The following is a 57671-nucleotide window of genomic DNA, read 5'->3' on the forward strand; positions in this document are numbered from 1 at the left end:
GAAATTCGAACTCGCGTCCGACACAGCAGATGCAATCCTCGTTCGCTCCGGCGAGTTTTATCTTTCGCCAATCATTGGCCCAGAGGTCGATCTGGACAAGCGAGCTGTGGAGCGAAGATGTGTCGCCTACGAGAACCTTGACCGCCTCGGCGACCTGAATGGCAGAGATGCTGGCGATGATCGGCATGATCACACCGGCCGTGTCGCACGTTGGCGCACTGCCCGCATCCGGCATTTCCTCAAAAATGCAGCGGAGGCATGGCGTTTCGCCCGGGCGGATGGTCATCGTCGTCCCGTAGCTCGAAACGGCGGCGCCATATATCCAAGGCAGTTCGTGCTTTACACAGGCATCGTTGACGAGATACCGGACCTGGAAATTATCCGTGCCATCGAGGATGATATCGCAGCCGGCGATCAAGGATTCGATGTTCGAGTTGTTGACGTCGGCAACGATCGCCTCGACCTCGATCTCAGAGTTGATCTCGGCGATCCGTCGTTTTGCCGCAATCGCTTTTGGTAAACGCTCGGCCGCGTCGGATTCGCTAAAGAGCGTCTGGCGTTGGAGATTGGTGAATTCAACGAAGTCACGGTCGACTATCCGGAGGTTGCCGACGCCGGCCCGCGAAAGCATCTCCGCATGCGAAGCGCCGAGAGCTCCGCAACCGACGATAAGCACACGCGAGGCGAGCAGCCGCTCCTGGCCCTCGCTGCCGATCTCGCGAAACAATATCTGGCGGCTGTAGCGTTCGTCCATGCAAAAATTCAAAAGGCCAAGCGTCCCGAAAACGGGGGAATGGGCTATATTAACAAATCGATGAGAAAAACTTTGCTGGCCTTATCGCTGATGATCTTCGTTTCCGGTGCCGCGGCACAAGATGAGGACTATCCATGGAAGATACCAACGGCTGAGGATTACCCGGCACTCGTTCAAACCGCCGCGACGTGCAATGGGTTCACACCAAGAAATTGGACGGTCATGGCGAGTGCCGAAGGCGACCTGAACAAGGACGGGAGGCCCGACTGCGTGCTTGTTCTCAAGGGAACAGACCGCCGATTCATTTACAAGAATGATGGCCTCGGTTCCGAAGAATTTGATACCAATCCCCGCGTCCTCGCGGTCGCATTTGCAGATGCGAAAGGCGGATTCCGACTGCACGTGCAAAACAACTCGTTCATCGTCATGAGCGATTCGCCGACGATGACGGAGCCCTTTCAGGACGTATCAATCAAGCGTGGTGTTCTGACATTTATCTTCGAAGAGTTCTACAGTGCTGGTTCGTGGTCGATGAGCAATCGGACATACAAGTTTCGTTATCAGAACGGCGAGATGACGCTGATCGGAGTTGATAAGACCTCGGTGCAGCGGAATACTGGCGATATCGAAACGCGTAGCTACAATCTTTCGACCCAGCGAATGACGATCGAGGTTGGGAACATAAGCGACGATGGCCAAGGGAAGATCACGAGAAAGGCCATTCGCGTCCGCCCGCTGCCGACCCTACGCAACGTTAAGCCGATGTTCACCTGGACGATAGAAAAAGACGTTGTGCTATAGCTTCGAGGTCAAATGTCGAACAGGAAGCTGATCACCCGGCCGACGCCCGACGGTTTTTCAGGTGCATTTTCAAAGTTAGTTAGGCCGGAGCGGCGTTCGATCATGGCCATTCGCCGCTGGTCATCGCGGAGTTTGCGGCGTTCGTCCTCGATCGCCATCTTCTCTTTTTCACGTTGGCGCGAGAGTCCGCCTTTGTTGATAAAGGCGATGATCTTCGGCAGTTCATCGGCATCGAACCAAACGCCGTGCTGTTTACAGATGTCGATGATGACGCCGGACGAACGGGCGAAATTGCTTCGGTTCATCAGATCTCCGCAGTCCGGGCACGGGACGTACGAGATGGTCGCGGGATGTGCGTGCGGGTGGGCGTCGCTGCCGATAAAGCCAAGAACCGAGGCTTGCTGTTCGCTGTTCGAGCAAAGCCCCTCGAACGTCTCTGTTGCCGACCAAAATCCGCCGCACTGGCCGCACTCGCGGATCCGTACGGCATCGATCTCAACCAACTGAAGAGGCCTTCGGCACCGAGGGCAATCGCCCGCGGCCTTTTCTTCGATGATGACCGCAGCGGCGGCTTTCTTGCCGCAATTTGAACAGAACTCTGCTCCGAGAAACATCAGGCCGAGGCAGGCAGGGCAGCCGACCGTCTTCAGCCGCGAGCGGCAGAATTCGCACGCCGAGCGGTCGCTCATCACGGCACCGCCGCAGTTCGGACAATTTAGTGCTATTGGATCTGGTTGATCGATCATCGTTCTAATCTTTTTATCGCCGCAGTTCGCATCACGGACGTATCAGCCTCGAGTCCGGTCCATATCTTGAACTGCGCCGCAGCCTGGCGGATCAGCATCTCGAGGCCATCGAGCGTCTCGCAGCCGGCTTCGCGTGCTTCGCTGAGCAGCCGCGTCTCACGAGGATTATACGTCAGGTCGTAAACAAGCTTGATGCCGGAGAGTTTTTCGGCGCTTACCGGTGTTTCGCTTTGATGTTCGCCGCGGGTTCCGAGCGGGGTCGTATTGACGAGAATGTCGGGACGTTCGAAGGCTTCGAGCGAAAGCAACTTAGCGTCGAACTGATCGGCAAGCGGTTTCGCTTTCGACGTGTCGCGGGCGTGCACTGTCACATCGGCACCATCCCGCCGCAATGCATAAACACATGCCCGGGCCGCTCCGCCGGCTCCGATCACGGCCACTTTCGCACCTTGAAGCGAACCAAAACGCTCTTTGAGCGGGGCGATGAAGCCCTCGGCATCGGTGTTCGTGCCGAGCCATTTGCCTGTGTCGTGAAAAATTGTGTTGACCGCACCGATGGCCTCGGCGGTTTCGTCTATTGAGTCGAGAACGTCGATGACGGCACGCTTGTGAGGATTGGTGACGGCAAAGCCGCGGAAATTTAGATCGATCTCTCTTGTGGCTTCGCGGACCATCCGGCGGAAGAATTCCTCAGTGTCCGAAACCTGGAGCGGAACGAAAACCGCATCGATGCCCGCCGCCTTGATCGCAGCATTCTGAATATACGGCGACATCGAGTAGCTTGTATCTCCGGCAATGAGGCCAAAGACTCTGCTCTCGCGGGAGAGTTCTTTCACACGATAAACATCGATCAGGTCGCCGGCCGTGATCTGCCCCGGTGCCGTCCCGCTTGCATCTTCGAGCGATGCGTAGGCGAGCGGCGAGCCGTGGGCGAGGCCGAGGACTCGAGTCCATTTACCGGCCTCACCCATCGCGATCGGGACAGGTTGTTTGTTTTCGGCATGGGCGGGTTCGAGCAGGTTCCAGAGGCGAATCGTGTCGGTTATCCGGTTCGCATGAACCGCGATCTTGACGATGTCCGCACCGGTCGCAGAGAGACGTTCGTAGATGTCCGCCAAGTCATCCGGCGTCGTCGCGAAATCGTGGAACGAGACGATGCGATTGCCCCAGAGCCAGTAGAACGAATCTTCGATCCGGTCTTCTTCGAAATCGGCTCCCCAGAATCCGAGTTCGTTGCCCGCATTCCAAAACTCGGCCCTTTCGTCGTCGTTAATATCGCGAAATCCGCCTTCTTTTTGCGGGCGGAAGGTTGCGAGGATGTTTGCCTTTGCCGCGAGAGCGACGCCCAGGCATTCATCGAGTTGATCGGGTGCAGCACAATCAAATCGGACCTCGATGACGTCAGCAAGCGGTGCCGCACGCTCTATTTTTTCGGCAAGTTCCGCCGGTGTCTTTGCGCAAAGCGAGATGCAGATCTTTCCTTGATTCACCGGAGCATTGCTCATTTAACTTCATCGCGGGGATGATCGGTCGAGGGAAGGTTAACGACGAAGCTGAGCGTTGCGATCAGGCAGGCGATAACAACGAACGCCCCGGTGGCGACGATGGCAGTTTGTCCGCTTTGCTTTACGGCGATCGCGGTGACGGCCCAGGCGATCGCGAGCGGGTAGATGTAGTTTTGCAGAGCGACGCGGAAAACGATGCCGAAAGCGCCGGCAACGACTATCAACCCGACGGCGAAGAGCGTCCCGGTTTCTACGTTGCGGCTGGCGAGAAGTATCGCCAGATTGACGAGCGTCGCTGCCGTTACCCAGCCGAAGTAGAGCCCGAACGGAGCCTTTACCAGCCAGAAATCTTTTGTCGATTCGACCGTCCGTAGCCGCGAGTTAATAAGAAAAAGGGTAAAGGCAAGCCCGGCGATCAACCCGAGGCAGACCGCGATGAAATCGTGGTGCCAAAAATAGATCCAAGAACAGTTCAGCAAACACGTAACGACGTAAAGCCATCGAATGGAACGTGCCTGCGGGCTTGCGTTCGAGCTTAGCTGGTAAACGCTGTAGGCGATCAGCCCGAGATAGATCAGGCTCCAGATCGAGAAAGCGTAGCCGGCGGGAGTAACGGCCGTCGGATACTTCGCGGAGATCTCTGCCGGAGTGACGCCGCCGACCATTCCGGCTGCGGCGAGCCAATTGAAACCGATGGTGAGTAGCGTTGCGGCCGCAACGGCATAGCCTGCCAGATTGCCCCCGGAGTCAGTTTTTTCGGTCATATTGGTTCACTTTCCGAGACAGTTTCGGACGCGGAGAGATTGCAAAATCCACCTTTTCGTATAAAAATCTCCGATAACGTAAAGTATTGTAAAGTGTGAATCTACCAGATAGCAATATAAACCAACCATTTGTTTGGTAAGGACGTCGAAAGAAGGTCTATGGCACCGGGATTGCCTATTAAGACTGCGGCGAGAGCGATTCTTCCCCGTTCGAAGCCGGAATTACCAAGCAGAGGAAGACAGACCAATGAAGGTATTTAAAAACATTTTAATGGGTTTTGCGATCGTGGCGGTGATGTCGTTCACCGTTTCGGCGCAAAAAAAGGATGATAAAAAGGATCCGCCGCCGAAACCGAAACCGCCTGTCGTCCGCCCGGAGGACAAGCGTCCGCCGAAGGACGACAGGCCGAAAAAGCCCTCATTCAGCATGGGCTTTGTCGCGGCAAGGATAGACGGCGAGATTTAATTCAGACCAGATCAATAAAAGAAAAAGGCAGCTCTTAAACGGGCTGCCTTTTTGCTTTTGTGTAAATGGTGCCGACTAGAAGATTTGAACTTCTGACCTATCGCGTGTGAAGCGAGTGCTCTACCACTGAGCTAAGTCGGCAGGTAGTCTAGATCGCAGGGTCATCCGCTTTCGCGGGCCGGTTCTCGTCGGTCGCCTTTATCGTGCTGATCGCCGAATCGGTGTAAAAATGCCTCGTTCCGGTTGCTGTAACGCCTTCGGCGACTTGCGGATCGGCGGTGATCGAATAAAATCCGGGTCGCGCATCGCTCGGCTCCTCGATCGTCAATGTGAAAACATATCCGTTGACGACCGGCCGTTCACCTGCAAACTGTTCGTCGAGCCCAGAAACTCGGATGAGATCATCGAACGTACCGAACTTGCCCTTGTTTCGGGAGGCAAATTGGGCCTGATAGGTACGAATGCGATCGATCGTACCGGTAGCGGCCGCTTCATTGCCGGAGCGGATCATTGCACCCCAGGCCAGGGCTCCGACTCCGATGATAAGGCCGATGATCGCCATAACGATCATCAACTCGATAAGGTTAAAACCCTGCTGATTCTTGCGGTTCTTTGTTACGGACATCATATTTCGCGAAAACTCCATCAAACCCAACACGAAAAACGAACGAAAATGTTCCAAAAGTTTAGATGTTTTGGATGCAGATTTGCAAATCCGGGCTGTCCGGCCTCCGGCGGCGAACAGTGACAAACGAGCTCGGCGAAAATATCGGATGCAACAAGTGGCCGAGATTTAGTAAGATAGAAGGGCGGAACATTCGCCCTTCCAAATGGAGAATCGCCAATTAATGCGAGATACAGCAGTGATAGAGACAGTGCCAGCTGTCAGCGCTTCCGATCCGGAGTTCGATCATTTTGCCTTGATCGGCCGCGTTCGGGCGTCGGTCGAATCGGTCATTCGCGGAAAGCAGGACGTCGTCCGCCTTGCGGTCGTGACGCTCCTCGCCCGCGGGCATCTTCTGATCGAGGACGTGCCGGGGATCGGAAAGACAACGCTCGCCAACGCCTTGGCGCGTTCGCTTGAGCTGACCTCGCACCGGATCCAGTTCACATCTGACCTTTTGCCGGCGGACATCGTCGGGCTTTCGATCTTTGATCAGGCCGCGGGCGAGTTCCAGTGGCGGCCGGGGCCGATCTTTGCAAACATCGTTCTCGCAGATGAGATCAACCGGGCGACCCCTAAGTCGCAGTCCGCACTGCTCGAAGCGATGGCCGAGGAGCAGGTAACCGTGGACGGCACGACCCGTCGTCTGCCTGAGCCCTTTATGGTCATCGCGACGCAGAACCCGGTCGAGCATCACGGCACGTATCCGTTGCCCGAATCACAGCTTGACCGCTTTATGCTCCGCATTCAGATGGGATATCCGGGCAAGGACGACGAGCGTGGAATGCTGCACGACCGCGAATTCCGCGACCCGATCGCGAACATCCAACCTCAAGCCTCATACTCGGATGTGATAAAGCTGCAGGAGATCGCCCGCAGGGTTCGCGTCGATGAGGCGTTGATCGAGTATTTATTGCAGATAGTCGATGCGACCCGCCGGTCCGAATCGCTTGAACTCGGCGTAAGCCCTCGCGGCTCGCTGGCACTTTTCCGTGTCGCACAGGCGAATGCCCTGGTCGATGGCCGCGATTATTGTATCGCCGACGACGTAAAGAATCTCGTATTGCCCTGCTTTGCCCATAGGATCGTGATCAGCTCGCGGGCGTCGGGCCTGCGAAATCGCATACGGGAAGCGGAGGCGATTCTCAGCGAGATCCTAACAAAGATCGCCGTCCCAATATAGCTCGGCGGAGCTCCAAGATTTGTCCAAACTCCGAAAGATCCGTGAACTCTTCAGCGTCCGCGACCTCCGCAACGCGCTTGTCGGACTTGCGGTCGTTTTTGCAGGCATCGGGCTCGCGGTGCTTACCGTTGTTGCACACCGCTCCGGCGAGCGGACGCTTGCGATAACCGCGGCTGTTCTCTCGCTCGTATTCGTCCTACTGATACTGATCTTTGTCGTGCCGCCGCTGGCTCGAAACGCAAGCCGCGAGGCCTCGCAGATGAACCTGCCGTTCGAGTTCACGCTTGGCGGAGCGATCATGCTCGGGCTTCTTGTCATCGTCGGTTTTTCGGCGTGGAACACCGGCAACAATCTGCTTTTCCTTGTGCTCTCGATCTTAGTCGGGGCGATGATCGCCGGTTTTGCGGCCGGGGCAATGAACCTCAAGAAACTCGACGTCCGCATGCGGTTTCCCGAGACGATCTTCGCTTGCGAAGAAACGCCGATCTTGGTCGGGTTGACGAACCGAAAGCGGCTTTTTCCGGCCTTTTCGATCGTCGCCGAGGTTCGCGGAAGGGATCGCGAGAGGTCGCTCGCAGAGAAAGAACTCGGCGGGATAGTGCCGCCGTTCATAATGCGTCGCCTGGCGAAGCCGCCGGTAATCCGCCGCATTCTCGATTATTTTCCTTACGTCGCCCGCGGCGAGACGGAAGAGAGCCGTTCGTTCCACACGTTTCCGCATCGCGGCCGGCTTGTCATAAGCGATTTTGAGATAGCCACGAAGTTTCCGTTTGCCTTTTTCCGCCACCGGCGAAGGCTTTCAGCGAAAGAGACCGAACTCGTCGTATTTCCGCAACTCGCCGAGCAAGACGATCTTCCGGACGTATTCTCGGCTGTTGCCGGAAGGCGGCCGTTAATGAAACGCGGCGCGGGCTACGACCTGCTCTCGCTTCGGGCATATCAACCGACCGACGATCCGCGGCAGATCGACTGGAAAGCGACGGCACGGTCACGCGGCGTTATCGTCCGGGAAACGGCGGCCGATGAAAGCCTGCGGGTACAGGTCTTTTTCGACCTGCGGCTGCCGACCGCAGAGGAAAAGCGGCTGACGCTTCGCGAGATCGTCGAAAGCGAACGCGAAGGTAGGCCGCAGATCAACGAAAGATTTGAGGCCGCCGTTAGCCGGGCGGCTGCGGTGATCGACAGGCTGATCGAATCGGAAGCCGAGGTTCGGCTCGTGATCGGCGAAGACGTTGGGGATTTTGGCTCCGGGGCGCGGCATCTTCACGATTGCCTTAAGCGGCTCGCATATGCCGAGCCTATTTTTACTGACGACCGCGTGCCGATCAACACTGCCGAGATAAATGACGACGATGGCTTTACTGCCGGGGCAGATACGACCGTTCTACTGGTTGCCGAGGAACTTTTGCCAGTTGACCTTGAGCCTTCGGACGAAGTGCTGCCGGTCAAATTCTGAAACACCTTCTGTCACAAACACGCGTTCAATGGTGTATTGTCTTGTGACGGGCATTTAATGAATGCTTAGTAATGATCAAGGCGACGGAAATATTCGTGGACTCGATGTCCGAGCAAGCAGCGGCCGCAGCAGCGACAGAGACCATCGGTTTCGAGGAGGCATTTTCGCTTCACCATCGGACGGTCTATCGAGCTGCGCGTTCGGTCGTCCGCGATGCAGCCCTCGCCGAAGACGTTACGCAAGAGGTCTTTCTCAAGTATTATCATCATCGCGATTCGATCGCGGACGAAGAAATGCTGCGTCCGTGGCTGATCCGCGTGGCCCTCAATATCGCCAAGAATACGGTCCGCGGAAAGGTTAGGGCGAACACGAGAGACGAAAACTACGTCAAACAAACAGCGGACAACGACGTTTTTTCGGTTGAATCGGAATACGAGCAAAAGGCCGAGGTAAGCGAGATCCAGAAAGCCCTAGGCAAGATACGTGAACCGCTCAGGAGTTGCCTGATACTCAAGCAGCAGGGGCTTTCATATAGAGAGATCGCCAATGCGCTTGAGATCAAAGAAACAAGCATTGGAACCTATGTCGCACGCGCCCGGCAGGAGTTTTTGAGATTTTACGGAAAGAAGGGCGAGGAGCAGGTATGAGCAGGAATTGTTTAGACATTGGAACGCTGCAGGCGTTTCTGGACGGCGAGACGAAGGGCGAGGAGACTATTCTCATCTCGAACCATATCTCCGATTGCGATACCTGCGCCTTAATGCTCGCCGAGGCCGAGGAGGAAATGTCCTTCGTGATGGCGACGGTCGAAAGCGATGTGAACATGCTTGTCCCGACGCAGCGATTGTGGTCGCGGATCAATGACGCCATCGAAACCGAGCGGGCCCATGTTCCGTTCTGGCATCGGATGTACGTCGGTTTTACCTCGATGCTCGCCAGCCCTTCGCTTGCGACTGCGGCGGCCGTGCTTGTTCTTTTTGGGTTCTTCGCGTTCATCTTCATTCCGGGCGGTGGGCTTAACGATGCGACGAATGAGATAGTACGAGTTTCGCAACCTGCGGCTACGGTGAGTGTTGAAGCTGAACCATTGCCGACCGTCCGGAGTGCACCGCCAGTGAATACTGAGGTCGCCGAGGCCGAGCTCGAAGCGGTTCCGGTACGCACCGAACAGCCAAAGGCGAGTCCGGCTAGGGCGACTCACGCCGCTTACCGTCCGGATAACGTTGCAAGGCCGCCGGCCGGCAACTTCCGCCCGGTCAACGCACTTTATGTGCCGGGCGAAGACAGTTACCTGAACACGATCGAGACCCTCAAGGCTTCGTATGACTCGCAAAAGGACCGGGTGCTTTCGCCTTCGTCCCGCGTTTCGTTTGAACGCGACCTTGCGGTGGTCGAGAATTCGATCAAGCAAATGCGCGAGGTCGTTCGGAAAAATCCGAACAATCAAGCGGCTCGTCAGGTGCTCTACTCTTCATATCAGGACAAGATAGACCTGCTTAACTCCGTCGGGCAGAAGGAGGAACTGCTTGCCTCGCTGCAATAAGGGCGGTTTACGACAATGCGGTCTTTCATTTACATTTCAGTTTTCGCTCTAGTGCTTTTCGTCGTGGCGGCGGCTCAGGCGCAAACGCCGCCGACACCTTCCGTTCCGACAGTTCCGCCTGTTCCGCGGACCGTCCGTGTGGCCCCACCGGTTCCGATATTTCCCGGACAGAGAACAGACACCGAGCTTCGGGTCGACGCTGAGCAAAGTGTGAATTTGAAGTTTTGCATCTCTGAAGGCGAGCTTAAAGTTAATGGCTGGGATCGGAATGAAGTAAGGATCCTGGTCCGTTCGGGGCGAAAGTTTGGGATACGCGTGCTCGAGCGTGCGCCAGCGTCGGGTAATGCCACCTGGATCTGGGCAACCCCGACTGCCATCGAGGGGCAAACCGCCGCACAGCGGGGCGAGTGCCTTTCCGGCGATAGCGTTGAAATGGACGTCCCGCACGGTGCGACGCTCAATTTTCATGGCCGCTCGGCGACCACTTCGGTCGACTCTGTCCGGAAGGTAAGCCTCAAGATCGTTGAGGGCAATATCTCGCTCCGGAACATAACGGGCGGCATCTCAGCCTCAGCCTTGCAGGGCGACCTTATCGTCACAAATTCATCGGGCAGCCTTTCTCTCGATAGCACGACGGGCAACATCATTGTTTATGGGCTCGAGCCGATCGAGTCGAGCGATCTGCTTAAGGTAAAAACAAATTCGGGCTCGATAATGCTTCAGCGGGTCGGGCACAGGCAGATCGAGGCAAACTCGATCACGGGATCGCTGCAATTCGAAGGCGGCTTTCTGGCCGGCGGCATCTATAATTTCAAAACGTCGAACGGGACCTTGAGAATGCTTGTGCCTGAGAATGGCAACTGCACGGTCTCGGCGGCTTACGGTTTCGGCAGTTTCAATGCGGCGATCCCGGTCGAGACCATAACGGAAAACATCACGCCAGGCGGCAAGAATGTGGTAGCAAAGATTGGCACCGGCGAGGCCTGCAACGTTACGCTAACGACGAGCAGCGGCAGAATTCAGATAGTCCGGCTCGAGCCGTAAGGCTAAAACTCGCCCAGATTTTTTCCAGTCCGCTTTTCAAAGTGCTCCGAAAGCGAGGGCGCGTCCAATGTGCCCTCGTCGCGAGTAACGCGCTCGACCCGCCACATCGGGACAAAGTAATCGCTCATCGGCAGATATTGCTCGCCCTCGGCGATCGAGCCGACCCAATCATCAAAATAACTAAGTTCGATCGCCCGCAGGGAAATGCCCGCCGCCGATATTTCGTCGAGGATGCCAAACAGCTTTTCTCTCGGCGTGTGCAAGATCGCAATGACAGCTTCTCCGGGTGCAATTTTCATAATATCTCACTACGAGATTACTATGAGACCCTTCCTATTTTCGAATCAACAGTAGATTCGCTTAGAATCAAAGTGTAAGTGTTACACGGCGTTCAGCGCGCGGCCCGGTTGCTCTGAACCGCTGCTAATTGATGCATATAAAGCGGATACAACTCGAGAACATCAAATCGCACCTCGAGGCGGTGTTCGATTTCGAGCGCGGGACGACGGCCATTTCCGGCGAGAACGGAGCGGGCAAAACTACACTGATCGAGGCCGCGGCGTGGGTTTTGTTCGATGTTCTCGACTATAAGAAGGACGACTTCGTCAGCCGCGGAGCCAAGAAGGGCAATGCCCGCGTGACCATCGAGAGCGGGCTCGACGAACGAGAATACGTTATCTATCGCGACACCGGAACGGGATATTACGTCTATGACCCGCAGCTTGAAACGCGGATCGCAGAAAAGAAAGAGGATGTCAGCCGCTTCCTTCGCAAACATCTCGCCGTCGAGCCGGGCACGGACATCGAGATGCTCTACAAGCATGCGATCGGCGTTCCGCAGGGGACGTTCACGGCGATCTTTTTGGCGACAGCTGCTGAGCGAAAGCGGACTTTTGACGTATTGCTCAAGGTCGAGGAATACCGCCGCGGTGCGGAAGAACTACTGAAGACGCAGCGTTTTGTCGAATCCCGCATCGGTGTGATCGACAACAAGGCCTCGCGGTTCGAAGGTGAGCTTGCCCGGGCCGATTCAGTAGCCGAGGAACTTGCGGCGACGGAGATCTTGCTCAGGGAACTGAAACAGCAGGTCGACGAGCTTCGCCGAAAGGAAGATGAAGCGAAGAAGCGGGTCGCCGAACTTGAAGAAGCGAAGGACCGCTTTGACAAGGCCGCGAAGGAGAAAGAGGTCGCGGAATCGGAACGCGGGCGTGCGGAACTGATACTTAAACAGGCCGAGGCCGAATTTGAACGGGCAAGAGAATCTTCAACAAAGATCGACGCCGTAAGAGAAGCCGCCGGCCGGCATCGCGAGGCTCTGAAGCAACTCGCCGAGCTTGAACGCGAACGCGGAGTTCGGGATGGGATCAAGGCGGAGCTTGCAAAGGTCGAAACCGCGGAAGCCGCGATTAAGATCGAGGAGCGGCACACGCGGGCCGAGATCCTATCTATCGAGAATGCTCACCGCGAACTCACCGAGCTTCGCCCAAAGGCTGAAGAACAGATCAGCTTCGAGAAAGAACTTGCCGCCGCACGCGAGGAGCTTTCGGGGCTTAGGGCAGTTGCAAAGCAGGTTGAGGCGGCCGAAGAGAGGCTCCGTCGGTTGCGGGCTTCATACAAGTCGGCAGAGGAAGAGCTTGAAAAGGCACGTGCCAAGGCCGCCGGCGCCGAGAATGCCGAAACGCTCGAAGTACGCGACTCAGAGATAACCGCCGAGCTTGCAAGGCTCAATGCCGAGCTTGAACGCGACGAAAAGTTTCAGGCCGAGATCAGGAACGGCCTGTGCCCGATATTGAGCGAGAAGTGCCTGAACCTGAAGCCTGGGCAAACGCTCGATGGGTTTCTTGTCGATCAATTTGCCGAGCTTCGAACCGCGATCGACCGCTTCGGCCGTGAACGGACGGAACTTCGGGCAGGCCTTGCCAAAGCAAAGACGGCCGAGCGTTTTGCCGTCCAGGTGCCGACGCTCGAACGGCGTTTCGCAGAGGTTAAGGAAGAAGGCGTTCGGCTGGCTGCGGAACGCGACGAGCTTAGATCGAAGCTCGAGCAGCTTCCGGCCGCGGAGGCAAAGGTAACGGAGATCGAGGCGAGGCTCGACCAGCTCGGCGATCCGCGTTCCCGCATCCGTCCGCTTGAGGCGTTGCTCGCCCGTGAGACGGAAGTGCGAGAGAGCGTGACCAAGATCGAGAGCAACATGGAGCGGCTCGAGAGCGAGCGAAGGTTGTTTGTTGAGCAACTCGATGACTTTGTGAAACTCGACGCCGACCTGCAAACCGCAACGGCCGAACGCGACGCGACCGAAGAGGCTTACCGCACGTTCATCGCATTTGAGCAGGCCGCTAAGGACCTGCCGCGGCTCGAAGATGCTTTTCGTGATGCAGTTACTGCTTTCGAAAAGGCGAGCGAGCAAGCGTCCGCTGCGGTCGCGGCATTTGAAGAGGCAACGCGTGGCTATGACCCCGAGGCACACGCTGCCGCCGGTGCAGAGCTTGGAGGCATTCAACGCGATATGGCCGGCGTCGAAGTGCGGATAGAGAGTGCGGAAAAGCGGCTTGCGGCACTTAATTCCGAGTCTGGGCGGTTGGCGGAGATAAGGAAAGAGCTTTCCGCCGAACTGCAGGAAAAGGAGCGGCAGGAGAAAATACTTGAAACGACGGTCTTCATCCGCGATACTCTAAAGGAAGCCGCACCGCTCGTAGCCCGAAACTACGTTTTTCACGTCTCAGCCGAGGCCAACCGCATCTTTCGCGAGGTCGGCGGAAATGCCGAGCGGACGCTTCGCTGGGGCGAGGACTACGGCGTTTATGTGGAAGAGGGCGGCCACGAGCGGCCATTCATCAGCCTTTCGGGCGGCGAGCAGATGTCGGCGGCTCTTGCCGTAAGGCTGGCGTTGCTGAAGCAATTGTCCGATATCCGCATCGCCTTTTTTGACGAGCCGACGACCAATATGGACGCCGAGCGGCGGGAGAACCTCGCCATGCAGATCGGACAGATCACACACTTCGACCAGCTATTTGTGATCTCGCATGATGATACTTTTGAAGGGTATCTGGACCACGAGATCACCGTTGAGGGTCAATGAAATATCCGGTGTTTTGGAGCGTTTTCTTGGTTGTTTTGTCGCTATTTGTTGCGGCGAACGCCATTGATTTCTTTTCGGAACGTGACCGATACTATGCATACCTGGAGGAACAGAGGATGGTTTGGGCAGGTGCGTGGTCATGGGGTTTCCCATTCCCGACGGCGATGGAAGGTGTGGGACCTCCCGAAAATATTCATCGTATGATCATGCCGGGGGCTGGACTCAACTTGATCATCGCGCTTGCCGTTTCCGGCATGTTAGGTGTCGCGGCGGAAAGCGCTTTCTACAAGCTGAAAGACGGCCTGAATAGCTGACGATTGATAAGTGATGAAAGAAAGCCTCTCGAATAAGCTATTTGTGATCTCGCGTGATGATACGTTCGAAGGGTATTTGGATCATGAGCTGAGGGTTGGGATGTAAGTTCTATGCCAGAGCGTCGGTCACAATTGCAATATCTAGGACTCGTTGTCTCGCTTTCGCTTGTTCTAGCAGCAAACCTTGTGAGTTACATGGTCAACCGGGATTGTTTCGACGTGGAATGCACTTATATTTTCGGTTTCCCCTTTCCGGTTTATCATCACGGCACCTTCTTGCATCTCGACGATATTTTGTGGACTGGCGTCATGTTGAATGTTCTGGTAGCTATCGTCCTAGGCTTGGGAGTTTCATGGGTGATCGGACGTTTTTTGCGTAGATGAGAAATATCATCATAGTCTGCGTATTTTCGATCGTGGGCTTGGGAGTTCTAGAGCCGAGTCCAGTAGTAAAAGAATAGTTCTTTGTTGGTGATGGTTGAGAAACCAACGGCGTGACTGGATTGATGGCAAACCTTTATGACAGCAAGTTTAAGGTTGGCGTTTGGATAAGTCTCTGCATCTGGTTTGTTGTGAACATCGTGAATCTCCAGCTTTCCCGGCTGGATTGGGAGGAGAACGGACTGAAGTTTTCGTCGTCGTCGGGTCAGGAGTTTGATTGGGGCGTCCCGTTTAATTGGACGGATGCTTGGGGATTCGTCCTGAATTCGGTCGTTATCGCTGTTACAAGCATAGTTATTGGCCATCTTACCCGTACAATTTGGGAGCGATTCGTAGAGAAGGGAGAAGAGTGAAAGAAGTAACATTAGTTTGTGACGGTTCGAGCCTTGGCAACGGAAGGGAAATCCGCGTGCCGCGGCGGTGGCTGTTTTGGGGTTCAAGGGCTATTGGAAGGCTTTTGGCGAATATCTCGGCAGTGCGACGAATCAGCAGTCTGAAATAGCCGCGGCGGCGCTTGGGCTTGAAAATTTGTCGGAGCCCTGCAAGGTCCGGCTGTTCTCTGATTCGCGTTACGTTATCGAGACGATGGGCGGCACATGGAAGCGAAAGACCAATCAGGATTGGTGGCGGCGGCTTGATAAGGCGGCGGCCCGTCATGAGATAGAATGGCAGTGGATAAAGGGCCACGCCGGCCATGAGGTGCAGGAAGTGGCCGATACCGCGGCTCGCCAGATAGCAAAAATAGGAAAGGTCGAAGGTGACTACCTTGATGAACTCGTAGCCGAGCTTGGAGTAATGGAGATCTGAACTTTTTTCGCCGGCCAGTGTCTTACCGCCCGAACAATTGATGACCCCCGCAGTACGCATTTCACCGCCAATATCTCTCTGCTTCATTCTGATCGCGGCGGCAGTTTCCGCATTCGGGCAGGTCTCGGCCCGCGGCTGGGTCTGGCAAAATCCGCTTCCGCAGGGCAATCAACTCGTCGCCATCCATTTCGCAAATGACAAGCTGACTGGGTACGCCGTCGGCCCGAACCGCACGATCCTCCGCACACGCGATGGCGGCTTTTCGTGGTCGGCGTCGGTCGGTTCGGATGATGCGGTGCTCAATGGCGTCTTCGCCCGCGACGATCGCAACGCGGTGGTCGTCGGTGCCCGCGGGACGATCTTTTTTACTGAAAACTCGGGGAGCGACTGGCGCCCGTCGCGGCACGAAAGCCGCGAGCATTTCTACGATGTTTCATTCTCCGGCGAGCAGATGAAGTTTGGCTGGGCGGTCGGCAGCAACGGAGCGGTTCTTCGCTCGGCGGATGGCGGCCTTAGCTGGCAAGCGGTCGATGCCAAAACAAGCGCGCAGTTGGTTTCGGTCTCTTCGTATGGCGACGTGACGGCCGCGTTCGTCTCCGCCGAGGGAAGCGTTCATTTCACGGGAGATGGCGGCGCGGCCTGGAGCGTCGAGCGTCCGTGCGGGCCGCTTGCGGCGACCGGCGTCTCGGTGCTTGATGCCAAAGAGGCGGTTGCGATCGGCCGCTCGGGCTGTATTGCCCGCACTACGGATGCCGGAACGACTTGGCAAAGAGTGAATGCCTACTCGCGTGCCGATATGCTCTCGGTCTGCTTTTCGGATGAGAAACGCGGCTCGGTAACGGATGCAAATGGCGCTGTTTGGCTGACCGGCGACGGCGGCGTTACGTGGCTGCCCTTCGCAGTCCGCACCGATCCGCGGCTCGGCTCGATCCACATGGCCGACCGATTCACGGGCTGGGCCGTCGGTGAGAACGGATTGATCATCCGCACCGACGACGGCGGATATAGCTGGCAGCGGCTTTCCGAGGGCGGCCGCGATGACGTCAACGACCTCTTTTTTCTCGATGACAGCGTCGGCATTGCGGCCGGTTCACGCGGGCGGCTTTGGTTGACAAATAGCGGCGGCGAGCGGTGGCTGCCGGTCTTTTCGGGGACGGAATCGAGCCTTCATTCGGTCTTCTTTTTTGACGGGCTTCGCGGCTGGGCGGTCGGCGATAAAGGTGCGGTCGTCCGGACGATAAACGGCGGGGCGAGTTGGGGGCCGGGCGTTTCAGGAACGACCGCGGATCTTTTCGGCGTGGTCTTTGTCAATGAGCGGGTCGGATTTGCGGTCGGTGCGGATGGGACGATCATTAAGACAACCTCTGCCGGTGCTTACTGGGAACGCATTGAGACGGGAACGCGGGCATGGCTTGAGGATCTGGATTTTATCAATGAACGTGTCGGCGTGGCGGTCGGCGACCGCGGCACGGTTCTCGTTACGCAGGACGGCGGCGAGACCTGGACGCCTTTTCGGACCAACCTCCGCGAGAGCCTCAACTCGATCAGCTTTGCCGATGAAAAGACGGGCGTAATCGTCGGTTCGCGGGGCACGATTCTCGTTACTGAAGATGGCGGGCTTAGCTGGCGGAGCGAGGAAACGGCGATCGAGGCAAATCTTTTTGCCGTCACAGCTTTCGCCTCGCGTTCGGCGATCGCGGTCGGCGAGAATGGCTCGGTCGTAGTTACGAGCGATGGCGGCCGGACATGGCAATCACAGCTCGGGGTCACGAATAAATTGCTGCAAGCTGTCGTATTTCGCGGCGGAAAGAACCTTTGGGTCGGCGGAAGCGGCGGAGCGATCCTGAAACGGACGGAGAACTTGTCGCCCTCGGGCCTGCAGTCGCCTCGCGTGCCGCCGATCCTTCGCGATGGAACGCGGACGCGTCCCGTTTTGCGTCAGCCGCTGGTTCCCGTCACCGACGACGGCGACATCGAGCCCGCACGGCGTCCGGCCGAGCCTTAAGTTTTGCGGATGATGGCGGCGATCCACTCGCCGGAGGTGCGGATCTCTGCGTTGTTGATCTCTCGCCGCTCCAGTTCCTGTTCGAGTTCGTCCGTCTGTTCAGTCAGAACCCCTGAAAGGATAAGTGTACTGTTTGTCTTCGAAAGCAGGAGATCGAGGAGCGGCTTGATGACGTCGATGGTGAGGTTTGCGACGACCAAATCCGCAGGTTCACTTTCTTTGGTGATGCTGCCAACGTAAAAGTCGATCGCCTCACCGACCTCGTTCAACCCGGCATTATCCCGAGCGATATCGATCGAACCTACGTCGAGGTCGCACCCGACGAGCCGCGGCATCTCTTGCCCTTCAGCCGCATTCATTTTTGCGGTGGCTATGGCGAGAATTCCGGTGCCGGTGCCGACGTCGAACAGCGTCTCGCCTGGGCGATAGATCTCACCGATGGCCTCAATGCAAAGTTGAGTGGTCGCGTGCGTTCCGGTGCCGAAGGCCATGTTCGGCTCGATGTAAATTATGTGCCGTTCGGCGTCCTCAACCCTTTCCCACGGCGGCGAAACGACAAAGCGGCCGATGGTTGTCGGCTTCCAGTGCTGCTTCCAGTCGTAAAGCCAATCGGTCTGGCCGATGCGTCGCCAGCCTCGGCCGCGGATGCTGTCTGCCCTGATCCCGTGGACGTGAAGGGCAAATGAGATCGCTTCCTCGACCGTCTCGTGGTCGATCTCTTGCTCAAAATAACCCGCGATCGTCAGGTCCTCGCCCGGCTTTTTCTTGAGGCTGTTGACCTCCGACCCGAGGCAGTCTAGTTCGTTCATCGCAAATTCGATCGCCTCGGCGGCATAGCTGGCGGCCGTGACCTCGAGTGCGAACCATTCCGTCGGCTGTTGTTTTTGCTCGGTCATTCGCTGATCCCCATGCCGCTGAGTTCGCGGTCCTTGTTTCGCCAGTCTTCGACGACCTTAACGAAAAGCTGGAGGTGGACATGCCGGCCTAAAAGTCTCTCGACATCCGCCCGTGCGGCGGTTCCGATCGCTTTGAGCTTTGCTCCGCCCTTGCCGATGATGATGCCTTTTTGCGAGGGCCGCTCGACGAAGATAGCGCAGTGGATCACGGTTCTTTCCGGGTCGGTCTCGTCCCACTTTTCCGGGACTACCGCCGTCACATACGGTATCTCTTCGCCGGTCGTGGCAAGTATCTTTTCGCGGACCATTTCGGCGACGATCATCCGCATTGGCTGGTCGGTCAGTTCGTCCTCGCCGAAAAGCGGATCGCCCTCGGGCAGATGTTCTTCGATAGCGGTGAGCAGAGCGTCTATCGCCTCGCCTCTCAGGGCCGACGCGGGAATGATCGCGGCAAAGTCGTGTTCGTTTCTGTAAAGCTCGATCAGCGGCAGAAGCTTTTCCTTTTCACGCAGCTTATCGATCTTGTTCAAAAGCAGGATCGCGGGCTTTTCGGAACGCTTTACGAGGTCGAGGACAAAACGGTCGCCGTTGCCGGTCGTGACGGTCGCGTCGCGGATCAGGACGACGACATCGACCGAGAGGATCGCGTCCTCGACCGCCGCCATCATTCGCCGGTTAAGTAGGTAACCGGGTTTGTGGACGCCCGGTGTGTCGATAAAAACGATCTGGCTTTCGGGCCGCGAGACGACGCCGCGGATCTTGTAGCGGGTCGTCTGCGGTTTGTTTGAGACGGCGGCGATCTTTTCGCCGACGAGGTAATTGAGCAGGGTCGATTTTCCGGCATTCGGACGACCGATAAGGCCGACAAGTCCGCTCCGATAAGTTTTTTCGGTCATTAAATTATTGCGGCGACCGTCACTGTTGCCGGATCAGCCGCTGCTTTGCCGCAAGAGCTTCGTCATGCCCGCCTCCGGAGACCGGTCCGAGCTTTATCGCCTGGTCGTAGAGCCCCATCGCCATGCTTTTTTCGTCATAGAACTCATAAATGCGGCCGAGAGCGACATAGGTCAGCGAAACAAGGGCCGAATCGATCCTCTGCACATTCGCGATGCGGATGACGTTCTCGTACGCGACCTTTGCCTCAAGCAGTTTGGCGGCAAGCTGTTCCTGATCTTCGATGCCGGCGGCCGCAAGGCCGGCAACGCGGCCGAGGTTGTAATAGATACGGGCATCATCAGCATTGCCCTGAAGCAGAGCCTTGAGGTCGCGTTCGGCATCGCTCAGCCGGCGGGCCTGAATTGCTTCATCGATCGCACGTAGCTTTGTCGTGACCGGATTCTCGGCCGTCAGCGTATTCGCGGTCGACGTGGTCTTTCGGGTTTCGCGAAGGGCGAGTGCCCGCTTTCTTGCATCTGCTGATTGCACAAGCCGGTACGACTCGCGCTCGGCATTAAAGGCAAGGATCATCTCGGCGGTCGATGCGGCGATGTCGAAATCAGAGTTCTCAACGCCCTTGAGCTGGTCTGCAAAGTGAAAGGCGAGCACTGCTCCGTTCTCATATTCCTCGGCGAGCCGGAGAGCGGTCTCATCGGCAAATTCGGCCTTGAGTTTTTCGAATTCGGCGGCGACGGCTCTTTTTTCGGTATCTGACGTTAGCAGGTCGATCCGTCGCCGAGCTTCGGTGGCAGCGGCCTGCGTCCGCTCGTTCTCGATCTGCTTTGCGTCAACGGCAGCGACGAGCGACCGCGAGACCGCGAGATAAATGTCTGGCGAGATATTGCTCCGCTCCTTCCGGCGGGCATCGAGCAGCGACTTCACTTGGTCGCGGATCGTTGTGATCTCTTTGGCATTCCGGAGCAGGATCGGGTCCACGACAAACTGCAGAAATGCCCTTCGGACCTCAGAAAAGCTGAGATCGGAATCCGGCGGAATGATGGCGTAATACTCGTCCTTGACGTTAACGAAGTTGACCGTGCCGGAAGGCGAAAGCATTTCAGGGACGATGACGAACTTCCGCTCGCGGATCCTCGTCTCGACAGTCTGAAGCCGCGTCCGGCTTGAACGGCTTCGTTGGGACTCGGTCTTCACCTTCTCTTCGATAACAAGCAGCGGCCGCGTCTTCAAATAATAGAGAAGCTCGCTGACCATCTCGCGGGCGGTCGAGCGAAGCGTTGTGTCCGATGCTTTTTGATACGCGCGAAAGTATTCGTCCAGGTTCGCCGAAATGATTGAGCGGCGATAGAAGTCGCGAACGATCGGGGCGAAATCGAGAACGTCAAGAAGTTGGCCGGGCAGGTCGATCGTGACGACCGGATCGGCAAGGTCAGGGACGTCCGAAAGCGAGTACGCCATCGTGATGAATGGCGCAACGAGTTCGGAATCGGTCGCGTTAGGCCGGGTTCGTTTATAGCGGACGAGGAAATTAGCGATACGCTCGCGAAGATCCGCGGGGGCTGCCGCCAGATCGCTCGTCAGTTGATCGCGAAACTTCAGCCCCTCGGCCGAGAGAGGCGTTTGAAATACGCGAACGGGTTCACCTTTTTCGTTTGTGACCCTCGCCGCCTCGATGGTTGCAAGCACGACGATAACACGCTTGTCCGGCGAGATCGTGACGCCGTAATTCGAAAGGTCGAAGCCGGTCGGAACTTCCTGCGCCGGGATCGGCACGGCCAAAAAAGAGACCAATATGAAGAAAAAAAGCTTTTTCATTTAAAAACCTGCGAAGTGCCCAAAAACTCAAGACCGAACTCTAGATGAAAACCGGCCTTTGCTGGATGTATCGCAACCTTAAATAATGCCCCAAAATGCGAAAAGGATAAAGGACGGAGTGTCCTTTATCCCCTTCTAACGATCGCAATTTCCACGTTATTCGAAGCTTGCAAGTGCTTCGGCTTCGGTGTCGAAGGTATCGAAAACCGTCAATAGCTTCGTAATAGCAAGAAGATCCTGGATCTTCTGGGTCAGGTTAAGAAGCTTCAGCGTTCCGCCTTCTTTATTGACGGCAGTAAAGCTGGAAACCAACTCACCGATACCGCTCGAATCGATATATCCGACACCGGCAAGATTCAAAAGGATCTTGGATTTGCCCTCGCCAAGCAGACGGCGGATGGCATTTCTTAAGGCAACGCTGCCCTCGCCGATGGTTACCTTGCCTTCCAGATCCAAAACAGTTACATCGCCAGCCTGGCGTTCCGAAATGTTGATATCCGACATCTTTATCTCCTCGAAGTGTGTGTACGAAAAATGAAAGCTGATTTTAGAACAAAATTTTCTACAAAGTAAATGCCCGGCCGCAAAATTAGAGATTCTTTGCCATTCGGACCACCATACCGCCCTCGGGATGCCGAAGCCATTCGACCTCGTCCATGAAAGACCGCATAAAAAGAATGCCTCTCCCACTTGCACTAAGCAGGTTTGCCGGGTCGGTCGGGTCCGGGATCGCATCGACATTGAAACCAATGCCAAAATCGCGTACGCGGATCTCAAAAACGCTTTCAGCAATGCTGAGAGTTATCTCGACATTTTTATCGGCATCGAGCCGGTTGCCGTGCTTGACGGCATTTGCGACCGATTCGCGAACAGCGAGGTCGATCGCCGTAAGAGCTTCGTCGGGCACTTTGCATGCCTTGGCGAAATCTTCCGCCGCCGACGCAGCCATATCGACCGAACCTATCTCGCTTGGTAATGTGAATTCGCGCGTTTGAGCCACAGCTTGATTGCTTTTAAGGTAAGAGCTAAAGGGGCATTAAGTCAAACATGCTCACGAATTAACGAGAGCGAACTATGGAAAAAACGATCGGCAAGGCAAAACGGCTGGGCGGGAACATCACGGTTCCGGGCGATAAATCGATATCGCACCGGGCCGGAATGCTCGCCGCGATTGCTTTGGGAACTACACGGATAAGTAACTTTTCCGCAAGCGAGGATTGTGGTTCAACGCTCGAATGTCTTGCGGGGCTTGGCGTTGATATTGCTCGCAGCGGCGGCGAGGTCGTGATAACGGGCCGCCCCGAAGGCTTCGACGCGCCTGCCGTGGATCTCGATTGCGGCAATAGCGGAACGACGATGCGGCTGATGGCGGGTTTGCTTACGGGGCTCGGGGTCGAGGCGACATTGACGGGCGACGCGTCGCTCAGGTCGCGGCCGATGGGGCGAATCATTGCACCGCTCGAAAAGATGGGTGCGGCGATCGAGTCGAGCGGCGGCAAAGCTCCGTTGGGTCTCGTCGGCGGGCGGAACCTCGCCGGAATCGAATATGAACTTCCGGTCGCATCCGCACAGGTGAAGTCTTGTGTGCTTCTTGCGGGCCTAAATGCCGATGGCGCGACTAAAGTCATCGAGCCGACGTCGACCCGCGACCACACCGAGCGGATGCTTCGTGGCTTTGGTGCCGATTTAGAGATAACAGAGCTCGACAGCGTCCGAAGGATCACCGTCCGCGGCGACTCGCGATTGAAGGCCACGGACCTGACCATTCCCGGCGATGTCTCATCTGCCGCCTTCTTTTTGGTGGCGGCGGCGATTCTGCCGGGTTCGGACGTGACCATTCGCGATGTCGGGCAAAATCCGACGCGTTCGGCGATCCTTGACGTTCTCAAAGCCTACTGCGTTGATCTACAGATCACGAATGAACGCATCTCCGGTGGCGAGCCGATCGGTGATATTCGTGTGCGCTCGGAGGGAGTTCCGGCAAGACCGGATGTATACACTATCTCTGGTGAAACGGTCGCGAACCTGATCGACGAAGTGCCGATCCTTGCGGTACTCGGCGCATTGTCCGAAGGCGGGCTCGAGATCCGCGACGCGGGCGAGCTTCGCGTAAAGGAATCAGACCGCATTGCGAGCATCGTGAAGAACCTGCGGGCGATGGGAGCGGATATTGAGGAATTCGAGGACGGCTTTCGTGTTGAGAAAAGTGAGTTGAAAGGCGGGCGGGTTGATTCCTTTGGCGACCACCGGATCGCGATGGCATTTGCCGTTGCGGCTCTCGCGGCCGAGGGAGAGACGGCGATAGAGAACGCCGAATGTGCGGCCGTCTCGTTCCCCGATTTCTATGCTGTGCTTGCGTCGATCACCGAATGATTTGACATCTGGGCAGGTTAAGGCAATAATCCGCTTCCTGTTCTTTTACAACATTTTGCGTTCCGGGCCGTTAGAAGTTTTTCGGTTCCGGGGAGAAGCCGGGTGAGAATCCCGCACGATCGCGTCACTGTATTTCGGCCTCGCGGGCCGATGAAGTCAGACCTCCGCAACAGCAGAATGCCAAGCGTGTTTCGCGTAAAAACACGGCAGGCAGATCACGGCGACATTCGACGCCCTGTTTTTCTTGTCCGCGACATTTGCGCGGAGCGGAAGAGCAGGGCGTTTTTCGATTTGGGATGTTCGATTTGGGATATGGGATTTGAGATCTGAGATTGTTTGAGATGAAGCGACGTTCGGTTGAAAGGCAGATGGTCTGCCTGCTAATGATTATGGCGGTTAATCTGCTGCTCGCGTGCGATCGGCAGGAAGAAGAACTGCCGGCGGTCGCGGAAATGCGTACCGTGAAGGACGACCTCGGCCGCGAAGTTCGGTTGCCGGAAAAGGTTACGCGGGCCGTCTCGCTTGCACCGAGCATTACCGAGATGGTCTTTGCCGCCGGTGCGGGCGACCGGCTTGTCGGCGTCACGAGCTACTGTGATTATCCGGCCGCGGCGAAGAACATTCAGAAGGTCGGGGACACGCAATCGCCGAACATCGAGGCGATCATCGCACTCCGGCCGCAGGTGATATTCGTCTCGACCGCCTCACAGCTTGAGGCTTTTGCGACCGCCTTGGAAGGGCAAAGGGCGGCGGTGTTCGTCGTGGATATCAGCAAGCTCGATGACGTGCCGGATCGCCTTCGCCGGCTAGGGCAGATCTTCGGGACCCGCGAGCGTGCAGATCTGGCGGCTATCGAGCTTGAACAGCGCGTCGCGGCCGTCGAAAGGCGACCTCGGCCCGAGCGGCCGCCTCGCGTTTTGCTGCAAATATCCGAAGCAGACCTCTTCACCATCGGGCGGGATTCGTTTATTACGGAACTCGTCGAGCGGGCGGGCGGAAAAACCGTCACGGCCGATATTCCGGGCGGATATCCAAAGCTGAGCAAGGAGACCGCGTTGGCACTCGACCCGGAGGTGATCATTCTCTCGGATAGCTCCGACAACCGGAACCCGAACGACGCGATGAAGAACTCAAGTGCCGTCCGGAGCGGCCGCGTTTACCGCGTTAATGCGGACATACTCTCGCGGCCCGGCCCGCGGCTGGCCGATGCACTCGAGCAGCTTGCGACGCTATTCAGTCAGGAACCGGCCGGAAACTAAAAACTGACACCTAGAAACTGAAAACTGTTCATTTCATAACAGTTTTTAGGTCATAGTTAAGAGTTTTTAGTTTGTTAACAATTACGTTTTGAAACGTGCTAACTACATTTTTCTTTTGCTCATCGCGGGGCTGGCGGCGGCCGTGGCGGTAGCTATTTCGGTCGGGAGCGAGAGCGTTTCGGTCTTTGCACCGGACGAGCAGGGCCGGGCGATCTTGTTCGATATCCGCATTCCGCGGGTGCTGCTCGGGGCGTGCGTTGGGGCGTCGCTGGCGTTGGCGGGAGCTTCGCTGCAGGCGTTGTTGAGGAATCCGTTGGCGGAGCCTTACTTGCTCGGGGTTTCGAATGGAGCGGCTTTGGGGACGCTTATTGCGTTCGTTTTGCTCGGTGATGTCGCGGGTGCGCGGCCGGTGCTCGCATTTGCCGGAGCGGGGATCGCAACCTTCGCCGTCTATCAAATGGCCCGGAGCAAAACGGGGATGAACGTCGAGCGGCTGGTGCTGGCTGGCGTGATCATCACGACCTTTCTCTCGTCGATCATTGTCCTGCTGACGAGTTTGCTTGATGCCGCACGGCTTCGCGGCTATACATTTTGGCTGCTCGGCGATCTCTCGCAGGCGACCTATAACGGCTTTTATATGACGCTCGCTGCGGCGGTCGCCGGAACGATCGTGCTGACGTCGCAGGCCCGGGCGCTGAACCTGATGATGATCGGCGAGCGGGACGCCTTCGACCACGGCGTTGAGATCGGCCGCGTGCGGATGATCATTTTCGGAATGGCGAGCATGCTCGTCGGCACCTCGGTCGCGGCGAGCGGTTCGGTCGGCTACGTCGGGCTGATCGTGCCACACATCGTCCGGCTCGTCGTCGGGAGCGACAACCGGCTGGTCGTGCCGATGTCCGCTTTTGCCGGAGCGATATTCGTCGTGCTTGCGGATACGGTCGCCCGGACGGCGATCGCCCCGCGGGAACTTCCGGTCGGGGCGATCACGGCGTTGATCGGAGCTCCACTATTTATCTTCTTGTTGAGGCGTTCGTGAGGCCCTTTTTTCCGTTTAATTAATAATTAGTAATTGATAATTGCTAATTAGTTGGTCCTGAAAATGCTTGCAGCTCGCAACATTTCTGTCCGTTACGGCCCGTGCGATGTGCTTCGCGAGGTTTCGCTGAGCCTTGGGCCGGGGCGGATGGTCGCCTTGCTTGGGCCGAATGGTGCGGGCAAGACGACGCTGCTCAAGGCGCTTAATGGAACGCTGCCGGCGGCCGAGGGACGTGTTGAGCTTGATGGTCGGCCGCTGGCGGAGCTTTCGCGGCGGGAGGCGGCGAGGCGGATCGCGGTGGTCGCGCAGGAAAATGAGACGAAGTTTCCCGTGACGGTGCTTGATTTTGTCCTTTCGGGGCGGTTCGCACACGGCGGAGCGTTCGGCTGGGAGCGTGCGGAGGACGTCGCGGTCGCCGAGCGGGCACTCGCCGATTGCGACCTTGAGAGGTACGGCTTGCGGCTGATGAATCAGCTTTCGGGCGGCGAGCGGCAGCGTGTTGTGCTCGCCCGGGCTCTCGCGACCGAGGCGAAAATTCTCTTGCTCGATGAGCCGACGGCCAATCTCGACCTTGCTCATCAGGCGATGATCTTTCGGCTCGTCCGCGGCCGGTGCGACGCCGAGGGCTTTGCGGCGGTGGTGATAACGCATGACCTAAATCTAGCTGCCGAGTTTGCCGACGAACTACTTTTGCTACACCGTGGCGGGCTTTTCGCGGCCGGAGCGGCGGAAGAAGTGCTCAGCGAGGCGAATATCGCCGAGGTTTTCGGCGTCCGGGTTCTGCTGGATGCAAATCCGGTCAGTGGCTGCGTTCGTGTGACGAACGTATTTTGAATGGCGGCCGTTGCAATGGAAGCCCGGTGAAAATCCGGCGCTGCCCACGCAACCGTTATAGTCGGGAACATCGCCCGGCCGCTTTGGCTTTTGAACCATTCTGCGTGTGGGCAGAAGAGGGCAACATCGTGAAACATTTCATTTTCGTACTTCCATTCCTGTGTGCGGCCGCCGTATCGGCTCAGACCGATCCCGCCGCGACACCTTCGCCAACTCCGCAGCCGATCCGCGAGACGGTTACTGTCTCCGCCGATGCTCCGCAGCCGCTCGATGAAGTTTCCAAGACCGTCAATGTGATCAGCGGGCAGGAGATGCGGGAGCGGGCGGACTTTTCGCTGGTCGAGTCGCTGCGTTCGATCCCCGGTTTTCGCATTCAGCAGCTCGGCGGATTTGGCCGGACGGCGAATATCAAGACACGCGGCCTCCGCAATCAGGATACGGCCGTGCTGATCGATGGCGTAAGGCTCCGCGATGCCTCGGCCATCACCGGCGACGCGACGCCTTTCTTGAGCGACCTGACGCTAACGAGCGTTTCGAGCGTCGAGGTGCTTCGCGGCTCGGGGAGTTCGCTTTACGGGACCAATGCTATCGGCGGAACGGTCAATTTCATAACGCCGACGCCGCGACCCGGCCCGCACGGACAGCTTTCTTACGCCGCCGGAGGCTTGGGGCTGCAACGCTTTCGCGGCAATTTTTCTGACGGCACGAGCGACGGCAAGTTTGGCTTTAATCTCGCCCTTGCCCGTACGGCCTACACCAAAGGCATTGACGGCAATGACGATGCGTTCAACACGAATTTCCAAAGCCGGCTACTCTTCCAGCCGACCGCGAAGACAAACATCTCCAGCCGCTTTTTCGTCTCGGATGCTTACGTGCGGCTTAATTCGAGCCCGGACACCTTCGGTACGCCGCCGGCTTCGAACCGTGGCATTATCGACGCCGCGGCGGGCGTCAACTTCGCACCCGATGCCGACGACCCGGACGCTGTGCAGAAGTCGCAGTTCTTCCTCGGCCACGTTTCGCTGACGCAGATCCTGCGGGCGGATGTGATCTTTACGGCAAACTACTCTGGTCTTCGCACCTCGCGTAATAACGAAAACGGCCCGCTCGGCGTCGGGTTCCAGTCGGCCTCGACCTCGGTCTTTGGTGGCATTATCCAGACGGCGAACGCCGCGATCAATTGGACGCCGCGAAACCAGGACATCAAGTTCGGCTATGAGTTTGAGCACGAGAAGTTCGGCAACGAAGGCTCTACGCCGAGCGGCTCGGGCAATTTCGACACGCGTGTCACGCAGCAGAGCAGCACGCTCTTTGCCCGCGACCTGATCAGCCTTTTCGACGGACGGCTGCAGATCGCCGGCGGCTTCCGGGCGCAAGTTTTCGGGCTCGGTTCACCGCGGTTCAGCCTGGCGAACGCTCCGTATTCGGGCGTTACGGTTTCGGATGTCCCGGCCGCGGTTACATTCGATGGGGCAGCTTCGTACTTCTTCCGCTCAAGCGGGACGAAGCTCCGGGCACACGTCGGAACCGGCTATCGCGTGCCGTCGCTTTATGAGCGGTTCGGGACGTTCTTTAACTCGTTCGGCACGCCGAGTTTCGTCGCTCTCGGCGATCCGGGCCTCAAGCCCGAGCGTTCCGTTGCATACGATGGCGGCATCGAGCAAAGCATCGCCGGCGACCGCGTTCGGCTCTCGGCGGTCTATTTTTATACGCAGCTTACCGATACGATCGACTACGGCAACGTGGTACCCGATATCGGCACGACAACGCGGCCCTTCGGCGGCTACATTAACCAAAAGGGCGGCATCGCCCGCGGCGGCGAGTTCAGCGGCCGTTTCGCTCCAACGTCCTCGACCGAGCTTTTCGGCTCGTACACGCTGACCAAAAGCCTGCAACGCCTGCCGCAGGTGACCGGAAGCGGTGTCATCGAAACGCTCGGCATTCCCGAGCATCAGTTCACGCTGGTCGCAACGCAACGGTTCGAGCGGTTCTGGGTCAATTTTGATCTGCTCGTTTCATCGTCGTATCTTGCGCCGATCTTCAGCAACTCGTCGTTTTCGACATACGTCTATCGCTTTGACGGCAACCGTCGCGGCGACCTGACGGCCGGATATACCTTTAAGCTCAACAAAGAACGCTTCGATCTGCGGGTTTTTGGAACGGTCGAAAACGTCTTTGACAATGAGTATTTCGAGAACGGTTTCCGCACCGCCGGCCGCAACGCACGGGCAGGCGTGAGCTTCGGCTTTTGATCGACCGCAACCCGGCCAGGCGTGATATCATCTCTTTAACCGAGGTGAAATTATGAGGAAGGGCCTGTTTTTGTTGTTATTTGGCTTGGTGCTCGCTCCGCTTGCGGTTGATGCTCAAACGCGGACGGTGACCAACGCCGATCTTGAAAAGTTTCGCTCCGAGCGGCTTGAGGCCGAACGGCAGTATCGGCAGAACTACGAACGGCTCGGCCTGCCCTCGCCCGAGGAACTTGAGCGGCGGCGGGTTGAATCTGCCCGTGAAAGGGAAGAGCTTTCCGCACGGCTTCGTGCCGAAAGGATTCAGCGGGAACAGTTTGCGGCGATGGCTGCGCGAGCGGCCGCCGAACGCGAAGGTTCGGTCGTGATCATTGAGAATGGCCGGCAGCAAGTAGTTGGCTACGGCGTTTATGGTTATCCGAATTACCGCGGCCGGCGATATTGGGCACGGCCTGGTGTCGTCTGGCGGGCAACGCCGGGCGGTGTCATTTACGAACCAGGGGGACGTTCGAGCTATATTTATACGCCGAGATCCGAGCGGCCGCGGCCGGCTTTTCGGATCAGAACTCCAAGGCCGCCACGATAGGCCACGGACGAGAACAACTTTGCACACGGCGAGATGCGGACTATTATTTCTAAATAGCCCGCATCTTTTCCTTTGTTAGCGGGCGTCGCAATATATGAAGAACGGCTGGGAAGCAGTTATCGGGATGGAGATCCACACGCAGCTCGCAACGGAGACAAAGATCTTCTGCGGCTGCCGGGTCGAATTTGGCGGTGAGCCGAACGCGAATACGTGTCCGGTTTGTCTAGGTTTGCCGGGTGCTTTGCCGGTGCTTAACCGACGAGTGATCGAACTCGGTGCGAGAGCCGCACTCGCGCTAGGGCTTGAGATACAGGAGACGTCGATCTTCGCCCGCAAGAACTATTTCTATCCCGACCTACCGAAGGGCTACCAGATCTCGCAATACGACCGGCCATTTTCGGCAAACGGAAAGCTGACGATAATGACCGCCGACCGCGACGACCACGGCCATGCCCGCGAATGGCGGCCGATGACGATCGAGATCGTCCGCATGCACCTCGAAGAGGACGCGGGAAAGAACGTCCACGAGGGTCTGCCCGAAACGGACAAATACTCCTACATCGACCTCAACCGTGCCGGCACGCCGCTCGGCGAGATCGTTACCGGGCCTGATTTTCGTTCCTCATGGGAAGCTTACGACTATGTCAACCACGTCCGCCGTGTGCTGCAGTGGGTCGGAGCAAGCGATGCGGATATGGAGAAGGGAAATCTCCGCTGCGAGGCAAATGTTTCGGTCCGGCGGACGGGCGAGAGGAAATTTAACAACAAGGTCGAGCTCAAGAATCTTAACTCCGTCCGCTTTATGCAGAAGGCGATCGAGTTCGAGATCGAGCGGCAGATAGCGGCGCACGAATCCGGCGAAGGCGTTAGCCAGGAAACGCGGCTCTGGGATGAGGCGAAGCAGGAAACGCGGGTCATGCGGTCGAAAGAGGACGCACACGATTACCGTTATTTTCCTGAGCCCGATCTGCAGCCGCTGCGGGTTACGGCCGATTTTATCGACCGTGTAAAGAGCGAAATGCCGGAGCTTCCGGATACGATGCGCGACCGGCTGATGGAGGAGTATTCGCTTTCATATTCGGACGCCTCGCAGCTCGTTGCAGAGATCTCGCTTGCGGAGTTTTATGAAGCGGCGGCAAAGGCATCGGGCAATCCGCGGACGACGGCCAACTACATCCTTTCTGAGCTAGGCCGGGAACTGAACAACGCCGGGAAGACGGCTGTCGAATCGCCCGTAACGCCTGCGGGGCTCGCCGAGCTGATCAAGACGCTCGACGCCGGAAAGATCAATAACAATCAGGCGAAAGAGGTTCTGGTCGAGATGTTTGCATCGGGCCGCACAGCCGCGGAGGTGATCGCCGAAAAGGGCTTCGAGCAGGTCTCGGACGAAGGAGCGATCGCGAAGATCGTCGAAGAGGTGATCGCCGCCAATGAGGCACAGGTCGCGGCTTACCGCGGCGGCAATGAAAAGCTTTTCGGGTTCTTCGTCGGCCAGGTGATGAAAGCCTCGCAGGGCAAGGCAAACCCGAAGGTCGTAAATGAGCTTTTGAAAAAGGAACTATGAGCTTGAATGGAAAGATCGCCGTGGTTACCGGCGGGACGAAGGGAATCGGATTTGCGATCGCCGAGCGGCTTGCCGAGGCCGGTGCCCGCGTGTTCATTTGCGGCCGCGATAAGGGCGACCTGAAGCAAGCGCTCGAAAGGCTTTCTCAGAAGGGCGAAGCGGCCGGCGAGGTGTGCGACGTCCGGAGCGAGGAACAGGTGCGGATGATGCTCGCCGAGTGCGAACGCATCTTCGGCGGGCTCGACATTCTGGTAAATAACGCCGGTATAGGCTATTTCGGCAAGACGGTCGAGGAGCTTTCGGGCGAGCACTTCCGGCAGACGATCGAGACGAATCTTTATGGCGTCTTTTACGCCTGTCATTACGCAATCCCGATGCTCAAGAGCCGCGGAGGCGGCTATATCTTCAACATCTCATCGCTTGCGGGGCAGAATGCCCATCCGCGGATGGCGGCTTACAATGCTTCGAAGTTCGGCCTCAACGGCTTTAGCGAAGCGCTGATGCAGGAGGTCCGCCCCGACAATATCAAGGTCAGTTACATCTGCCCCGGCAGTGTAAATACGGCATTCGGCGGCGACCAGCCGAGCGCGGAGAAGATGTGGCAGCTTCAGCCTGCGGATATTGCACAGGTCATTATTGATCTGCTCGCGATGCCTGAGCGTGCATTGCCGAGCAAGGTCGAACTCCGGCCGAGCCGGCCGCCGCAAAAGTAGATCGTTGTCAGGCGAAATTCGGTCAACTTCCGCCGCAATGGCTGCATCAAAAGAGTTTCGGGGCAAAGCTTATGATATCCATCAAGTCTCACTTTCCGGCTGCAGTTCTTAGGTCGCTGGTGTTCACCATCGCGGTTGCGATACTCGCCGCGGTTTCGCCCGCCCAAATTTCGCAGTCGAAGATCGTAAAGGCCGATCTGCCTCAGCCCGAGATCGACCGCATCATCAAAAAGTTTACCGATAATGAGTTTATGTTTCGGCAGGCATTGATGGACTACGTCTTCAACCGCTCGGCCGAGATACAGACCATCGGCATGGGCGGGCAGATAACGGGCGTATATCGCCGCGATTCGTTCATGACATTCACCGGCGACGGCCGCCGCTTTGAACGGATAACTTTCTTTCCCGTTTCCACTCTGACGGAGATAAGCGTAACGCCGGAAGACATCGAAGACCTCGGCGGCGTTAATCCTTTTGCTCTGGAGCCCTCAGCAATCGAGGAATACAATTTCACCTATCTCGGAAAAGAAAAGATCGACGAGCTTAACCTTTATGTTTTTGACGTTTCGCCGAAGGTCATACCGAACCCGAAAAAGACCAAACAGCGGCTTTTTACCGGCCGCATCTGGGTAGATGACCGCGACCTGATGATCGTTAAATCAAAGGGCAAGGGTGTTCCGGAGACCAAGCAGAATAAGTTTCCGGTTGTCGAGACCTGGCGTGAGAATGTGGACGGCAAGTACTGGTTTCCGTCGTACTCATACGCAGATGATGAGCTCGTCTTTGACACCGGCCAGTCAGTTCGGATGCGGATGAAGGTCAAATACACCGATTACAAACTTGGCCGGACAGAGGTTCGGATTCTGGAAGACGACGAGACGAATTAAGTTGATGGCACGTCGACGTTTCACAAAGGCATCGGGCTTCGGTCCGGTGCCTTAACTCTTTGCAAGTTCTTCGGCAACCGCCTGCCGGGTTTCGGTGAGGATATCCATCAGTTCACGGCTTTTTGTCTCGACCGGAGGGAGCAAAACCATCTCAACTTCACCTGCGTATGCAACGCCGGTCCGCTTTCCCATCATCATATCCGTATGCTTGATGGCGACCGGGACAATTCTCGATCCGGTTTGCAACGCTAGGTGAAAGGCACCTTTTTTGAAGGGCAGGAGTTCGCCCGGCATTGCCCGCGTGCCCTCGACAAAAACACCGAACGAAAACCCCTTTTCCATCGTCTTGCGGGCTTTTTCCATTGAGCGGCGGGCCTTTTCGGGGTTCGAGCGGTCAATGGCGAAAATGTTGACGTAATGCATTCCCTGGCCGAATATCGGCACCGCGAGCAATTCCTTTTTCGCGACGAGCCCGAGCTTTTTGCCGGTGTAGAAAAAGAGCGTCGCGGTGTCAAGATAGGAACGGTGGTTTGAGGCAAACACGAACGATTCGCCTTCCGGCAGGTTCTCGCCGCCGCGGACGACGATACGAGCACCGCTTGCCCGTAGCCATTTTTCCGCTCCCCAACGAGCGATCGGATAAAGCCATATCTTTTTGTTGATAATGCCGAGAATAAGGAGCGACGGCGGGCCGATGATCAGAAGCAGTGAACCGGCAACGAACCACGACCACCAATATCGGAGTTTTCCCGCAAGACGTGATTTGCTAGACTCTTGCAAAGAAAACGTGATCTTTTTGTTCTCGCGGATCGCTTCTTCAAAGGCGACGGCGGCCATATCGGGTCGGGCGAGTTGGGCTATATCTTCCGGCATTCTTTTACTAACAAAACGATGATTAAGACACCACTTCTTCGGAGTAGTTCCGCTTTGCGGCTTTTCGGACTGATTTTACTTCTTTCTCTCGGCATTGTCGCACAGGTGCCGACGCCGAAGTCGGTTCTCGGGTTTCATCCGACCGACGACCGGACGATCGCCGATTGGACGCAGATCCGCAATTACTTTGCGAAGCTTGATGCCGCGAGCCCTCGCGTCCGTGTTCAGGAGTTTGGCAAGACGACGCTCGGCCGGCCGATGATCGTCGCCTTTATCTCGTCCGAGGAGAACATCCGCGAGCTCGGCCGTTATCGTGACATCAGCCGCAAGCTTGCCGACCCGCGAACGATCGTCCCGAACGGCATCATCGACGAAGAATCACTCTACCTCCGCGAAGGCAAAACCATTGTCTCTATCTCGTGCTCGATCCATTCGAACGAGATCGTCGCTTCGCAGATGTCGATGAATCTAGCCTATGAAATGGCGGCGGCGACCGACGAAGCGACTAAAGAAATTCTCAAGAACACGATCCTGCTTTTGATCCCTTCGTCGAACCCAGACGGCATCGATATCGTCGCAGATTGGTACCGCAAAACGCTTGGGACGAAGAGCGAGGGCACCGTTCCGCCGGAGCTTTATCACCACTACGCCGGGCATGATAACAACCGCGATTGGTTCATGCTCAACCTGAAAGAGACGCAGGCGATCACCAAGCTCTATTGGCAGGACTGGTTCCCGCAATTTGTTTTTGACGTTCACCAGATGGGGCAGTTCGGGCCGAGGTTCGTGATACCGCCCTTCCACGATCCGCCGAACCCGCGGATTCCGCCCTCGATCGTCCGAGAGGTCGGACTCGTCGGCTACAAGATGGCCGCGGATCTTGAAGCGGCCGGCATCAGCGGCGTTGCGACCAACACGACGTTCGATATGTGGTGGCACGGCGGGTTTCGGACGGCGCCGTATTATCACAACTCGATCGGCATCTTGTCCGAAGCAGCGAGTGCCGACCTGATGACGCCCGTAACGATCACGAAGGAACGGCTCAAGGAAACGCGGCCGGTCCGCGGGCTTCGCTCGCCACTTGAGCCGGCGATAAATCACCCGAACCCATGGGAAGGCGGCCTTTGGCGGCCGCGCGACATTGCCGAGATCGAAATGGTTGCCAGCCGTTCGCTGCTGACGCTAGCGGCAAAGCATCGCGAACATTATCTGAAGAATTTCCTCGAGCTCAATCGGGCGACGGTAAAGCCAGTGCCCGACGAACCGCAGGCATATGTAATGACCGCCGGACAGCCGAACACGGAGACCATCGCACGGTTTCTCCAGATCTTGATGTGGCAAGGCATCGAGGTCCACCAGATGACCCGAGAGCTTTGGTTCAAGCATGACAAAGCGATCGACGAGTACCACGAGATGCCGCTCGGGAGCTTCATCGTTTTCGTGAACCAGCCGAAGAAGCAGAACGTGCTCAGCCTCTTCGAACGGCAAACATATCCGGACAGGATCGCGGCCGACGGTTCGCCCGATACGCCATATGACGTTGCCGGATGGACGCTGCCGCTGCAGATGGGCATCGAGTCCGACGTCGTTTGGGACACCCGCGACCTTGAGAAGTTCCGCGACACGCTCAAGCCGGTTGCCAGCATTGACCAGGCTCGGGCCGTTATGAACCTCGGGCCGGCGAAGGAGCCCTTTGCTAAGGTGCCAAATCCGCTCAAGAACCCGGCTCGCATTGGGCTGTATAAGGGCTGGGCGGGCTCGATGGATGAAGGCTGGACGCGGCTTGTGCTCGATAAGCACCAGATCAAGTACGACTCGGTCGGCGACCCCGCGATGCGTTCCGGCGACCTCGCAAAATACGACGTCGTCCTTTTGCCCTCGATAAGCGAGAACGGCTTGCTCCGCGGGCTTTCGGCCGACCGCTATCCGGAAGAAGTGTCGGGTGGAATGGGAGCAGAGGGCATCGCGAATATAAAGCGGTGGGTTGAAAATGGCGGCCGGCTTGTTTGCTTTGATGCCTCCTGCGGGACGGTGATAAAGGAATTCGGGTTGCCGATCAAGAACATACTGGCAGGCGTTAACCGCCGGGAATTTTACAACCCCGGTTCCGTCGTCAAGCTTGAGGTCGATCTTCGCCATCCGCTCGCCCGCAACACGCTCGAGGAAACGCCGGCTTACTTTACGAACAGCTCGGCATTCGAGGTGACCGGCGAGCCCACGGCGCCCGTCGGCCGCATTCGCACGGTTGCCTACTACGCCAACCGCGACGCGCTTATGTCCGGCTGGATGCTCGGCGAGAAGATGATCAACGCAAAGCCCGCCATGCTTGAGGCCGCATACGGCAAGGGAAGCATCGTGCTTTTCGCCTTCCGCCCGCAGCACCGCGGCCAGACCTGGGCGACGTTTCCTTTCATTTTCAACACGCTCGAGCGCTAACAGTTGTCGGTTGTCAGTTATCAGTTGTCAGAATTCAGATTGCAAAGGCTCTGCAACTCTATAACTCTGCAACTCAGGCGTTGGCCGGCTAGAGCCGGGACTCAAAACTCCGGTCTAGGGTTTCGATGGCGGTGATGGTTTGTTCGAACCATTGTGCTATTTCGGGTGCTGCGGCAATTAGCGGTGCGCGTGCGGGTTTGATCTTTAGCAGGCAGAGTGTGAAACCGGTGGCGGAGCCGGGGCGGACCTCGCGGCCGCTTCTGACCTCAAAGCTGGCGTCGCACGGAGCGGCGGCGAAGGCTACATCGACCGCGTCGGCGATCGGATTCGGCTCGGAGTTCCAAAGCCTGCGAACGCTTTCGGCGTGGATATCTTTGACGCGGAGATTGATGTGCGGCGTCCGGCGATGCTTGAAGACGGCCTCATCCGGGTGGCCTTCGCAGATGCTGATCAGGTCAAGCACGGCGAGTGCATTGAGGCGTTCGAGCCAGGTGTCGTCGAGCCCGGCATCGACGCATTTATCGCGCCAGCGGCGTTCGTAGGGGCGGCAGCCCGGTGATGTCTGTTCGATAAGGGGCATCAGCCTTGGGCAAGCGAGCGATAGTCGCCGAGGAAATAAACAAGCGGGTCGCTGCCATCGGCACTTGCGGCCATCACCTCGCCGATAAATACCGAATGGTCGCCCGCATCTACGGCCTGCCTAATTTCACACTCAAGCGAGGCGAGGCTCCCCGCGATCAGCGGCAAGCCGAAAACGCCCGCCGCCATCGGCACGTCGCGAAACTTGTCGGGTTCAAGCGAGGCGAACCGTTCCGATATCCAAGCCTGATTGCTTGCGAGAAGATTGACCGTGAACCGCCCGGACTCTGCCAGCGATGCATGGCTCCCGGCAAGTTTTTCAATGCAGATGAGCACGAGAGGCGGCTCGAGCGAGACGGAACAGAACGCTGAGACCGTTAGGCCGTGCGGCCGGCCTTTGCTGTCGGCGGAGGTAACTACGGTCACGCCGCTCGCAAAACGTGTTAGTGCGGCACGAAAATCTTCGCTGGAAACTGCCATTGAGAAAAATCTAGCGTATCCAAAAGCGGAGAGCAAAGGCGGAAAGCTTTTGAATTTGAAACGAGCTTAGCCGATAATCTGCAAACGGATGAGCGATATCAACCAGTTTATTGAAGAGGCAGCAGCGCTCGTGAACAAAGAGCTTGACTGGCTCATACCCGCCGAAGGCCAGCCGCCACGGAAGCTTCGCGATGCGATGCGCTGGAGCCTCTTTGCGGGCGGGAAGCGATTTCGGCCGGCGCTAATGTTCGCGGCGGGCCGGGCGTTCGGGGCGGCGGACGCAATGGTGATGCGGGCGGCGGCGGCGGTCGAGATGATCCACACATATTCGCTGATCCACGACGACCTGCCCTCGATGGACGACGACGACCTCCGCCGCGGCCGCGAGACCTGTCACAAGAAATACGGCGAAGCGACTGCGATCCTTGCCGGTGACGCGCTACAGGCTCTTGCATTTCAGACCATTGCGGAGGATTCCAGTAACCCCGACGAAGTGAAGATACGGCTGATCTCCGGGCTCGGTGAAGCGGCGGCGTGTATGGTCGTCGGACAGCAACTCGATCTTTTGGCCGAGGGACAGGCGGTGGATGAGGAGCTTGTTGAATCGATACACCAAAACAAGACCGGGGCACTTATCGCCTTTTCGGCAGAGGCTGGAGCGATCATCGCAGGTGCGGGCGTTGAGGCAATTGCGAGCATTCGGCAATACGGCAAGCGGCTCGGGCTGCTATTTCAGATAGTCGACGACATACTCGATGAGACCGAAGAAACGGTCGCGCTCGGGAAAACGGCGGGCAAGGATGCGGCCGCTGAGAAGGCCACTTTCACCCGAATATACGGGGTCGAAGAAAGCGGGCAGATCGCTCGGCGGATCGCAGAAGAGACGGCCGGGTCGATCGAATTTCTCGGTACGGATGGCAAAATACTGCGTTCGATGATCGAACTCGTCAGCGTTCGCCGATCGTGAATGAAGAAAACCCGACATATTTTATTGATTTTAGGGCTAAAAGGGATTAGTATCTTTGCACAGTTAGTAACTGACAGCTCATTTTACGAGTGTTTCCGGATCCGGCCGGCAACCGAAGGAGGAAAAAATATGACTGGGAAAAAGATTCCCTTTACCCTTTCGATCGTTGTCCTGATCATGGCCGCGGGCGGAACTCTTCTGGCTCAATCGGGCGGCAATTTTACCATCACAAAATCGGTCATTGCAGGCGGCGGCGGAAGCGCCTCCGGCGGTTCGTTTTCCATGAACGGAACGATCGGCCAATCCGTGGCAGGCGGCCCATCGACCGGCGGTTCTTTTTCACTTTACAGCGGTTTCTGGGGCGGAGGCGGGAGTGCCGCACCCACACCGAACGCACCGTTCGACTACGATGGTGACGGCAAAACGGACGTGAGCGTCTTCAGGCCGGGCCCGGGCGAGTGGTGGTACCTTCGCAGTTCGGATGGCGGCAACTATGCGGCGGCCTTCGGCCAATCGACCGACACGATCGTTCCGGGAGATTACACCGGCGACGGCAAATGGGACATCGCTTTCTTCAGGCCCTCGGAAGGAGCTTGGTACATACTCCGGAGTGAGGATTCGACATTTTTTGCATTCCCGTTTGGTGCGGGGACTGACGTGCCCGCTCCTGCTGATTATGACGGTGACGGACGGACAGATGCCGCGGTTTACCGGCCTTCGAGCGCGACATGGTTCATCCTGCGTTCGTCTGACGGGCAGGTCGGTTTTGTCGGCTTTGGCCTTGACGGCGACCGGCCCGTACCGGCGGACTACGACGGCGACGGCCAGGCGGATGTGGCAGTTTGGCGTCCGAGCTTGGGCCAGTGGTGGCTGCTTAGAAGCTCGGCGGGCCCGATAGCGTTTGCTTTCGGAACCTCAACGGATCTGACGGTCCCCGGCGATTACACAGGTGACGGCAAAGCAGACATCGCATATTTCCGTCCGACGACCGGCGAATGGTTCATACTGCGGAGCGAGGACTCCTCGTTCTTCGGATTCCCGTTCGGAACAGCCGGCGATGTCCCGGCCCCGGGCGACTATGACGGCGATGGAAGGTTCGATGCGGCTGTTTTCCGGCCGTCATCGAGCTTCTGGTTCGCTAACCGCTCGACGGCGGGCATCCTGATACAGCAGTTTGGCATTCCGGGCGACGTCCCGACGCCGAATGCGTTTGTACGTTAGCGGGCAAAGTGTAAATGAAGTATTTGCTTAAAATGATCGGGGCTGCCAGCGGAATATCTGCGGCAGCCCTTATTTGCGTCCTCTCCGTTTCAGCTCAAACAGCCGGCGGTGCCGCGGCGGTTGCGGGCGGAGGAATAAAGAAGGCTCTTGCCGCCGAGGGCGGGTCACCGGCGGCAAAGCAGTTTCGCGGCGGGCTCGGAGCAGCAGTGAAGACGGCTGCGTCAAAGAAGCAGCCGAAAGCAGCACCCCGCGGTTCAGCGTCACGAAACCGGAACCGGAGCACGCCGCCAGTGGCGAACCGAACAGCGAGAACTACTCCTGCTGCACCGGCCGTCACATCCTTTAAGCCTTCTGGCGGCTCGTCGGCCTTCAATTTGCTTGCGGATTCGATCGCAACTACGGCGGAAGAGCGCGAGGGGCTTTTGATGATCTTTTCGGCAACGAAGACGGCCTTTGAGGAAGAGGCTAGCGTCCTCGGTAGAAAGAACAACATCCCGGCCGCGCTCACCTTTTTCATTATCACGAACGTGACGGTTTACAACGATGCCGAAGAGCCGTCAGACGCCGCGGTCGAAAAGCTATGGGACGCATTGAATGGAGTTTTTGAAGAGTCGCCGGAGCTATCGGCAATGTCCGACCGCGAAAAAGAAGAGATCTACGATACGCTTCTCGCGATGAGCGGCGTTTCGCTAATGGGGTACATGCAGGCAAAGCAGAGCGGCGATGCGGAGATGCTTGCGTCGTACCGGGAAATCGCCGGAGTGCTGTTGCAGACCGTCTTGCAGATCGAGCCGGGCAGCATCCGGTTCGAAGGCGACAACATCGTTATCGAGTAAAGATAACCGCCGCGTCTGCTTGACATAAACTTAGTGTTTTTCGTAGCATCAAGGTTCGCCCTTTTCCAGCGGGAGATGGCGAGCCTTTTTGAAAATGCCGGTATCTTTCGGGCAACAGCACTCAGGCAGACCGGGCATGTACGTCAATTGGTAGACAGCCTCCCTTACAAGGAGGAAGTTAGGGGTTCGAGTCCCTTCGTGCCCACCAGTTTTTGAAATCGGCCCCCTTCGCGGGGCCACCACGGAGTCGTAGTTCAGTTGGTTAGAACGCCAGCCTGTCACGTTGGAGGTCGCGGGTTCGAGTCCCGTCGGCTCCGCCAGTTTAGTAAAAAGTCGCACGCAAGTTGCGGCTTTTTTTATTTTTGTTCGCGGGTCGTGAGGAGCACAGCATCAGTGAGCAGCCTGCCGCGGACGACCGCGATCCGCTTGCCATCCGGAGAGATCGACACGTGATGCACAGAATCCGGTTTGGTCGAGAGATACGGCCGGACACGCTTTGTCGCAAGGTCGATGTTCCAGATCGTCGAGGCCGAGTCCTCGCTGCCACTCCTTTCACGATAGAAAAAGCTCTTTCCGTCGTGCGACCAAGTAAAGACCAGTAGAGGCGAAACCTCCAGCCTCATCTCCTCGTCGCGGGATCCGAGCGGCCGGATGACGATGCTTCCTGTGTTTGTAGCTTCCTCGTATTCAGCAACCGCGATCCGGTCGCCGGCCGGGGATATTTCCCAATATGTGTTTCCAAAGGGCGGCTGAAGGGTTACCGGTCCACCTTCGATCGGAGCGATTCCGACGAACTTGTCCTCGCCTCGGTTCACGTTGAACACGACACTGCGGCCGTCCGCCGACCGGCGAGGATTTAGCCCCGTGCCGTCCTCGGGGCCGATCATTACCTGGTCGCGGCCATCGGCGTTCATTCGCCAGATCTTTCGCTCGCCGCTGCGGTCTGAGACAAAGAATATGTAACGGCCATCGGGTGAGACCATCGGTTCCCACTCACCGGCCGTGCCGGATGTCAGCCGTACAGGCTCTTTGCCGTCGAGCGAAGACTCCCAGATCTTTGGGACGTTATTTTCAAGGCCATCGAAGACGAGTTTTCCATCCGGCGTCCACGAGGTTCGCATATAGGCGGTCGCCTCGCGGGTGAGCTTCGTTAGCTCGTTCGGAGCATCGGCAGCTCCGGCCCAGATGTCATTTGATTGGCTTCGCTGGGCCGTCACGACCGACCGGCCGTTCGAGCTAAGGCTGATGCCGAAATAGGAATTCAGGTCATTTGTGACGCGGGTCTCGAGCCCGTCGCTGATGCGAACGTGGAAAAGCTGGTTGAGATTTGAGACGGCATCACCTTGGTTAACGAGCAGGCCTTCGCCGTTTGGCAGTACAGCGATCTCATTGATCTTTGTACGGCGGGGCTGCATCACAACGGTCTCTGCCCCGCCCTCAGCCGGAATGCGCACCAACGACCAACTCTCGGCATTTCCAACATTTTCGACCTTGCTCAAAAAGATGAAGCGTCCATCGGCCGAGAAGTGCGGGTCGCGCAGGATAGTGCTTTTCGGCGTTTCGTGGAGAACGCGTTCATCGCCGCCATCGATGGCATTTGCCGAGATGAGCTGAATGGTTTCGCCATAGCGGATTATCAAAACCCGTTCGCCATCTGCCGAGAGCGATCCGAGGTCGTTGACGGTTTCCATCAGCTTTCTTGGCTGGCCGCCGAGCGTGGAGATGCGGTAAAGCGTGCCGTGCGTATCAAGCCGGCCGGCGGTGATGAAATATATCTGCGTGCTGTCCGGTGAAATGGCGAGTCCGCCCCAATACCAAACGAGGTCCGGCGGCATTAGCGGGAGCGAATTGCGATCATCGACCTGCCGGATATACATCGCACGCTGCTCGTTTTCTTCGATCGTGTTGTAAACGACGGAACGCCCGTCCGGCGTGATGTGAGCATAAACGACATTGTTTGACTGCGAGAGTTTCCGCGGGACCATGTTCGCGAAATTGATCGCCCCAGCACTAGGCTGCGAGAAATAATACCAACCCGAAACGGCTCCGAGCAGTACGATCGCCGCGGCCCCGATCATCCAACGATATGAACCGACCGAGAACTCGCGATAAAGCCGCCGAAGCGAGCTGCCCGAGCCGCCGCGTGTGTATGTATGCCAAATGTCGGTCAGGATCGCGTTGACCTCTTTCATCGAACGCGGCCGGCTTCGGCGCGATTTGGAGAGGCATTTGTCGATAAGGCGGACGATCGGGTCGGGTATCTCTGGTCGAATCGTAGCGATCGATTGCGGCTCGGACTTCAGGAGATTGCTGACGATCTCAGCGTGGCTGTCGCCGGCGAACGGCCGCTTGCCGGTCAATGCCTGATACATCACGATGCCGAGGCTGAAGATATCGCTGCGGAAGTCGACCTCTTTCCCTTCGGCCTGTTCGGGCGACATATAGGCCGGTGTACCGATGACCTGCCCGGGCTGCGTCAGGCTATGGTCGTCCGGCGAACCGGCACGAAGGCGTTCATCGAACTGGGCAAGGCCGAAGTCTAGGACTTTCGGCGTTCCCGAGTTGGAAACTAGAATATTCCCCGGCTTTATGTCGCGGTGGATTATGCCGCGTTCGTGTGCCTGAGCCAGTGCATCCGAAATGCAGGTGAACCAATCGAGGAACGTTCGGATATCGAGGCCGGCTTCGGGCGTGACCTCATCAAGCCGCTTGCCGTCAACGTATTCCATCGTGATGATCGGACGGCCATCGATGTCCTCGACCGCATAGATGGTCGCAACGTTCGGGTGATTGAGGTTTGCTGCCGCAAGAGCCTCGTTGTGAAAACGCTTTACGAATGCGGGGTCACGGGCAAGAACGCGGGGAAGTGTTTTGATCGCAGTCGGGCGGTTGAGCCGCGTATCGGTCGCAAGATAAACATCGCCCATACCGCCGGAGCCGATGCATCGCTCGATCTTGAAATGTCCGAATTCGATCCCAGCTAGTGTTTGCGGCAGTTCATCGGCCGAGCCGGAAAATATACCGGAGACGGCCGGTTGGTTGATGAATTCGCCGGCCTGCGACTCGGCCCCGAGGAGCGAGCGGACCTCGGCTAGGAGTTCCGCATCATCACCGCACTCACGGATAATGTAGGACTCCCGCTCCGCGGACGGCAGTTCGAGCGCGTTATTGAATATCTCGTTTATCTTTTCCCAGCGATCGGGGGACATTTTTAGGCAGAGCCCTTGAGTTCGCGGTAGAGCCAAGCACGGGCAAGGTTCCAATCGCGGCGAACCGTTCGGGTAGAAAGATCGAGCGTTTCGGCGACCTGTTCCTCAGTAAGCCCGGCGAAATACTTCATTTCAACTATCTGGGCCTGACGCGGGCTGAGCTTTGCAAGCCGTTCAAGAGCCTCGTCGAGGGCGATCATGTCCTCATGTTTTGCGATCGCGACCTCGGCACGATCATCGAGCGTCACCATTATCTGGTCGCCGCCACGCTTAAGGCTGTTTCGCTTGCGGGCGGAATCGACGAGAACGCGCCGCATAAGCTGTGCGGAGATCGCAAAGAAATGATTCCGGTCCTGCCAATTCACCCGGTTCGAATCGACAAGCCTTAAAAACGCCTCATTGACGAGAGCGGTCGTCTGCAATGTGTGGTCGGGATTCTGCCGCCGCATGTAGTTGCGGGCAAGTCGGCGGAGTTCCTGATAAACGGCCGGCATCAACTGCTCAAGCGCACCGTCATCGCCCTCACGCCAGGCGAGCAGCAATTGGGTTATTTCAGGCGAATCTTTCGTGCTCATTTCGCGATAACGATCGGCCTTAAGCCGTAACTCTCAATTCCAAACACGGCGATTCTAACACATTGATACGCATCGGTTCAGCCCCAACGCGTTTCCACAGTGTGTCCTGAAACATCGACGGGTGTCGTCTTACTCGGTTGAACACCGGCGGTCAGGCCGGAACAACCCGAAAGGGAATATAAACGGAGCAATTATTTTATGGCAAGGCTACAGGAATTCAATGGTTTCACGCAAGTGAATCTTCACAGCTCGGTTGGCGAAAACGGCGTCAATGCGAAGAACGACGTGATCGCTGTTCAGGCCCTGATGAAATACGGCTTGAACTGGCGGCGGTCGTGGGCAGACGTCGAACTCCCGGAACCGAACGGGGTGATGGGGCCAAAGACGGCGGCACTCATCCGCCGCTTTCAGCAGGAGCTACGGAAGTCCGCCGGCCGTGGCGTTATCGTTGACGGCCGCATCGATACGGCAAAGGGAATTCGGCCCTCGGGACGGCGTGCGATGTGGACGATCCTGATGCTGAATACCGCAGCCGTCGAAACCTTCCTGCTGAAGGGAGCGGAAGGGGTGAGTTACATCCACGAGATCGGGAAGCTTTATCCGGCATTCAAATCCGCGATCGGCGATAACGGCATCGGAACGCTGAACCTCGAGCTCGAGGGCTCGGCACCCGGGATCGGCACGCTCGGGCTTTCGCTTGAATAAAACACGATCAAACAACAAAAGGAGAAAGACACAATGAACAAGAAAATGAAAACGATACTCGCGGTCGCGGTCCTGATGCTTGGGACGGTCGCCGCTATGCCGGCAGACCTCAAGAATGAGGACGGCAAGCGTTACGAGGTCAAGGTCCACGACGGCGGGACGACCCGCAACACATGGATCGACGGCAATTCAACGGTTCTTAGCATCTGCAGCAGCTGCGAGATCGAGGTGGTCGGGGTCGGCAAGATGCGTGTCAGCGGCTCGGACAAGCTGATCATCAAGAACGGGAAATTAAGCAAGTAAGTTACTCATCTTCCTCAGTGCGGCAGTTTGTTCGATCGAGCACGGGGTGACGTAAACGCACTTTATAAGGAGAAAAATAATGTTAGACGCAATTACAACCAGAACGAATAAAGGCACGCTGCCGAAATATGATTACCGCGAAACGATCGTCGCCTCGCGGCGGGTGAACTGGGCGATCGAGGACATCATCGGCGGCGATAAGAAGCTCGACTTCAGCAAGCGGTTCATGCCCGAATCGCTCGCTCGAGTCGATGGGCTTGGTTTTATGAACGAAGACGAAAAGCGAGTGCTGAACCAGATACGCGGCCACGCATATCTGTCGATCTTCGGGCTCGTTGAGGAGTTCATCCTGCCGTTCGTGCTCGACCACGTAAGGCCGTCGCTCGATAAGGACGACTATCGGGTCCGGGCATTCCTGCAGTTCGCCACAGAAGAGGCGAAGCACATTCAGCTTTTCAAGCGGTTCAGCCGCGAGTTTCAAGAGAACTTTGGCACCGAGTGCAAGGTGATCGGACCGGCAGCCGAAGTGGCTAAAGCCGTTCTTTCGCACGGGCCGCTCGGCGTGGCCCTTGTGATCCTCCACATCGAATGGATGACGCAGCGGCATTACCTGGACAGCATCAAGAACGACCAGGATCTCGATGCGCAGTTCAAGAGCCTGCTCAAGCATCACTGGCTCGAGGAAGCGCAGCACGCGAAGCTCGACACGATGATGATCGAGGCTCTTGCGTCGGGAATGACCGAAGCCGAGATCAAGACGGGCGTCGCGGACTACCTCGACATCGGCGGTTTTCTCGACAACGGCCTCAGGCAGCAGACGCTGTTTGACCTTGAGGCTTTCGAGGCGGCAACGGGCCGTACGCTGACCGAAACGGAACGCGAGGAGTTCATCGCTGTCCAGCATCAGGCAAATCGCTGGACGTATCTCGGCACCGGGATGTCGCACCCTAAGTTTCTCGAAACGGTCGGAGCCCTTGACCCGGCCGAGCGGGAAAAGCTCGAAGAAGTAGTTCCGGCATTTTGCTAAATGCCCGCACGTGAGGCGGCCCTGCCCGCCTCTTTTCACCAGACAACAAAGCAATATTTAGGAGAACATTATGCAGACAGCACAGAAAGAACAGAAGATAGTTAACGGCGTCAACGTGACGGAGCTTTTCGAGACGATCGATGCCATCGGTGGAAACAAAGAGATCGCCAAATTCAATTTCCGGGCGAAGAACAAATGGATCAACGGCGGCCAGAACGAGACGGTCGTAAACGACTATGACGGAGCTTGCCAGACGTTCCGCCGCGACACGCCGTTCGTTTTCCGGAAAGATGAACCCGCGATCCTGCTCGGCACCGATACCGGAGCGAACCCGGTCGAGTATGTACTCGCCGCGCTCGCCGGTTGCTTGACGACCAGCCTCGTTTACCACGCGGCGGCGAAAGGCATCAAGGTCGATGAGGTCGAATCAACCTACTCGGGCAACCTCGACCTCCGCGGATTTCTCGGTATGGACCCGAACGTCCGGAACGGATATAGCGACATCAAGATCGAGTTTCGGGTCAAAGGTGATGCGACCGACGAGCAGCTCGAGGAGCTTGTCCGCGTGGCGGAGCGGCGATCGCCGGTCTATGACGTCGTCTCAAAAAGCGTTCCGGTGACGGTTACGGTCGCTCGGTAAAATTTTCGTGAATCCGAACGAACCCATTGCTCGAAAACTATGGATGAACCGCTTCGACACGGTTCTGCACTTAAGGTAACTCCTAGTTTTCGAGCAAAGGGAAGGCAAAAAAGCCGCGGGAATCACTTCCTGCGGCTTTTATCTTTTACATTGAACTACTTAGGTTTTGCGGAGCTCGGTAAGCACCTGCTTGGCGACGGCCTTTAGGGTATCGAAAACGCCGGTTCCGACGGGCGCCACTGCTTCATATACGGGTTCGCCCTTTTTCTGGAGCTCATAGGTCAGGTCCTCGACCGGCACCGCTCCGGGAAGGTCGCGTTTGTTTAGCTGCAGCACGTATGGCAACTGCATCAGGTCATAGCCTTGCGTCTGCAAATTTTCTTCCAGGTTATAGAGCGATTCAACGTTTGCGTCCATACGCTCTTCCTGGCTATCGGCGACAAAGACAACGCCGTCAACGCCTTTGAGGATGAGCTTTCGGGAGGCGTCGTAATAGACCTGGCCAGGGACGGTATATAGGTGAAAACGCGTCTTAAAGCCGCGGACCGTTCCGAGCTCGAGCGGCATAAAGTCAAAGAAAAGCGTGCGGTCCGTCTCGGTCGCAAGGCTGATCAGCTTTCCTTTTGCCTGTGGTGCCGTTGAGTCGTAAATGTACTGTAGATTCGTCGTCTTGCCGCAAAGGCCCGGCCCGTAGTAAACGATCTTGCAATTTATTTCTCGCGATGCGTAGTTGATAAAGGTCATGGCTCTGCTTGGGGCTATTTCAAAGTAAATGTACTAGCTGAAAAGGCTATCGATATCTTCGTCCGTGATGTCGGCAAATGCCGAAGCACTGCTTGCTGCGAAGGCCTGAGATTGACTTGCTGCTTCTTCAAGGATCGCCGCCACCTCGTAGCTGGCGCGTTTTGTTCTTAGTTTTACAAGGCCGAGGGTCGAACGCTCATCGAAGACCACAACGAGAAGGCTGCGTCCGATGACGCTTATAAATATGCTCTCGCGTTCACCTTCGTGAAACACGGCAGGGAAACCGTCCTCGCCGATGAGCTTTGCCATGCTGTTGGTCGCGGCGACGTTGCCGGCGGCGAGCGAGGCAAAGCTGGTCGTGTCCATATCGCCGATATCGCCATTGAACGCGATGGTCTGGCCATCCCGGTCAACGAGGAAAACAACGCGGGCGACGCACTCGACACACAAGCGTGCGAGCACTGTCTTCAGTTTCTGAAACTCTTGTTCCTGCAGGATAAAGGGCGAATGGGCCATCACGTGTTTACCCGAAAATTAAGGGTGAAATAAGAACTATGCGGATCCGCAACTTCCTCGAAAGGTTGGAGGGAAGGTCGAACGACCAACTATAAAGGTAGCACACGGCGAAGCGACCAAACAAGATGTTTTTAAACTTTTTTACCAAAAATCTTGAGGTTTCGGGCGATTAGAAATATGATGCGAACGGCTTTGCTTTTCACAAAAGCCGGAAATGTTTCAAAATGATACACGAATTTGACCGAAATGCTGGGATCGTAGCTATCGGTGGCGGCAATGGGCTCTCAACTCTTTTGTCCGGCCTCAAGGCGTTTGCTGCCAATAAAGGCGATGTTGCCGGGCCGGTTGGCGAGCTCTCGGCGATCGTTGCGGTCTCGGACGATGGCGGGAGTTCGGGACGGCTTCGCGATGAACTGGATATGCCACCGCCGGGCGATATCCGTAATTGCCTGGTCGCACTTTCCGAGGATTCGCATCTGCTTTCTCAGCTTTTTCGGCACCGGTTCAGCGGGGAAGGCGAACTCGCCGGCCATAATTTCGGCAACTTGTTCCTTGCAGCTCTTTCTGAGGTGACGGGCGATTTTTCAGAAGCGGTTCGGCTTTCGGCAGAGATCCTTGCGACGAAAGGCCACCTCTATCCGGCGACGAGCACCAATGTCCGCATTGCCGCCAGGACGATCGATGGCGAAACGATCAAAGGCGAAACTAAGATCGGAAAATGCGGGAAGAAGATCGAGCGGCTCTTTCTAGAACCGGCCGAGTGCGAACCGCTTCCCGCGGCTCTAGACGCGATCAAGAAAGCGGACCTGATCACCGTCGGGCCGGGCTCGCTTTACACAAGCATTATGCCGCCGCTGCTGGTTCCGGGTATCCGGCGGGCAATGATCGAATCTGACGCCGTAAAGGTCTTTATTTGCAATCTGATGACACAGCCCGGCGAAACAGACGGCATGACCGGCCGCAGGCATCTGGAGGTTGTTAAAGAGCATATCCCGGAACTTCAATTCGATTTCCTGATCGTAAACGACCGCGTGGTCTCCGAACGGCAGGCTGAGCTTTATCTTCGCGAAGGTGCCCAGCAGATCGGCGTACATGGTTCGATGAACGAAGAAGAGATCGAAGGTGCGGCCGTTATCAAGCGAGATCTGCTTGATTCGGGCGAAAAGGTCAGGCACGACCCCGCGAAGCTTGCGCGGACAGTTCTTGGTTGCCTCCGGAGCGAGCAAAACCGTATGATCCTTAACTCCGAAACCCCGGAGATCGGCACTGTTGCGTGACATAAGCGTGCATTATTCGTATCATTTCACTTTCTTGTTGATCGACAACTGAAATGCAAAACGAATCACCGGGAAACAAGCCGATAGACGTTCTTATCCTCGCCGCCGGGCTTGGAACGCGAATGCGTTCGAGCATTGCAAAGGTATTGCATAAGCTTGGCGAAACCCCGCTAATTAATCACGTTTGCCGCTCGGCCGCCGCTCTCGGGCCGGAAAAGATATATGTCGTTGTCGGGCATCAGGCAGATGACGTTAAGAAAGCTGTGCTTGAGGAGATCGACGAAGACAGGGTCGAGTTTGTCACTCAAAAAGAGCAACTCGGGACTGGCGACGCGGTCAATGCGGCCCGCGAGCACTTCACCGATCGCGATTCGACGCTTCTGATCCTTTCGGGCGACGTTCCGCTCATCCGGCACGAAACGCTCGCATCTCTCGTTCAGTATCATCACAATCACCGCGGACGCGGGGCCACAGCGACCCTTTTGACCGTCAAGCTTAAAGACCCGACCGGCTACGGGCGCGTTGTACGCTCGAACGAAGGGCTCTTCGACCGGATAGTCGAGCAGAAGGATGCTTCGAACGTTGAGCTTGAGATCAATGAGATCAATGCCGGGATCTATTGCTTTGATTCGCGAAAGCTCTTTGCGGCCCTGGCGGAGGTCAAGAACGACAACGCGCAAGGCGAGTATTATTTGACCGACGTTCCGGCGATGCTGCTCGAGGCTGGCGAGGACGTTTCGGTTTACAGCCACGGCGATCATAAGGAGATCGAGGGTGTTAATAACCGAGCCCAGCTTGCCGAAATGGAGCGTGTGCTCAGGCGGCGGACGGTCCAGCGGCTGATGCTTGACAGCGGCGTCACGTTCATCGACCCGAAAAGCGCTTATATCAGCGAGCGGGCGAAATTTGGGCGGGACACGATCGTTTATCCGAACGTTACGATCGAAGGCACCACGGAGATCGGCGACGGATGCACGATCCGCCAGGGCACACGCCTGACCAACGCGCGGGTCGGCCACGGCGTCGAAATACTTGATAACTGCGTGGTGGTGGATTCCGAGATCGGAAATGATTGCACGGTCGGCCCGATGGCCCATCTTCGCGGAAACGCCCTGATGATGGAAGGAGCAAAGGTGGGCAATTTTGTCGAGATGAAAAAGACCCGGCTCGGCCGCGGCTCGAAGGCGAACCACCTGACATATCTCGGCGATGCAACCATCGGCGACAAGACGAACATCGGAGCCGGGACGATCACGTGCAACTTTGACGGCAAGAACAAGCACGAAACTCACATCGGCAACGACGTAAAGATCGGCTCGGACACAATGCTCGTCGCCCCGGTAAAGGTCGGCGACGGCGCCGCAACCGGAGCTGGAAGTGTTGTGACGAAAGATGTCGAGCCGAACAAGCTCGCAGTTGGGGCTCCGGCGCGAGCTATTAAGACGCTCAAGACCGACGACGCTTCGTAAAGTTTTAGATTTTATTTATGTGCGGAATTGTTGGATACGTTGGAAATAAGCAGGTTGTGCCGTTGATCATCGATGGCCTTCGGAAGCTCGAGTATCGTGGTTACGACTCGGCGGGCATTGCGGTCGTTGATGAGGGCGGGCATCTGGAATTGCGGCGGGCCGAAGGTAAGCTCCGCAATCTTGAAGAGGCGATCAGGCTGAGCCCGCTCGATGGCACCTATGGCATTGGCCACACGCGATGGGCGACCCACGGCCGGCCGACCGAAGAGAACGCACATCCGCACCGTGACCAATCAGGCAAGGTCGTCGTCGTCCATAATGGGATCATCGAGAATTACCTCGCACTCAAGGAACGGCTCGCGGCCGAAGGCCATGATTTCAAGACCGAGACGGACACCGAGGTCGTCGCCCATCTGATCGGGCATTACATCGATAAGGAAGGCCTGTCGCTCGAGCTTGCCGTGCGGCGTGCGGTCGCCGAACTCCGCGGGATCTTTGCTCTTTCGATCATCTCGGTCGATGAGCCGGATACCGTGATCGCGGTCCGCGAGGGGCCGCCGGTCGTCATCGGGCTCGGCGACGGCGAGTTCTTTGTCGCTTCGGACATACCGCCGATCCTTGCACATACGCGCGACGTATTCTTCCTCGGCGATCGCGAGATAGCGGTGCTGACGAAAGAGAGCGTACGCGTTACGGACTTTGACGGCAACGCGGTCGAGCCGCAGCGGCAGCGGATCACCTGGGACCCGATCATGGCGGAGAAAGGCGGCTTTAAACACTTCATGCTCAAAGAGATATACGAGCAGCCGCGAGCCGTCCGCGATACCGTTCAGGGCCGGGTCTCGCTCGATACGGGCCGTGTTTATCTCGACGAGATGGACATCTCCGAGGAGGAATTTCGCTCGATCTCGTCGATAAAGATCGCCGCCTGCGGAACGTCATGGCACGCCGGGCTCGCCGGAAAGTATATGCTCGAGAATCTCGCCCGGGTGCCGGTCGAGGTCGATTACGCCTCGGAGTTTCGCTATCGCGATCCGGTTCTGAGCGAGAACGACCTGCTGATCGTCATCTCGCAATCGGGTGAGACCGCGGACACCATCGCCGCGATGCGCGAAGCACGGCAGCAGGGCTGCAAGGTGCTCGCCGTCTGCAATGTGCAGGGTTCGATGATCCACCGCGAGGCGGACGGCACCATCCTGACCCACGCCGGTCCGGAGATCGGCGTTGCCTCGACCAAAGCTTTCACGGCGCAGATGATCGCGCTTTATCTTTTTGCTCTCTACCTCGGCGAACTTCGCGGGACGATAAATGAAGATGAGGCCAAGCGGCTGGCACAGGACCTTGCCGAGTTGCCGCTTAAGATCGAGCAGTTGCTCAATGACGCCGACTCGATCGAAGATCTTTCGAAGGAGTTTTTCCGTGTGCAAGATTTCCTGTATCTCGGCCGCGGCATCAATTTCCCGGTTGCCCTTGAGGGAGCTCTTAAGCTCAAGGAGATCAGCTACATTCACGCCGAGGGCTACCCGGCGGGTGAGATGAAGCACGGGCCGAATGCACTTATCGACGAGAAACTGCCGGTCGTCGTCGTCAACACCCGCGAAAATGGAAATGCGGGCAGCGAGCTTCGATATGAGAAAACGCACTCGAACATCGTCGAGGTGAAAGCCCGCGACGGCATTGTCATCGCCGTGCTGACCGAAGGCGACGGAATGAGCTCAAAGGTCGCCGACCACGTTATCGAAATACCCGAAACATCTGACCTCCTCGGGCCCGTGCTTTCGGTCGTCCCGCTCCAACTTCTGGCTTATCACATCGCCGTCCGCCGCGGCTGCGATGTCGATCAGCCAAGAAATCTGGCGAAGTCGGTGACGGTCGAATGACCCAAGGCCCCAAGTTTGTCGATTTCCCGGAAACGCACTTGGCCGGTGTCTGCCTCCGCATGTCCCATTTCAAAGATCGGGGCTACCAAGCGAACTCTGGAGAATATTCCGAGCCGCCTCGCCGTTTATCGCCGGGCCGGCTCGCCGTGAATCGTTTCCGGTTCGGATCCGAGCGATATTCTTTCGCGCGGTTTACGATCCGTCAGCCGAGTTCGATAAGGACGGCAGCCGCCAAGAGTCGAACGCCGATCCCGGCGGCATACCGGATTCGTGTTGGTTACTCAAAAGAAGTCCGAAAATGGAGGAATTACTCCGCAGGCCGAAACGTGATCGTTCCTTTACGGGGAATAGCTGCCCGGCCAGAATCTCACCTCGATGTCGGAACCCTTCGCAATATTCTTGAGAACGCGGCGATCCCAGTTCGATGACTGGAAGAACGGATACTGATTCCAATCCTTTGCCGCCAGGGCCCAATATCTGATTCAAGAATGAAGGCAATTGTCAATGAATTCGGCGGGCCTGAGGTGCTCGGACTTGCGGAGGTTGAAACGCCGAGCCCGGCGGATGGACGGGTGCTCGTCCGCGTTAAGGCGGCGGGTGTGAATCCTGTCGATACCTACATTCGTTCGGGCATACATGCTGTAAAGCCCAAGTTGCCCTACACACCGGGAAAAGATGGTGCCGGGGTCGTCGAAGCGGTCGGTCCGGGAGTGCGGCGATTTCGCCGGAGACCATGTTTACATCGCCGATACGCTGACCGGTACCTACGCAGAATATGCTCTTTGCCGAGAGGATCAGCTCGGGCGGCTTCCGGAGAACGTTTCGTTCGAAGCCGGTGCCGGGTGTTTTCGCCCTATGCCACTGCCTATCGGGGCTGTTTCAAAAGGCCGGAGCGAAGATAGGCGAGACCGTTCTTGTCCACGGAGCCTCAGGCGGTGTTGGGATCGCGGCGGTTCAGTGGGCAAAGAGTGCAGGAATGTGTGATCGGCACTGCAAGCACCGAGGAGGGCCGATCGCTTGCAATGGCGAACGGTGCTGATGCGGTGTTCGACCACTCGGATGACGGGCATTACGCGGCGATCATGGAATTCACCGATGGCAAAGGCTGCGATGTCATTCTTGAGATGCTGGCGAACGTGAATCTTGAGAATGACTTCGAGGCTCTCGCAAAGTATGGACGGATCGTCGTTATCGGCAGCCGCGGAAGCCTTGAGTTCACGCCACGGCTGGCGATGACCAAAGAAGCGACGATCCTCGGGATGTCACTTTTCAATGCCGCTCCGCACGAAATGGCAGAGATCCACCGTGCCATCGAGAATGGTCTCGAGACCGGTGTGGTTGCTCCGGTCATCAGTAAGACATTCACGCTAGGCGAAGCACCGGAGGCACACCGCGAAGTTATCGAAGGCAAAAGCCCAGGGAAGATAGTATTACTGACATAAGAGGGCCATCGCTAACGAAGATCGGGTTCAGAAACAAAATTCAGGTCGGACAGATCGGTATCTAGGTTTACGACCCTTACTGGGTCGGGAAAAAGGTTCGCCCCGATGCCGCAGAGACGATATACGTTTGGCCGGAGGGCAGGCCCTCAATTGCGTAATATCCGAACTGGTTGGTTAAGGCCAAGACAGGTTCGTCAAGCTCGCCACCTTGCACCATGATCCGGACATTAGAAATGCCTCGGCCATCCGGTGCTATTGCTCGCCCGGAAATGCTTGCCGGAGCAGACGTTGGGCCAAGCGACGTCAGAGTAAGTGAAGCGGCGGAGACCGTACCGGTATCCGCGGCAGCACAATCCAAGAAACGCAAGGTCCAAGTCCCATTAGGGTTCGCAACCGGCAGAAAGACCGGGAACATTGATGTAAAGGCCGGGCCCGGATTGACTGGCGAGAATGGGCCGGATTCCTGGGTCCGATAATTGCCACCCGGGATGTTGAAAGTGTTGCCTCCAGCTGCTGCTGCGGACCATATATTTCCAGTGTTTATGTCAGCGAAAGTATAGGTGCCGTTCAGGTTAGAACTATCCCCGAAGGAACCGGTAAGGCTCGTCCGGCCAACGTAGGCGAAGATCACATGTGACGTACCGTCTGGTGCTATCAGCAATACCTGAAGGTCGCCTATGCAGGTGTGTGTCATAGTGAAAGAAATGGTTGTCGATGTGACCGCTCCAAGCAATCCAGTAACTGCAAAATTGACATCTCTTGGAGCACCACACGTAGGGTTAGGAGAAGTGCCGTCCGGAATTGCACCGGTTCCGGTGCCGGGAAACGTCTGGGATATCGTGGGAATGGAAAAAAGTGCGGCGACCGAGATTGCTAATAAAAATCTGTACAGTATAGGTTTGATCGAGGGGGTTGGCATAGTGAGATTCTCCCGGATGATTGTATAGCCGTTGCCGGCCAATTCCGATGATAATGCAGAGTCGAAATGAAAGTCAACCATGTTAAACAATCATGCCTGCACTATCTGCTTGATCCGGCCTCGTTCAAATTCCGGCAAAGCCCCGAAGACCTGCAAAGCGTATTTGACGTTACCGAACGGAGCTGAAACCTGAACGCCTGCGATGACATCCCGCACCTCGAGCAAGGATTCGCGAGCGATCTTGATGCCTTCCTCGCGTGCCTCGTCCTTTCCTTTCTCCGAAGCGACCCGCATCCGATCAGGTATCTCGGGCGTGACGTTCACACCCGGCACCTCGTTGTGCAGGAACTCGGCATTGCGGAAGCTGACGAGCGGCCAGATGCCGGCGACGATCGGGATCTTGACGTGGGCGATGCGGTCGATGAACGACCGAAGCTGCTCGGTGTCAAAAACGGGCTGGGTGATGGCATATTCCGCACCGGCCTCGACTTTCCACTCGAATCTGCGGATCTCCTCATCGATGTTTACCGCACCGGGTTTCACGCCGACGCCGATCGAAAACGCAGTCGGTTTCCGATCAGGTTATTGCCGATGTCGAGACCGTGGTTGAGTTTATTGACCATATTGGTCAGGCCGATGGCGTCAATGTCAAAGACCGCCTCGTCGCATCAGGGTAAGGCCCATCTTCGGAGCGGGTCACCGGTGATCAAGAGAAGGTTGTGCAGGTCAAGAGCCGCGGCCCGAGCAGGTCGGACATCATCCAGGCAGGTTCGGTCGCGGCAGCGGTAGTGGAGCACGGCCTCGATGCCGATCTCGCGTTCGACGAGGACGGCCGTCGCCTGAGCGGACATCCGCGTCTGGGCCCGCGGGCCGTCAGGAATGTTAACCGCGTCAACACCGGCCTCTTTCAGCAAACGGATCGAATCGAGGCGTCGCCTGAGCGTCGCAGCCCCTAGGCAGGAGCACTTCGACCGAGGTGACGAACTCGCCCTGGGCGATCTTTGCCGACCAGCGGGAGGCGTTCCTCTGGTGCAACGACCAGAAACATCTCCGGGTTTGAGTTCGGTGACGCTCACGTGCTTTACGCGCCGATTGGTGAAGCTGTCGCGGGCTGATCGAGCGGATCGCATCGGCGATCAGCTTGATGTGGGTCGGAGGTTGTGCCGCAGCAGCCGCCGACTGAAGTTCGCTCCGGCCTGGACGAAACGTTTTGCAAAGGTCGCCATGTATTCGGGCGAGCCATGTAAAACTGGCGGCCCTGTACATCGCGGAAGCCCGGCGTTCGGCTGGGCGGAAGCGGGAGCTCGGTCACGGCCCGCATCTTTTCCAGTGCTGAGAGAACGTGGGTCGGGCCCATTCCGCAGTTGAGTCCGATGACGTCAACACCGGAGTCTTTCGAGCTCTGCGGTGAACGTCTCAAGCGGTTCCAAACTTGTTTTGCCATGGTCCTGGATCGTCATCTGGGCGACGATAGGAGATCGCAGATCTCCTTTACAGCAAGGATGGCCTGTTCGATCACTGACAGTTCGGAGAAAGTCTCCAGAATGAATAGATCGACGCCGCCTTCGAGCAGGCCTCTGCCTGCTCGCGGAAAAGCTCGTGCTTCTTCGAACGATGTCGGGCCGAAGGGCTCGATCCGAAGCCCAAGCGGGCCGATCGCACCGGCGACGAACGCTTTGTCACCCGCAGCTTCGCGGGCAAGCCGGGCGGCGGCGATGTTGATCTCGCGGAGACGTGATTCGAGGCCGTATTGCTGAAGCTTGTGCCGCGTTGCTCCGAAGGAGTTCGTTTCGATGACGTCCGCACCGGCCTTCACGTATTCGGCGTGGACCTCGCGGACGAGGTCCGGTGAGTTCAGGTTTAGCTCGTCATAGCTGCGGTTGATGTAAACGCCTTTGTCGTAAAGCCGGGTGCCGACCGCCCCGTCAAATACAAAAACGCCGTCGGGGCAAGCAATTCACGAAAATCTCTCATAACTAAAGGTCTCGCCAAACAGCGAGCCTCAGATTCAGATCGATTGTCACTGGCTGTTTGCAGATTATTTAACGTGGTCGCAAGTCGCAATAACTCACCACGGATGTAAACCCGATAATGCGACTTCGGCGGCCAAGTGTCAAGGTTTCAGCGTTGACACCGCCTGCAAAAGAAGGTCGAGCGGCCGGCTTGTTTTAGTCGCATGATGCTTTCACCGCAAGCCGGGCATTCTTCGCCCTCGCGGCCGTAAACACTCCAATCCGGCGAATCCTGTTCGCCATAAAAATTTCCGCCGATATTTCCGGGCTCGACCGGAACAGAACGGCTTGATTCTATCGCACGCTCAAGCACGGCGAGAATTGCCGAGTGGAGAAACTCGGCTTTCGGCTTTGTGAGCCTATCGGCACGTTTTCGCGGGTCGATGCGGGATTCGAACAGAGCCTCAGAGGCATAAATGTTGCCGAGCCCGCAGACTTTCGTTTGGTCGAGCAAAAATTCCTTGATAGGCCGCGATGAGGCCTTGAACTTTGACCTTAAATAATCGACCGAGAAATCTTCGCCGAAAGGCTCCGGAGCGAGCTTGCAAAGTTCCTTCGCGGCGTTTAGCTCATCGCTGCGGACGATGTTCATGAACCCGAAGTGCCGCTGATCGCTGAAATGGAGCGTCTCGCCCCCGAGATCGAACTGGGCATGTGTAAAGCGCGGCGGTTCGGTGCCCTCGGCGGCGATCGAAAAACGACCGCTCATCCGAAGATGGACGATCAGAGTGCGATCGTTCTCAAGGTCAAAGAGAATATGCTTGCCGCGGCGGCAAATTGAATTGATGCGGGCGTTTGCGAGTTGAGCGTTGAAGTCCTCGGGCGCAAAAGCGGGTGCGAGCCTCGGGCGGTGGAGCATCGCTTGCTCGATCCGGCGGCC

Annotated in this window: 53 protein-coding genes, 3 tRNA genes, 2 pseudogenes and 2 riboswitches (2 of these 60 cut by a window edge); of the genes and pseudogenes, 36 read left to right on the forward strand and 22 right to left on the reverse strand. The window is 57.2% G+C overall.

Translation table 11 applies throughout. From position 1 onward, the window contains the following. Positions 1–754 carry the 5' portion of a ThiF family adenylyltransferase gene (locus IPM21_09210; protein MBK9164079.1) on the reverse strand. It extends 266 nt beyond the left edge of the window, so only the first 754 of its 1020 coding nucleotides appear in the window; the start codon lies at positions 752–754; the stop codon falls past the left edge of the window. Positions 755–814: 60 nt separating this feature from the next. Between IPM21_09210 and IPM21_09215 the strand changes: the two genes are divergently transcribed. After that, entirely contained in the window at positions 815–1555 is a 741-nt protein-coding gene (locus IPM21_09215) for a VCBS repeat-containing protein (protein ID MBK9164080.1), read from the forward strand. An 8-nt stretch (positions 1556–1563) separates the two neighbouring features. Here the strand turns inward: IPM21_09215 and IPM21_09220 are convergent, their stop codons facing one another. The 3 genes from IPM21_09220 to IPM21_09230 are packed head-to-tail and all read right to left on the reverse strand — an operon-like array spanning position 1564 to position 4570. Then, entirely contained in the window at positions 1564–2301 is a 738-nt protein-coding gene (locus tag IPM21_09220; GenBank protein MBK9164081.1) for a zf-TFIIB domain-containing protein, read from the reverse strand. After that, the gene (gene aroE, locus IPM21_09225) at positions 2298–3806 is read right to left on the reverse strand and encodes a shikimate dehydrogenase (GenBank protein MBK9164082.1); all 1509 of its coding nucleotides are present in this window, start codon (positions 3804–3806) and stop codon (positions 2298–2300) included. Before aroE ends, IPM21_09220 begins: the two co-directional genes overlap by 4 nt. Continuing rightward, positions 3803–4570: a tryptophan-rich sensory protein gene (locus IPM21_09230; protein ID MBK9164083.1), complete on the reverse strand. Its 768-nt coding sequence runs from the start codon at positions 4568–4570 to the stop codon at positions 3803–3805. Before IPM21_09230 ends, aroE begins: the two co-directional genes overlap by 4 nt. Before the next feature lie 247 nt (positions 4571–4817). Between IPM21_09230 and IPM21_09235 the strand changes: the two genes are divergently transcribed. After that, positions 4818–5036: a hypothetical protein gene (locus IPM21_09235; GenBank protein MBK9164084.1), complete on the forward strand. Its 219-nt coding sequence runs from the start codon at positions 4818–4820 to the stop codon at positions 5034–5036. Positions 5037–5102: 66 nt separating this feature from the next. Here IPM21_09235 and IPM21_09240 read toward each other — a convergent pair. Next, a tRNA-Val gene (locus IPM21_09240) sits at positions 5103–5177 on the reverse strand. 7 nt (positions 5178–5184) lie between these two features. After that, positions 5185–5664, reverse strand: coding sequence for a prepilin-type N-terminal cleavage/methylation domain-containing protein (locus tag IPM21_09245; GenBank protein ID MBK9164085.1), 480 nt, complete (start codon positions 5662–5664; stop codon positions 5185–5187). Between the two features lie 220 nt (positions 5665–5884). On the opposite strand from IPM21_09245, the gene IPM21_09250 reads away from it, so the two are divergent. The 5 genes from IPM21_09250 (at position 5885) to IPM21_09270 (ending at position 10926) form a co-directional block, all read left to right on the forward strand. After that, on the forward strand, positions 5885–6883 hold the full coding sequence (locus tag IPM21_09250) for a MoxR family ATPase (GenBank protein MBK9164086.1): 999 nt from the start codon (positions 5885–5887) through the stop codon (positions 6881–6883). A gap of 19 nt (positions 6884–6902) precedes the next feature. Continuing rightward, complete coding sequence (locus IPM21_09255; protein ID MBK9164087.1) at positions 6903–8339, forward strand: DUF58 domain-containing protein; 1437 nt, start codon at positions 6903–6905, stop codon at positions 8337–8339. 71 nt (positions 8340–8410) lie between these two features. After that, positions 8411–8986 (forward strand): sigma-70 family RNA polymerase sigma factor, encoded by a 576-nt coding sequence (locus IPM21_09260; protein MBK9164088.1) that lies wholly within the window; start codon positions 8411–8413, stop codon positions 8984–8986. Continuing rightward, positions 8983–9882 carry a hypothetical protein gene (locus IPM21_09265; protein MBK9164089.1) on the forward strand — a complete coding sequence of 300 codons (900 nt, stop codon included), beginning with the start codon at positions 8983–8985 and terminating at the stop codon, positions 9880–9882. The genes IPM21_09260 and IPM21_09265 overlap by 4 nt, the downstream gene beginning before the upstream one ends. 15 nt (positions 9883–9897) lie before the next feature. Then, complete coding sequence (locus tag IPM21_09270; protein ID MBK9164090.1) at positions 9898–10926, forward strand: DUF4097 family beta strand repeat protein; 1029 nt, start codon at positions 9898–9900, stop codon at positions 10924–10926. A gap of 2 nt (positions 10927–10928) precedes the next feature. On the opposite strand, the gene IPM21_09275 is transcribed toward IPM21_09270, so the two are convergent. Then, positions 10929–11225 (reverse strand): hypothetical protein, encoded by a 297-nt coding sequence (locus IPM21_09275; GenBank protein ID MBK9164091.1) that lies wholly within the window; start codon positions 11223–11225, stop codon positions 10929–10931. Between the two features lie 131 nt (positions 11226–11356). Between IPM21_09275 and IPM21_09280 the strand changes: the two genes are divergently transcribed. The 5 genes from IPM21_09280 (at position 11357) to IPM21_09300 (ending at position 17572) form a co-directional block, all read left to right on the forward strand. Next, entirely contained in the window at positions 11357–14005 is a 2649-nt protein-coding gene (locus tag IPM21_09280) for an AAA family ATPase (protein ID MBK9164092.1), read from the forward strand. Further along, positions 14002–14319 (forward strand): hypothetical protein, encoded by a 318-nt coding sequence (locus tag IPM21_09285; GenBank protein ID MBK9164093.1) that lies wholly within the window; start codon positions 14002–14004, stop codon positions 14317–14319. The genes IPM21_09280 and IPM21_09285 overlap by 4 nt, the downstream gene beginning before the upstream one ends. Before the next feature lie 506 nt (positions 14320–14825). Further along, entirely contained in the window at positions 14826–15113 is a 288-nt protein-coding gene (locus tag IPM21_09290; GenBank protein MBK9164094.1) for a hypothetical protein, read from the forward strand. 67 nt (positions 15114–15180) lie between these two features. After that, positions 15181–15567, forward strand: a complete 387-nt coding sequence (locus IPM21_09295; protein MBK9164095.1) for a ribonuclease HI — start codon at positions 15181–15183, stop codon at positions 15565–15567. 40 nt (positions 15568–15607) lie between these two features. After that, on the forward strand, positions 15608–17572 hold the full coding sequence (locus IPM21_09300) for a hypothetical protein (GenBank protein ID MBK9164096.1): 1965 nt from the start codon (positions 15608–15610) through the stop codon (positions 17570–17572). Here the strand turns inward: IPM21_09300 and IPM21_09305 are convergent. The 5 genes from IPM21_09305 to IPM21_09325 form a co-directional block, all read right to left on the reverse strand. Then, positions 17569–18468, reverse strand: coding sequence for a 50S ribosomal protein L11 methyltransferase (locus tag IPM21_09305; GenBank protein MBK9164097.1), 900 nt, complete (start codon positions 18466–18468; stop codon positions 17569–17571). The two genes, IPM21_09300 and IPM21_09305, sit on opposite strands and share 4 nt — an antisense overlap. Then, positions 18465–19364, reverse strand: coding sequence for a GTPase Era (era, locus tag IPM21_09310; protein ID MBK9164098.1), 900 nt, complete (start codon positions 19362–19364; stop codon positions 18465–18467). The genes IPM21_09305 and era overlap by 4 nt, the downstream gene beginning before the upstream one ends. 19 nt (positions 19365–19383) lie before the next feature. After that, positions 19384–21177 (reverse strand): hypothetical protein, encoded by a 1794-nt coding sequence (locus IPM21_09315; protein ID MBK9164099.1) that lies wholly within the window; start codon positions 21175–21177, stop codon positions 19384–19386. Between the two features lie 156 nt (positions 21178–21333). Continuing rightward, positions 21334–21681 (reverse strand): STAS domain-containing protein, encoded by a 348-nt coding sequence (locus IPM21_09320; GenBank protein ID MBK9164100.1) that lies wholly within the window; start codon positions 21679–21681, stop codon positions 21334–21336. Between the two features lie 85 nt (positions 21682–21766). Then, the gene (locus IPM21_09325; protein ID MBK9164101.1) at positions 21767–22177 is read right to left on the reverse strand and encodes an ATP-binding protein; all 411 of its coding nucleotides are present in this window, start codon (positions 22175–22177) and stop codon (positions 21767–21769) included. Positions 22178–22251: 74 nt separating this feature from the next. Between IPM21_09325 and aroA the strand changes: the two genes are divergently transcribed. From aroA to IPM21_09370, 9 genes are all read left to right on the forward strand, one after another. Then, the gene (aroA, locus tag IPM21_09330) at positions 22252–23550 is read left to right on the forward strand and encodes a 3-phosphoshikimate 1-carboxyvinyltransferase (protein ID MBK9164102.1); all 1299 of its coding nucleotides are present in this window, start codon (positions 22252–22254) and stop codon (positions 23548–23550) included. A gap of 341 nt (positions 23551–23891) precedes the next feature. Further along, positions 23892–24809: a cobalamin-binding protein gene (locus tag IPM21_09335; GenBank protein MBK9164103.1), complete on the forward strand. Its 918-nt coding sequence runs from the start codon at positions 23892–23894 to the stop codon at positions 24807–24809. 88 nt (positions 24810–24897) lie between these two features. Beyond that, positions 24898–25848: an iron ABC transporter permease gene (locus IPM21_09340; GenBank protein ID MBK9164104.1), complete on the forward strand. Its 951-nt coding sequence runs from the start codon at positions 24898–24900 to the stop codon at positions 25846–25848. Positions 25849–25911: 63 nt separating this feature from the next. Then, complete coding sequence (locus tag IPM21_09345) at positions 25912–26682, forward strand: ABC transporter ATP-binding protein (protein MBK9164105.1); 771 nt, start codon at positions 25912–25914, stop codon at positions 26680–26682. Then, positions 26646–26775: riboswitch (cobalamin riboswitch) on the forward strand. (Overlaps the previous gene by 37 nt.) 35 nt (positions 26776–26810) lie before the next feature. Further along, complete coding sequence (locus tag IPM21_09350; GenBank protein ID MBK9164106.1) at positions 26811–28934, forward strand: TonB-dependent receptor; 2124 nt, start codon at positions 26811–26813, stop codon at positions 28932–28934. Between the two features lie 52 nt (positions 28935–28986). Beyond that, positions 28987–29517, forward strand: coding sequence for a hypothetical protein (locus IPM21_09355; protein ID MBK9164107.1), 531 nt, complete (start codon positions 28987–28989; stop codon positions 29515–29517). A gap of 94 nt (positions 29518–29611) precedes the next feature. Next, positions 29612–31081 (forward strand): Asp-tRNA(Asn)/Glu-tRNA(Gln) amidotransferase subunit GatB, encoded by a 1470-nt coding sequence (gene gatB, locus IPM21_09360; protein ID MBK9164108.1) that lies wholly within the window; start codon positions 29612–29614, stop codon positions 31079–31081. Then, positions 31078–31794, forward strand: coding sequence for an SDR family oxidoreductase (locus tag IPM21_09365; protein MBK9164109.1), 717 nt, complete (start codon positions 31078–31080; stop codon positions 31792–31794). The genes gatB and IPM21_09365 overlap by 4 nt, the downstream gene beginning before the upstream one ends. Before the next feature lie 71 nt (positions 31795–31865). Continuing rightward, on the forward strand, positions 31866–32681 hold the full coding sequence (locus tag IPM21_09370; protein ID MBK9164110.1) for a hypothetical protein: 816 nt from the start codon (positions 31866–31868) through the stop codon (positions 32679–32681). A 51-nt stretch (positions 32682–32732) separates the two neighbouring features. Here IPM21_09370 and IPM21_09375 read toward each other — a convergent pair whose 3' ends face one another. After that, on the reverse strand, positions 32733–33554 hold the full coding sequence (locus IPM21_09375) for a 1-acyl-sn-glycerol-3-phosphate acyltransferase (GenBank protein MBK9164111.1): 822 nt from the start codon (positions 33552–33554) through the stop codon (positions 32733–32735). Positions 33555–33572: 18 nt separating this feature from the next. Between IPM21_09375 and IPM21_09380 the strand changes: the two genes are divergently transcribed. Beyond that, the gene (locus IPM21_09380; GenBank protein ID MBK9164112.1) at positions 33573–35990 is read left to right on the forward strand and encodes a hypothetical protein; all 2418 of its coding nucleotides are present in this window, start codon (positions 33573–33575) and stop codon (positions 35988–35990) included. Between the two features lie 88 nt (positions 35991–36078). Here IPM21_09380 and IPM21_09385 read toward each other — a convergent pair whose 3' ends face one another. Next, entirely contained in the window at positions 36079–36570 is a 492-nt protein-coding gene (locus IPM21_09385; GenBank protein MBK9164113.1) for a hypothetical protein, read from the reverse strand. Beyond that, the gene (locus tag IPM21_09390; GenBank protein MBK9164114.1) at positions 36570–37049 is read right to left on the reverse strand and encodes a flavin reductase family protein; all 480 of its coding nucleotides are present in this window, start codon (positions 37047–37049) and stop codon (positions 36570–36572) included. The genes IPM21_09385 and IPM21_09390 overlap by 1 nt, the downstream gene beginning before the upstream one ends. Before the next feature lie 88 nt (positions 37050–37137). On the opposite strand from IPM21_09390, the gene IPM21_09395 reads away from it, so the two are divergent. The 5 genes from IPM21_09395 (at position 37138) to IPM21_09415 (ending at position 40393) form a co-directional block, all read left to right on the forward strand. Continuing rightward, positions 37138–38016, forward strand: a complete 879-nt coding sequence (locus tag IPM21_09395) for a polyprenyl synthetase family protein (protein MBK9164115.1) — start codon at positions 37138–37140, stop codon at positions 38014–38016. Between the two features lie 129 nt (positions 38017–38145). Continuing rightward, a complete protein-coding gene (locus tag IPM21_09400; GenBank protein ID MBK9164116.1) occupies positions 38146–39237 on the forward strand; it encodes a VCBS repeat-containing protein in 1092 nt (363 codons plus the stop codon). Positions 39238–39251: 14 nt separating this feature from the next. After that, positions 39252–40073 carry a hypothetical protein gene (locus IPM21_09405; GenBank protein MBK9164117.1) on the forward strand — a complete coding sequence of 274 codons (822 nt, stop codon included), beginning with the start codon at positions 39252–39254 and terminating at the stop codon, positions 40071–40073. A 132-nt stretch (positions 40074–40205) separates the two neighbouring features. Next, positions 40206–40281 (forward strand) — tRNA-Val (locus IPM21_09410). Between the two features lie 35 nt (positions 40282–40316). Further along, positions 40317–40393: transfer RNA gene (locus IPM21_09415), tRNA-Asp, on the forward strand. A 36-nt stretch (positions 40394–40429) separates the two neighbouring features. On the opposite strand, the gene IPM21_09420 is transcribed toward IPM21_09415, so the two are convergent. Further along, positions 40430–43282 (reverse strand): protein kinase, encoded by a 2853-nt coding sequence (locus IPM21_09420; GenBank protein ID MBK9164118.1) that lies wholly within the window; start codon positions 43280–43282, stop codon positions 40430–40432. A 2-nt stretch (positions 43283–43284) separates the two neighbouring features. Next, complete coding sequence (locus IPM21_09425) at positions 43285–43857, reverse strand: sigma-70 family RNA polymerase sigma factor (GenBank protein ID MBK9164119.1); 573 nt, start codon at positions 43855–43857, stop codon at positions 43285–43287. A 198-nt stretch (positions 43858–44055) separates the two neighbouring features. On the opposite strand from IPM21_09425, the gene IPM21_09430 reads away from it, so the two are divergent. The 4 genes from IPM21_09430 (at position 44056) to IPM21_09445 (ending at position 46532) form a co-directional block, all read left to right on the forward strand. Continuing rightward, positions 44056–44562 carry a hypothetical protein gene (locus IPM21_09430; protein ID MBK9164120.1) on the forward strand — a complete coding sequence of 169 codons (507 nt, stop codon included), beginning with the start codon at positions 44056–44058 and terminating at the stop codon, positions 44560–44562. 33 nt (positions 44563–44595) lie between these two features. Beyond that, entirely contained in the window at positions 44596–44865 is a 270-nt protein-coding gene (locus IPM21_09435) for a hypothetical protein (GenBank protein MBK9164121.1), read from the forward strand. A gap of 79 nt (positions 44866–44944) precedes the next feature. Beyond that, positions 44945–45892, forward strand: a complete 948-nt coding sequence (locus tag IPM21_09440) for a diiron oxygenase (GenBank protein ID MBK9164122.1) — start codon at positions 44945–44947, stop codon at positions 45890–45892. Between the two features lie 70 nt (positions 45893–45962). Next, positions 45963–46532, forward strand: coding sequence for an OsmC family protein (locus IPM21_09445; GenBank protein ID MBK9164123.1), 570 nt, complete (start codon positions 45963–45965; stop codon positions 46530–46532). Positions 46533–46691: 159 nt separating this feature from the next. Here IPM21_09445 and IPM21_09450 read toward each other — a convergent pair whose 3' ends face one another. Together IPM21_09450 and IPM21_09455 are read right to left on the reverse strand one after the other, a co-directional pair. Next, positions 46692–47276 carry a GTPase domain-containing protein gene (locus IPM21_09450; protein ID MBK9164124.1) on the reverse strand — a complete coding sequence of 195 codons (585 nt, stop codon included), beginning with the start codon at positions 47274–47276 and terminating at the stop codon, positions 46692–46694. Between the two features lie 33 nt (positions 47277–47309). Further along, positions 47310–47792: a roadblock/LC7 domain-containing protein gene (locus IPM21_09455; GenBank protein ID MBK9164125.1), complete on the reverse strand. Its 483-nt coding sequence runs from the start codon at positions 47790–47792 to the stop codon at positions 47310–47312. A gap of 224 nt (positions 47793–48016) precedes the next feature. Here IPM21_09455 and yvcK point away from each other — a divergent pair, with 224 nt between their 5' ends. The 4 genes and pseudogenes from yvcK (at position 48017) to IPM21_09475 (ending at position 53860) form a co-directional block, all read left to right on the forward strand. After that, positions 48017–49069: a uridine diphosphate-N-acetylglucosamine-binding protein YvcK gene (gene yvcK, locus IPM21_09460; GenBank protein ID MBK9164126.1), complete on the forward strand. Its 1053-nt coding sequence runs from the start codon at positions 48017–48019 to the stop codon at positions 49067–49069. A 53-nt stretch (positions 49070–49122) separates the two neighbouring features. Then, positions 49123–50538 carry a bifunctional UDP-N-acetylglucosamine diphosphorylase/glucosamine-1-phosphate N-acetyltransferase GlmU gene (gene glmU / locus IPM21_09465; protein ID MBK9164127.1) on the forward strand — a complete coding sequence of 472 codons (1416 nt, stop codon included), beginning with the start codon at positions 49123–49125 and terminating at the stop codon, positions 50536–50538. Positions 50539–50555: 17 nt separating this feature from the next. Continuing rightward, positions 50556–52418, forward strand: coding sequence for a glutamine--fructose-6-phosphate transaminase (isomerizing) (glmS, locus tag IPM21_09470; GenBank protein ID MBK9164128.1), 1863 nt, complete (start codon positions 50556–50558; stop codon positions 52416–52418). Between the two features lie 488 nt (positions 52419–52906). Next, a pseudogene (locus IPM21_09475) lies at positions 52907–53860 on the forward strand (NADPH:quinone reductase). A gap of 76 nt (positions 53861–53936) precedes the next feature. Here IPM21_09475 and IPM21_09480 read toward each other — a convergent pair. Continuing rightward, positions 53937–54554, reverse strand: coding sequence for a proprotein convertase P-domain-containing protein (locus tag IPM21_09480; protein ID MBK9164129.1), 618 nt, complete (start codon positions 54552–54554; stop codon positions 53937–53939). Position 54555: 1 nt separating this feature from the next. Between IPM21_09480 and IPM21_09485 the strand changes: the two genes are divergently transcribed. Next, positions 54556–54807: a hypothetical protein gene (locus IPM21_09485; GenBank protein ID MBK9164130.1), complete on the forward strand. Its 252-nt coding sequence runs from the start codon at positions 54556–54558 to the stop codon at positions 54805–54807. A 62-nt stretch (positions 54808–54869) separates the two neighbouring features. Here the strand turns inward: IPM21_09485 and IPM21_09490 are convergent. Continuing rightward, positions 54870–56736 (reverse strand): annotated as a pseudogene (locus tag IPM21_09490) (bifunctional homocysteine S-methyltransferase/methylenetetrahydrofolate reductase). Positions 56737–56790: 54 nt separating this feature from the next. Next, positions 56791–56864, reverse strand: a riboswitch (SAM riboswitch). Between the two features lie 36 nt (positions 56865–56900). After that, a protein-coding gene (gene mutM / locus IPM21_09495) for a bifunctional DNA-formamidopyrimidine glycosylase/DNA-(apurinic or apyrimidinic site) lyase (GenBank protein ID MBK9164131.1) crosses the window boundary here: on the reverse strand, positions 56901–57671 show its 3' portion. It continues 57 nt past the right edge of the window; 771 of the gene's 828 nt are visible here — the last part of the coding sequence; its start codon lies off the right edge, out of view — the gene reads right to left on this strand; its stop codon occupies positions 56901–56903.

Source organism: Acidobacteriota bacterium (assembly GCA_016716435.1).
Lineage (GTDB): Bacteria > Acidobacteriota > Blastocatellia > Pyrinomonadales > Pyrinomonadaceae > OLB17.

Bases quoted from the DNA above. Each gene is read 5' to 3' on its own strand.
- IPM21_09250 (MBK9164086.1), top strand. From the start codon at position 5,885: ATGCGAGATACAGCAGTGATAGAGACAGTGCCAGCTGTCAGCGCTTCC.
- IPM21_09365 (MBK9164109.1), top strand. From the start codon at position 31,078: ATGAGCTTGAATGGAAAGATCGCCGTGGTTACCGGCGGGACGAAGGGA.
- IPM21_09285 (MBK9164093.1), top strand. From the start codon at position 14,002: ATGAAATATCCGGTGTTTTGGAGCGTTTTCTTGGTTGTTTTGTCGCTA.
- IPM21_09290 (MBK9164094.1), top strand. From the start codon at position 14,826: ATGGCAAACCTTTATGACAGCAAGTTTAAGGTTGGCGTTTGGATAAGT.
- IPM21_09440 (MBK9164122.1), top strand. From the start codon at position 44,945: ATGTTAGACGCAATTACAACCAGAACGAATAAAGGCACGCTGCCGAAA.
- aroA (MBK9164102.1), top strand. From the start codon at position 22,252: ATGGAAAAAACGATCGGCAAGGCAAAACGGCTGGGCGGGAACATCACG.
- aroE (MBK9164082.1), bottom strand. From the start codon at position 3,806: ATGAGCAATGCTCCGGTGAATCAAGGAAAGATCTGCATCTCGCTTTGC.
- IPM21_09395 (MBK9164115.1), top strand. From the start codon at position 37,138: ATGAGCGATATCAACCAGTTTATTGAAGAGGCAGCAGCGCTCGTGAAC.
- IPM21_09280 (MBK9164092.1), top strand. From the start codon at position 11,357: ATGCATATAAAGCGGATACAACTCGAGAACATCAAATCGCACCTCGAG.
- IPM21_09220 (MBK9164081.1), bottom strand. From the start codon at position 2,301: ATGATCGATCAACCAGATCCAATAGCACTAAATTGTCCGAACTGCGGC.
- IPM21_09345 (MBK9164105.1), top strand. From the start codon at position 25,912: ATGCTTGCAGCTCGCAACATTTCTGTCCGTTACGGCCCGTGCGATGTG.
- yvcK (MBK9164126.1), top strand. From the start codon at position 48,017: ATGATACACGAATTTGACCGAAATGCTGGGATCGTAGCTATCGGTGGC.
- IPM21_09420 (MBK9164118.1), bottom strand. From the start codon at position 43,282: ATGTCCCCCGATCGCTGGGAAAAGATAAACGAGATATTCAATAACGCG.
- IPM21_09305 (MBK9164097.1), bottom strand. From the start codon at position 18,468: ATGACCGAGCAAAAACAACAGCCGACGGAATGGTTCGCACTCGAGGTC.
- IPM21_09245 (MBK9164085.1), bottom strand. From the start codon at position 5,664: ATGATGTCCGTAACAAAGAACCGCAAGAATCAGCAGGGTTTTAACCTT.
- IPM21_09455 (MBK9164125.1), bottom strand. From the start codon at position 47,792: ATGGCCCATTCGCCCTTTATCCTGCAGGAACAAGAGTTTCAGAAACTG.
- IPM21_09335 (MBK9164103.1), top strand. From the start codon at position 23,892: ATGAAGCGACGTTCGGTTGAAAGGCAGATGGTCTGCCTGCTAATGATT.
- IPM21_09355 (MBK9164107.1), top strand. From the start codon at position 28,987: ATGAGGAAGGGCCTGTTTTTGTTGTTATTTGGCTTGGTGCTCGCTCCG.
- IPM21_09370 (MBK9164110.1), top strand. From the start codon at position 31,866: ATGATATCCATCAAGTCTCACTTTCCGGCTGCAGTTCTTAGGTCGCTG.
- IPM21_09390 (MBK9164114.1), bottom strand. From the start codon at position 37,049: ATGGCAGTTTCCAGCGAAGATTTTCGTGCCGCACTAACACGTTTTGCG.
- gatB (MBK9164108.1), top strand. From the start codon at position 29,612: ATGAAGAACGGCTGGGAAGCAGTTATCGGGATGGAGATCCACACGCAG.
- era (MBK9164098.1), bottom strand. From the start codon at position 19,364: ATGACCGAAAAAACTTATCGGAGCGGACTTGTCGGCCTTATCGGTCGT.
- glmS (MBK9164128.1), top strand. From the start codon at position 50,556: ATGTGCGGAATTGTTGGATACGTTGGAAATAAGCAGGTTGTGCCGTTG.
- IPM21_09400 (MBK9164116.1), top strand. From the start codon at position 38,146: ATGACTGGGAAAAAGATTCCCTTTACCCTTTCGATCGTTGTCCTGATC.
- IPM21_09265 (MBK9164089.1), top strand. From the start codon at position 8,983: ATGAGCAGGAATTGTTTAGACATTGGAACGCTGCAGGCGTTTCTGGAC.
- IPM21_09430 (MBK9164120.1), top strand. From the start codon at position 44,056: ATGGCAAGGCTACAGGAATTCAATGGTTTCACGCAAGTGAATCTTCAC.
- IPM21_09215 (MBK9164080.1), top strand. From the start codon at position 815: ATGAGAAAAACTTTGCTGGCCTTATCGCTGATGATCTTCGTTTCCGGT.
- IPM21_09425 (MBK9164119.1), bottom strand. From the start codon at position 43,857: ATGAGCACGAAAGATTCGCCTGAAATAACCCAATTGCTGCTCGCCTGG.
- IPM21_09275 (MBK9164091.1), bottom strand. From the start codon at position 11,225: ATGAAAATTGCACCCGGAGAAGCTGTCATTGCGATCTTGCACACGCCG.
- IPM21_09315 (MBK9164099.1), bottom strand. From the start codon at position 21,177: ATGAAAAAGCTTTTTTTCTTCATATTGGTCTCTTTTTTGGCCGTGCCG.
- glmU (MBK9164127.1), top strand. From the start codon at position 49,123: ATGCAAAACGAATCACCGGGAAACAAGCCGATAGACGTTCTTATCCTC.
- IPM21_09230 (MBK9164083.1), bottom strand. From the start codon at position 4,570: ATGACCGAAAAAACTGACTCCGGGGGCAATCTGGCAGGCTATGCCGTT.
- IPM21_09320 (MBK9164100.1), bottom strand. From the start codon at position 21,681: ATGTCGGATATCAACATTTCGGAACGCCAGGCTGGCGATGTAACTGTT.
- IPM21_09260 (MBK9164088.1), top strand. From the start codon at position 8,411: ATGATCAAGGCGACGGAAATATTCGTGGACTCGATGTCCGAGCAAGCA.
- IPM21_09480 (MBK9164129.1), bottom strand. From the start codon at position 54,554: ATGACACACACCTGCATAGGCGACCTTCAGGTATTGCTGATAGCACCA.
- IPM21_09380 (MBK9164112.1), top strand. From the start codon at position 33,573: ATGATTAAGACACCACTTCTTCGGAGTAGTTCCGCTTTGCGGCTTTTC.
- IPM21_09435 (MBK9164121.1), top strand. From the start codon at position 44,596: ATGAACAAGAAAATGAAAACGATACTCGCGGTCGCGGTCCTGATGCTT.
- IPM21_09450 (MBK9164124.1), bottom strand. From the start codon at position 47,276: ATGACCTTTATCAACTACGCATCGCGAGAAATAAATTGCAAGATCGTT.
- IPM21_09270 (MBK9164090.1), top strand. From the start codon at position 9,898: ATGCGGTCTTTCATTTACATTTCAGTTTTCGCTCTAGTGCTTTTCGTC.
- IPM21_09235 (MBK9164084.1), top strand. From the start codon at position 4,818: ATGAAGGTATTTAAAAACATTTTAATGGGTTTTGCGATCGTGGCGGTG.
- IPM21_09445 (MBK9164123.1), top strand. From the start codon at position 45,963: ATGCAGACAGCACAGAAAGAACAGAAGATAGTTAACGGCGTCAACGTG.
- IPM21_09385 (MBK9164113.1), bottom strand. From the start codon at position 36,570: ATGCCCCTTATCGAACAGACATCACCGGGCTGCCGCCCCTACGAACGC.
- IPM21_09405 (MBK9164117.1), top strand. From the start codon at position 39,252: ATGAAGTATTTGCTTAAAATGATCGGGGCTGCCAGCGGAATATCTGCG.
- IPM21_09300 (MBK9164096.1), top strand. From the start codon at position 15,608: ATGACCCCCGCAGTACGCATTTCACCGCCAATATCTCTCTGCTTCATT.
- IPM21_09375 (MBK9164111.1), bottom strand. From the start codon at position 33,554: ATGCCGGAAGATATAGCCCAACTCGCCCGACCCGATATGGCCGCCGTC.